Raw genomic sequence first — 54,403 nt, 5'->3', positions numbered from 1 at the left:
TCAAAATCCCCGAGACCGAACGCGGCAAGACGCCGCATATAGGCCGTATCCATAAACGGACGGTTTCCCATAAAAAAAGAGGTGAGGATATCCTCCCCTTCCACACAGGCAATTACCTTAAGCACAAGCCTGGGCGGTATGGGGATCCGGGCTATATGCTTCTTCTTCTGCAAATCATATACACATGCACCGCTCTCGCATATCAGATATTTCATGGAAGGGAAAGCTTCCAGGTAAGCTTCCATTTCACGGATACATCTTCCTGTGGAGAAAACCACCTGTTTTCCCCGCCGCATGATCTCTTCCATAGCCCTTCCGGCTCTTGGCGTTATTTCCTGCCCGGAATTCAGCAGCGTCCCGTCCATATCCAGGGCAATCAGCAAATATTCCCTCTCTTTCATCTGTGACCCTCCCATCCTGCCGTAATGCCTATTGATAGTTTACAATATTTCAGCCGGTTTGTCCCGTGTTTTTTTAGGGCAGAGCGGCTGCGGAAGGATTCAAAGTTACTGAGCACGGAGGGAACAGTAACGATTACAAAAAAGAAGGGCATGCTGTTGTCATCCCCTTCCTCCCAGGTGCTGCCTGTCTTATCTTTTTATATTTTCATAATAGACACCGCCGACCACACCTGCCACTATAATAATCACCGATAAAATTGACCAGATATCCCACATTGTCTGCTGCCTCCTGTCCGCATTATGTATCTTTCACAGATACCATAGCATGACTGGCAGACAAATACGATATTCCGGGGAGTTCCTTAACGCATTATGAACGTGTTATTAGCGGGATCTTAGCGAATGCCCTCTTCATAACGAGACAGCGCCTTGTTACGGACAGCTGTACCAGCTTGTTTTTGTCAAATAAAACATCATATCCATTAAAGGTGCCGCGTATTTCATTCAGCTCCACAGGGACTCCCGCACGCGCCAGACGGTCCGCATAGGCATTTCCCTCATCCCGCAGGCAGTCAATTTCCTGGGTTTCCACATAAGCGGGCGGAAGCTTCTCCAAAGAAGCGGCGCATAAGGGTGCGGCATACTGCGGTTTGCCGAAATCCCCCTTCTGCAGATATAAATCCCACATTTGACGGTTCAGATTGGCATTCCATCCGGGCGAATCCACAAACTGACGCATGGACCAGGAGGTCATGCTCCTGTCCGTTACCGGGTTAATCAGCATCTGAAAACAGATGGGCGGGCCTTTTCTGTCTCTGGCAAGCAGCGTCACAGCCGCCGCAAGGGCACCTCCTGCGCTGTCACCGATCACCGCTATCCTGTCCTTATCAATTCCCAGCTTTGCGGCATTTCGGGATATCCAGGCAAAAGCCCCGTAGCAATCCTTCACAGGCCCCGGATAAGGCTCTCCCAGCCGGTAATGTACCATAATTACCTTACATCTTATATTTTCCGAATACACCTGGGCCAGCCGGTGTGTGGAAGGCCTGTCCCTTAATACAAAAGCGCCTCCATGATAATAAATCATACAGGGGGCATTTTTACTGATATTGGCCGGTTCATATATGGTCAGCCCGATTTTTCCGCCGTCTGCAGTACGGATGCTTTTCTTACTCCGCTTCATCCCTTTGGCAGGGCGCTGCAGGAAAACACCGGCCTGAAACCACCGGTTTATCAGCCATACCTTTTTCGGCGTTATAATATAGTCCCTGAAATCGATACGACTCCAGAGACCTCCCACATCCTTTAACTCTTTATCCAATGCATATTTCGAAAACATGTATCCCTTGTGCATACCGGTTACCTCTTCAAGAAAAACACGCTATACTGCTTTACAGTACTAATATATCATAACTTCGGTTATAAAATCTACCCCTTTTCCAAAATTCGCTCTTACTGACAACTATAACAGATGTAACCGTTCAGATACACCCCTGCTGCCTGTAATATCACGGGCAAAAGGTTATTTCCAAATAAAAACGGGAATACTTTTCTATATATGTAAATGGATAATATAAACCGTAAGGCAGGGAGAAAATATGTTCAGGAAAAAATACAGTTACACAATTTGGGGCATCTTGTTTACAGCCGTACTTGGCACTCTTCTTCATTTCTTATATGAATGGTCGGGGGAACTCCCCTTGACAGCTCTGTTTTCTCCGGTCAACGAATCTGTCTGGGAGCATCTGAAGCTGCTTTATTTTCCCTTTGTCCTGTATACACTCTGGGAATTATTCCACGCCTCCCGCGATCCCGCGGTTTTTCTTCCTTCCAGGACCATAGGCCTGGCGGCAGGGCTGATCCTTATTCCCTTGTTTTTTTATTCCTATACCGCCGTTCTTGGCACCAATTATCTGGCGCTGGACATCACCGTGTTTTTGCTGAGTATCCTGCTGGCATTTTTTCTCAGCAGCCTGGCAGAAAGAAAAGCCGCTTATCCCAATAAGGATAAGGTCGTGTCCCGCCTTCTCCCCTATCTGAGCCTGGCTGTACTTATTCTGTTATCCGTACTCTTTATTTATTTCACCTTCCGTGCTCCCCGGCTGCCTCTGTTCCGTGATCCGGTAAAAGGAAGTTACGGGCTTTAAGAAATAACAGGTCTTTTCTATATTATAGAAACGACAGTAAAAAACAGCGATGCCTTCATTAATGAAGATGCCGCTGTTTCTCTGTAATGAGACACGGGGATTCCAACCATTATTAGTTATTCGGTAATATACCGGTAATCAATATTTTGAATGGAAATTGTAGAACTTGGATTGCCCAGTTTTTCCCTTACTTCCTTGGTAATATTTACATACGAATTCCAAAAAGCCTCCTGGCTTCTTACTTCAACAGGATTTCTTACCGTTGTTATTATGTGTGCAGTATCTCCTAATGTACATCCTCTTATTTTTCCGCATACAAGCCTGTCAATGCTTATTAACGCCGTTATGAATATTCCCGATTTTCGGAATTCTTTATTTGCACTTTCTTCCCAAAGATAGGCAATAAATTCTTTTGTGTAAAATTTAGAATCAACACCAAAAAAGACAATTGTATACCGTTCTGTTTCTGTTATCACACTATTATATAACCTGATATCTATTTATAATTATTTTATGTTTATTACATTATCCCGTTACTCTTTTGTCAATTTACGTGTTTATGGGCAGTCATCAAATACATCCGTCATGGCTGCGGAATATGGGCCGTTAAGGGCACAAAAAAAGCCCTGTAAAACCAAGGCTTTCGAAGTGAAGCACGGGGGATTCGAACCCATTATAATAGGAAGAGACACATACTGTATTTAAGCCATTCCGCGCATTTACTGCGATTTACGCTGTATTATTATACTGTTTAATGTGGTATTATTAACTTTATTGTATAATATTATAGGCTGATGCAACACGATATGCAACACGCGGCAATCAACTTTCCAACTTATTTGTTGCGTATTTAAGGGCATCATTTCTCACCTTTTTCAATTGTTCAACAGGTATACAATCTTCTGTTATAAGGGTATCCGAATTGTCGGAAACAATAAATATAGCCTCTGCGCTGAATCCCTTCCTTAATATATGAAACACAATCATCTATCTGCAGGCCGCCGATGCTGCTGGGTTTATCAATTCCAAATTTATGGCGATGTTCATAAGGGTTTTCTTTCATGGGATTATTCTCCATTATTTCCTTTATAGTCTATGTAGAAAATTGCTTTTTGCTCGTTATTTAGGCAAAAAATGAATGGGAATATATACTGTCATTAATCTTATATTGTCTTTTTAATTTGCTTTTTATCCATTTTAACTTTACATAAAATTTCTTACATGCTATAGTTAAAATAAGAGTAATTAAAGTTAATAAAATGAGGTGTAAAATGAGTTTTACATATGAAAAAAGAGAACAGATTAAAAGATATATTTTAGAGAAAATATCAGAATCTAATATTGACGTAGTAAAAAAAACCTCAATGACTTTTAATATTTCATTAAATACTGTATATCGATATCTACGTCAACTAGAAAACGACCTAATTATCGAAAAAAAAGGAAATACATATGATTTTGTAACTATTTCAAGTACTATTCATCTACAAAGGTCAAAGAACCAATTATTAGAAGAGGATATTATCTATGACGAGTATTTAAAAGAATACATAGGTACAGGTGATTATCTACCTGAAAATGTTGTGAAAATTTGGGAATACTCTTTTATGGAAATGATGAATAATGCAATTGACCATTCAATGGCGGAACATGTTTATTTATCCATATATCAAAACTATATTAATACTACAGTAATGATTCAAGATAATGGAATAGGTATTTTTAGAAAAATTAAGGAGTATTATAAATATAATTCTTTAGATGATGCGGTAAATGAACTTTTCAAAGGGAAATTGACTACAGATTCTAAAAATCATTCTGGGGAAGGTATTTTTTTCACTTCAAGAGCATTAGACCGTTTTGCTGCTATATCAGATGGTAAAATATTTACTCATGATAAATATGTTGATGTTCTAAATGATTTAGAAAATATTAAATCTCTTCGTAATTGGAAAAACTACAAAGGAACTATTATATATATGGAACTTTCTAATTTTAGCAATAAAACTCTAAAGGAGGTGTTTGGAATGTTCTCTAATGAGGATGGTGGATTTACTAGAACTCGCATTCCTATTAAAAATATTTATGAGACATATCCTGTATCTAGGTCACAAGCGAAAAGACTATGTAATCGATTTGATAAATTTAAAGAAGTTGAATTAGACTTTAGTGGAATAGATGATATTGGTCAAGGATTTGCTCATGAAATATTTGTTGTGTTCCAAAATAGTCACAAAGATGTAAAGATAATACCCATAAATACATCTTCAGATGTAGAAAAAATGATAAACCATGTGAAATCATCCGAACTATAGACTTTTAATATTTAAAGGAGGGGAATACACCCCTCCTTCATTTTATATCCATATTATGCCCGGATAAGCTGCCCCGTCTGTAGCAAATTTAGCATATGCGTATTTTGTACCGCGGTCCCGGTATACCCTGCAATACCATTTACAGCTGCAATCTGTACCCGATGCTGGTACGATCCGTCCTCCCCGATGCTCTCTAGCGCCTTTGAGATGCTTATCCCATGCCAGATGTCCTGTAAGTAATATTCAGGCTCCTGGGCCGTCCAGAAGGGTATATAGCAGACATTGAGGTCAACAACACCGCCGATACCGTCCACCCGCCCCTTACTGGTATACTGCCAGCCAAATAGCGGCTGTGTTACTGCAGGCTTGTACTGGTCTGCAGGTGGATTATCTGCCAGGTTAAAATATCCGCTGTTGGGATACCGGGCAATCCACATCGGACAATCAAAAGCCGTGGTATCAAATACCCCCTCTTCATAAAATGACTTGCCGGTGTAAATGCCAAACTGATAACCGGCGCCGATAATTGTGTTTGCTGCAGACTGGATTATGCCCGTAAGCACTCCCCTACTTAAAGTACGCAGGGACGGATCCTCCACATCCCACCATATATGGCCTGTTTTAACTCCATGCGCAATCAATAGCGCTATAACCTGCTTTGCCTCTTCCACGGCTTGTGTCGGCAGCAAAGCATAAGTATATTTGTAAAATTCATGAGGAAGTCCTTGGGCCAGGCAGCCGGCCAGATTAGCCGCAAACTGTTGATCGACCTTACCCGACCGGCGAACAGTCCGCAATATGGCAAACTGGCATCCGGCAGCCTTAACCTGCGCCCAATTTATAACTCCCTGGTTGTCTGATACGTCTATTCCTTTCCACATAGTTTTCCCTTTCTTTTTATAGGAAGAAAGGGGGATTACTCCCCCTCCGTCTGCTCCGCCTTATGTGTCAGAATCTCTATTGCTTTTTTAATCACAGAGGGAAGAGGGATTCCCATCAGGCCGGCATTTTCTACTATGGATATCAGTTCATTGGCTATGAATCCAATAATGACAGCATTACGGATATAATTTACTCCGATTGCCAGATCTAACCGATGTGCGACCAGAACAAACAGCAGCGTCATGCCTTTCCGGCAAAGCCCCTTCCATCCAGCGCGGCTCTCTAAAGCCCCGTTCGCACTTTTCGGACTTTCTTTAAACACTCCCGCCACAATAAGCCCTGCTATGTAATCAATAGACATAAAAATAACCAGTGTAATCAAAGCGCTGTCCCATCCTCCAAGTAAATACGCCATTCCGCTGCCAACAACTCCTATAACTGTACAGATTATTTCCTTGATTCCCTTCATAGTTTTCCTCTCTTTCCCCGCATATACGGATTAAACTTCTTTCCACAGGCTTTCGGATCCAGTTGCCCCCGGCTCCCATACATTGCTGTCAACCAGGGATTCCCACGTCTTGCCGCCATGCGTCACCCTGTCACCCACGCTGTACCCGTTAGTGCTGCCCGGCTGCTCCCACGCAGGTGTTACGGACGCATCAGGAATCAATACTTTAGCAAACAAGGATAGGGTCACATCCGGCGCCCATCCGGACTGTTTATTGTGCCCCTGCAGGACTTTATACAGCGTATCTTTATGCCGTACGCGGCTGCCAGCCGCCAGTGCTTCCCCCTCCGGAAGGCCTGTCCAATCCGGATACAGGGCAGCAACTTCCAACGCCTGCACATCCGTGTTCCCGGCACAGTTTATCTCTGCCTGCTTCCGCATGGCTTCCAATTTCTGCAATGCTTCTTTTTTCATTATTATTCTCCTCCTAAGATAGTTTTTTCCAATGCGCCCATATCTGTTTTGAGAACAGAGATTTCGTTTTCATGTGTTGCCAGCTGCGCGGTAATAGCGTCAATGCCCTCCTGTGTCTTCTGCATAGTAACCATCACGGTGTCCACCCGCGTTTCCTGGAAGCCGCTTGCCGTGGCTGGATCCACAATTGCATAGTTAATATCCCTGAGTACATCAGGCATATACTGGATACCTGTCATTTTTGCATAACCGGCATATCCGCGCAGCAGGTCAGTGCCAACATAATACCTCATCACAGAGGTGGCTGCAGAGTTATCGCGGAACTTAGCAATAACCGCATTTACATCGGCGGTATCTACTTCAATTTGCAGTGTATCCCCAGCCTGGGTAACGCCGGACACCTCCATTTCTGTGTCGTTTGCAAATCTTATTTTGTTCATAGATTTTTCCTTTCTCTACGGTTTTCCGTAGGTAAAATTAATTATTATTTATTCTTGTTAAATAGCGATTTAGGGGGCTTTACACCCGTCATTGATGATACCGGGAGGATCACTGGATACAAAACAAGGGCAGGTGCAGATACAGTGTTCCCTTTTAGCGGAGAACCCAGCATGTTGGTAACAACGTTTGGAGCTGGAGACAGATCCATTCTCAGTTCCTTTTACGATCCGAATGGAATATATTCACGTATCGCGTTCGATAAAAATGCTCAAATATCTATGGGGAATTTAAAAATCCTTTGTGTTTGTTGTCTTGGGGAAAATGGAAATATCCTATCTTATGATTACTTATATGGTAACCCCGGCGGTACAATTCCGGCAAAGCCCACCAAAGATATTTTAAATTCCTTACCTAATAATGGTATACATACAATTAGCAGAGTTAACGGAACTACTAGCATCGGACTTTTTATAAATGCTGGTTATGACCAAGGAGCAGTAAAAATTATTTTTTTGCAATAAAGCGGTCTTTATCAAGGAAAATAATACAAAGTGATTTTGTCGATCCCCCGATAAGATGCCGCATTGTCTTGAATAAAGGTGATGGATAGAACACCTGTATTTGAATTATAAGCATATGAAAAAGTACCTGTAATAGTATAGTCAACACCTGCCGCTGATCCTAAATGCATTGCCACGGGGAACATGTTATCAAATAATATTAATTTCCCATACTCGGGAATACTTTTTAGGTCAAAGTTATTTGTATACCCGTTTCGGCTTCCAGCTGACACCACTATTGAAGTGGGTTTCGATTTAAAAGGGAGCCATGTATCAGCACCTTTTTTTCGGTAAACGCCTTTCCCGTCCTGAAAAGAAAATTCAATCTGGCCGGATGCTAAATCGCTATTTATCCCTTCTATATCTTGCTGCACTGCCGAAAAAGCGTCTGCCGCCCGCTGCTCCAAATCATTCATGCTGGCAGCATTGAAGGGGGAGCCTTCTTCCGACACAACTCCTTCTGCCCTCTCCATGTCTACGATCTGTGCCGCCAGTGTAGACACATTCGTAATCTTCCGTCGACCAGCGTATTCCACAAGTCTGTCCTTCCATGTTTTTTTTACAAATGCCATTACAATAGCCCTCCTTCTCCGGCATATATTTCACCGGCGTATGCAACATTTTTCTTGTTTCCAACATATATGTCAAAACAATCCTTCTGGATTTGTTCGATATCGTTTATTTTTTGGTACTGGTTTAAGGGAGAGGACGGGACAGCCGGCGTAGTGCTACGGTGCGCGTAGTCTCTGAGTTTTTGCACCTGAAGCCGAATTCTCTTAAAATCGCTTGTTCGCGGCAGATTCCCAACCGTCCAGTCATGCTTTGCGTCTATGACAAGGGCGGCCAGGTTACCGATCATAAAGCTATTCTTTTCGATACGGTTTAAATCTTTAGCGTTCAGTATGCCTTTTTCTGTCCGGTTTTCCACATCCTCCGGCGTCCGGTCTGTTACGAACCAGGGAAGTTCATAATACATTTGGGCCGTGTACTCCGACCGGTTCCCGGCAGCATCATACATTTCCACCCAGACGTTATATGTGCAGTCCTCAACAGCATCCGCGTACCCACACCAAATACCATTAATCTCCTGCCAGACTGTGTCTATCCCGTTTATGGTACCTGCGACATACACAATGTCGGACGGCACCGCAACCTTTATGTATGCCACATTTACCACCTGCCTTTTTACGTGATGTCAAGGGTTATCTGGATGCTGGCGCTTGCATCTGCTGGGTTAGGACTTATAGTAGCGCTATTGAGCTGCGGCACAGAGGTATCCACCTTAAACGTCCGGGTTATCGTGGTTGTCTTCCCGGCAGAGTCCCGCGCCGTTACCACGATGGTATTGTCTCCCTCTGCCGCCGTGAATGCCTTGGAAAACGCCCCGTTGTCAGACACTGTAATGCTTCCCATACTCACACCATTAAGCGTTGCTGTTATGGACACAGGGCTGCTTGTCAAATCATTTGTGGTGCCGGACAGCGTAAGGCTCTTAGTATTGGTGATCAGGTTATTGGCAGGAGCAGATATACTAAGTGTCGGTGGTACCGTATCAATTTTAAACTTGGTAGATATCGCCGTTGCGGAATTGCCATCGTTATCCTTTATGGTAATGGTAATGGTATGCTCCCCATCGGTAAGGGCTGTCTGCGGGGTATATACAAACTGGTAACCATTAGCAATCGCTGTTTTTACCATACCGGCACTGGACTGGTTATACGTATTGCTGTCAATTTTGAGTGCCAATGTAGACAGTGCCAAGCCACTGCCCCCTGTCTCATCAGTTACCTTAAAGGTAATCTGCTGCTTATTATTAATTACCAGTGCTCCATTTGTAGGAGCCACCAGGGTAATCACGGGCTTCACAGTCTCCTTGACGGTAAGCCGCAGAGAAGATCCAATTGTTGCGGATGAGGGATTATATGTTGCCACTGTTCCCGCATCATTTGTGACTTCCACAATTACAGGATAATACCCTCCTTCCAGGTTATAGCTTGTGGTTGCAGGGGCTGACGGGCTACATACCCATTTTCCTGCACTATTTTGGGTACAGTTCGTCCACACGCTGTTTATCTGTATTCTGACTTTCGTTATTGCCATTTACATTATCCCTATCCTCTCCCCGGCCTTAAGCTCATTGCCGGCATAATATGTCACCTTTTCAAATACAATCGGTTTATCCTCTATTTCCAGGACAATCTGCAGCTGCTGTTTCTGGTTAGCCGGGTTGGGGCTTATTGTACAACCTTTTATATATCCTTTATTCATACGCCCACGTCCTCCCCTGTATAAAGTTCCGTGCCGGTATAATAATACTCCGACACATACCTGTAATACCCCCGGAGCTGTGCTGTTGAAATGTATCCACCGGTAAGATCCGTTTTTATGCTTTCCATCCCCGCCGCATAGCCTCCACGCCCCATAAGGGTATTTTCCACAGAAGACCACTGCCCTGGCCGCTCATTTCCAGCCAAGTATTTAATGTTAAGGATAAGGGACAGCTGATAGTAATCAAGGATCGCCTGAGATATTATTTTCGCTTGTCCGTAGTTGAACAACGTACCAGTGAAGCTTTTGGCCTTCGGGTTTTCACCCGCCTTAAGCAGCGGAACGGAAGAGGACACTGTAATGTCCTGCTTGCCATACTGCCGGCCATAAATGACAACAGCAGATTCAGTCGGCAGCCGGAAAACAATATAATTGGTTTTGGCTTCCACAATCTCCCCCGCGCTTATCCGCAGGTCCGACACAGGGCTGTTAAACTTCACTTCATTCACGCCCGCGGGGTAGGTAGTTTCCTTCACCAGTTCCTTCTCTTCCGCGCCCTCCGTGTATTCAGCAAATTTAATACTTACCTCACTTACATAAGTATCCTGCTTTGTTGCCGTGGAAAATTTTCGGCTCCTGGGAATATCAGACTGAATTAACCTCGTGGGTTTGTATATCCACACATTATCCCGCCGCGCTGTCTCTGCAACGGCTCCGCAGGCAAAAAGCACTTCCCGGAGGGCCTTACGCCGAGTTTGGATTTTAAGCCAGCCGTACAGCGGCGTTGCCACCACATCCTCCGCTACCTCATAAGGGATGTCAGTTCCGGCGAAGATATCAGCCAGGACATTCCCGGCCAGTTCCCCGTTGTACACCCTGCCGTCTTTAAAATCGGTATCGTCCAACAGGCCTATGTAATCCGTGGCCTCCATCTTTGCAAGGCTCCTGTCACTGCTGGGCGTGGTCAGGAAGTACCGCCCCAGGTACATCCGCTCCCCGTCCACAATTTCATACGGTTCAATGTGCTGCTTCTTTTGTAAGGCCTTGTGCAGCCCTTCTGAATTTGCCAGGTTAAACTCATTTTCTCGGTCGACAAACTGGAAGGTAAGCTTGTTTATCTTGAGGGCGTTGGAAATAGGATCCGTTTCCTCCATCAGGGAAGCCGTTTTGATATCGTCCTCATCCCAAGTGACAACTACACCATAATCTATACCCCATAGCTTCACATACCGGTATGGCTGCGCTTTCTGAAACTCTACTTCAAGCCGCCCGTAATTCTCCACCAGGTTCCGGGCGTAATAATCCCTGCTATCCGGCTGGAAGCTTTTCAGCGCTATCATGTTGCCGCCCAGGTCATACCAGCGGACTTGAAATTGTACCGGGATATCCCCAGCAAAGTGGAACGTAAGACCTGTACTGGTGTGGTTTTCAGAAAATAGTATTATCAGTAACGGGTTATTCTGAAAATTCCCCTCGCTATCTGATAATTCGGATGACCAGAAGGGGATTCCTTCTGGTGCATCCGGCAATTCCGGCATGGAGCCGTCCAGGACAAAATAATCCTGTTCCAGTGTCCCGTAATCAGGGAAGGCTGTATTATCCTTAAGCAAAGTTTCCACTGCAAAATCCTGGTTATCCATTGTGGATGGAATACTATCCTGTAATGCAGTTGTGTCCTTAAGGTCATAAAAAACTTCAAAACTGGTTCTCATTCCCCTGGCCTCCGTGCTGGTTTATCAGCAACCATATTACATGTAAAACCCTTAAAAATCGTATCATCAGATAGTATTTTTTCATATTCATCCGAAACAGAACCCAGATATCCTGTGAAAGTATAATATCCACCTTTTACCGGAATTGAAAAGGTATGCTGTTCATTTGGTTCCGACATCTTCTCAACAAATTCTTCGTAATCCGTTCCATCAAATGAAGAGCTTTTACCTACAGTAATTGTAAAATTGCAATACACCCCTATAAGTTCGCCGTGAAATACACCGTCCTCCGTGCGTCCCGCGCCATCTTTATAAAGGAAATCAAACTTTCTTTTTATAGAAACCAATGGAAGGTTAAAAGTAATGCCATCTACTATTATTCCTCGTGTAAAATCCGTCATTCTGTCATACCCCCAATACTTCTACGTCGTATCCCTGTCGGTTCATTTCTGACATGAAGTCTTGCAGAGTTAACCGCGCAAATTCCTGTCCATTTACATTCATTATTAATGTTGTCTGACCACCGTTCCCTTCATAGTTCCTGCGGTTCATAACATTTTCCACAGCCTGCTCTATGGTAGACAGTGGAGCCTCAATGTTGGTCTGTCCCATCCTCTGATCACCCAATACCGCCAGGAACGGGTTCCCGCCCCGTAGGACAGCCCCTGAAGCCAGACGCGGTATATCTGCCATAGCAGCGCTGATACTGGCAGGACTGGCCGTCATAACGCTCCTTGTTGTTGTCGATTTAGAGGTCTTACCGGCTGTGGTACCTACCTGATCGTATCCGCTGTTGAAGAAATCTTTCACGGCCTGAATAGCGTCTTTCACCCACTGGATGAAATCTTTGAGCTTATCGATAACCGGGCTTAAGGCATTTATGATACTGTTTTTTATGTTTGCAAATGCCGTACTGACATCGTTCTTAAGTTCCGTAAATTTGTCAGTAAGTTCTTTAACTTTGTCCTTAATATTTTTTACTTTTAAATCAATACATTCCTTAACGGCATTCCATACTTCTTCGAATTTTTCCTTTATGGCATCCAATTTTTCTGTAACAGATTCTTTGATGCTCTCCCAGGTTTCCGCCAGGCTGTCTTTCAATCCGTTCCAGATTTCCAGGGCACCTTCTTTAATAAGCGTCCATTTTTCAGCGAAAAGCAGAATTAAATTATCGAATGTGGTAGCGAACCACTCCTGCAGAGATACCCACATTTCCTGGATTCCCAGGAGCAGGCCTTCTATTAGGAAACCGCCTATTTCTGCAAATACTGTGGATGGAGAATGAATTCCCAAATAAGCTTTAACGGCCAATAATAGTTCTCGTAAAATACCAATAACGCCCGAAATAAGAACATTGTTTGAAGATGCTTGCATTCCAGCTAAAAGCCCATCAAGCATATTCGCACCGATAATTTTAGTATCTGCTTCCCAATCTTCGCCGAATATAGACTCAAAAACGGATTTCAGTGCTAACTTTAAGACTTCACCTACTTTTTCACAAATACTATTCCAATCAAGCCCTTCCAAAAATGAACCAATTTTTTCACCAACATCAGTCCAGTCCATTTCATCAAGGAATCCGATAATCATGTCTAATAGGCCTGATAGCATGTCATGAATTGCTTGTCCGGCCATGTTCCAATCTATCTCTTCAATGGCATTAGTAAACCATTTTGCAATTTGTATCCCAAGCGTATGCCATTCAATATTGCTTATCAGCGTATAGATATACTGGATGAAGCTTTGTATAAGCATACCTACTACTTTACCGTTCTTTTCCCAAACATTCCCCAGCTCATTCCCACTATTATCAAATTCCATGCCATGAATGATCCGGTTGAGCATATTAGCAAGATGCCCGGCAAGTTCTTCAAAATCTATTGCCATTACAAAAGCTATAAGCGCATCCGATATCTTGCCGATTCCCTTAATAATAGCTTCTGCCGCTTTTTCATAAGGCAGATTATTTAATATGGTGTACAGCGTTTCTCCCAATACCTGTCCTATTTTTTCCAAGTCAATATAGGATATAAATCCATACAGTAAATCCACAAGCCCGTTAATTCCCACAATAATGGTCTGCGCCAAAAGTTCCCAGTCTATATTTCCGACGGCAGTGTTTAGGCCATCTGCAATGTTGTTTCCTATCTGTTCAAAATCAAATTCTGACAGAAAATTCACCAGGAATATAAGCGCTGTGTTAATCCCTTGCGCCAAAGCATATCCCAGCTCAATCCACAGATTCGGATCGCTTAGAATACCATTCAAAAGGCTTCCAAACTGCTTACCAAGCCTTTTTGTCGCCGCCTGAATTTTATCCCACGGAATACTTGCCAACATTTCTGTGAGTTTAGCCGCAATTATTTTTCCCAACTCTGACCAGTCATCCAAGGCAAGGAATTTCTTTATTTTATCAGCCAGCCCCTTTGTCGCATCGGATACAGGCACTTCTTCCCAGAGATTTCCTGCACCCGCGCCTCCACCGCCTCCACTGGAATCCTGCTTTTGCAGCACATCCAAATCGTCAAATTTAGCCAGGGCGCCAGCGGCCTTTTTTGCAGATCCCCCCACTTTATCCAGGGACGCGGCATAGTCCTGGTTCTGCTGTATTGCCTTACTCCACGTGCTGGCACCGGTCAAGGCTGCTATCAGCTGCGCCACGGCATTAACTGCCATAGACACGTAGTTAATAAGCTGTACAAGGTACGGTATGGCAATGCTTAATATCGGAGCAAAGGCCCCGGCAATGGCATTTTTAAGGGTATTTAAGGAATTCACAAGGGACGATATATTTCTGTTAAAACTCGCAGAGTACTGAGTAAATTTCTTTGTGCTATCCTGGACTCCGGATACCATGCTCTGAAAAGCTTTACTGATAACATTGAACACAAATACGCTTTTTACAAGCCCCAGCAGCCTGTCGCCGAAATTACCGGCAGAACTTCCGCTGCTGCGGAACCCAGATGTAAGCTTGCTGAATAGTTTCCCTGCCTGTGTCGCGATGAATTTAAAGGTACTCGCCATCTTTTTAAGAAGGCTTCCTATAATCTGACCAACAGTAACAGCAATTACCTTGACGACAGAGGCTATCTTCTTTACCACCGCAAACACTGCCCCGACAACAGCAAGTACCTTCGTTGCTTTCCCCGCAAGAGCCGCAAACTGAGCCACAGTACCGCCCATATCAGCCGAACTGGAAACCTGTCTGTTTATACTCTTAAGTTCTGCCTGCCGCGCATCATATTCTCGGTATCCCGCCGTCACCCCGGCTTTTTCCAGTTCTGCGATTTCTGTTTGCAGTTGCTTCCGACGTTCCAGAAGAGAAACTATCCTCTGGTCGGCAACCGTTGCCTGAGCTTTGATGTCTGCAAGGCGCTGTTCTTCCGCTTCCTGCGCCTGGAGCTTCGCCTCTTTCTGTGCATCTTTCAAGAGAGCTTCATTTTCCTTTTGCAGGTTCTTTTCCGCCTGGGCTTCTATCCTGCGCTGGATAGCTTCCTGTTTTTCAAGTTCCCTGGCGGCTTTCTCTGCCTCTTCCGCCTGCCCTTTTTCGGTATGCTTATTAAGTTCTGCCTGATACTTTTTTACCTCTTCTGTGGCCTGTTTCCATGCCAGATAAATCCTGTCGTAGTCGGTATCTCCGAAGTATTTACCTTCTTTTTCAAGTTGCTTAAGGGTGTTTGCGTATTCCTCAATGTCAACCCGCATCAGATTGATATGCTCAGAAAAATCGGAAGCTGTTTCTTGCTGTTTACCCTTTACTGTTTCAAGCTCCGCCGTCCACCTGGCAAGGTCCTTAGCGGCGTATTGATACAGCTGGGAGTTTTTAGGGATTCCCAACGTTTCCAGGTCTTTTAATTTAGATTTGGCCGTATCCACACCCTTTTCGATTTCCTGCAGGGAGTGCTGTATTTTCTCCGCACCAGCAATAAAATTTTTATTCTCAATATCTGTGTGAACCCTTATCTCAGCGTCATAGCTCGCCATATCCTCACCACCTAACCAAAAGAGCCAACTGCATAATTGCAATCGGCTCTAGGCTCTGTGTTGGCTACTATTTATTCAATCCGGCAAACCGCAGGAATTCTTCCCGTGCCGGGCTTATTTTATCTTCTTCCGGGTCTTCCCGGTTTATCTTATAAATTTCCTTGGCGGCTTTAAGCGCCGCTTTCTGTTCTGCGGACATTGTGGAATCAATCTTTATAGTACGGATATTCATTACCTTCGTAAATCTGCATTCCTCAAGATTAGTAAGTAATCCCATAAACTCCCAGAAATGCAGTTTCACAATACTTAAATCAATATGGTATTGCATACGGAAGGCGGCATATATTCGCCATTGGTCTACATCATAATCCATGACAATAACATCGTCTTGTTTATCCCCGGATTTACCGTCTCTATTCCAGGCAGAAAGAAACCATGTTATCCCCTGGACGCATTTCTCAATGCTGTCTGGCATATCGTCAAACAAAAGTTCTGCAGCATAAGCAAGGCGTTCTATTTGACTGTACTCTGTGTCTTCCAGCATCTGGACAAGTTGGATACCCACTCTAAAATCCGAACAGATACGATATCCATTCCATTCTTCCGGCAGGTCATCCAGAATGACATTATAATTCTGTTCCTCCATCTGTCAGCTCCCTTGCTGCATTCCTGGCTTTATAATCCACAATTAGTTCGTCCTTGGAACGCTGCCTCTGTTTTCCCTTACGGTCCCGGCTGTATTTGGTTTTCAGTTTTTCTCCGCGCTCTGCCGCCATACGCTGCATAATGGAAGTCATCTGCTCAAAAAAGTCCATAATCGGCAGCTCGTCAGGAATGATATTTCCAAATACCTTCCTGCAGCACCCTTCGCCAAAGACTTCATCAATCTTCTTGCAGCATTCCGTAAATAATTCCGTACGCTTGTGTATCACTTCAACGACAGCCTTTGTGTTATCATCGTCATTGGCGTGGCGTACTTCAAAATCAGCGCCAAACTGGTTCAGTTCTGCCTGTTTAATTTCAAACCAGTCCAGAAGCCCTGTGAACCTCTCAAAAAGGGTTACGTCTGTCAGTGACAGTTCTATGTATTCCCCTGCATCGTTTACTTTTATTTTTTTGACACCACTGTCAGCCTTAATATCACCAAAAAATTCCTGTCCCATAAATTCACTTACCTATCCTTTCCGAACTGGGGCATGACGGAAAGGTACACACCCCAGTATATTAAGTTTCCTTAATACCACATTAACTTTCTGTGAAGGTCTTTGTTGCCACATCAAAGGTTCCCTTCACGGCAGAACCCTTGCCGCTGATTTTAATGCTGTTTACCACATTGCTGCCGGCATCACCACCGGTACTGTTTACAGATACTGCACATTTCCGCTTGTATGCTGTGTATTTTCCATCCTCTGTTTTATCTTTAAGCCTCAGTCTGAGATAATAGGATTCCGCAGCATTACCGGTCGGCAGCTCATCCACCAATTTGTCGATGCATGTCTGCATATCATCGTCGATGCAATCCTGCTTTTCCACTTCCATGCTGGGAGTGTAGGACTTCACAGTACTGTCACCGTTGGACTGGTTAATCCACTGGTTTGTTTCTTCTTCCGGATTCATCTCTTCCGACATGGAGGAAACGCCATCGCCGATGAGCGCCCATGTGGGAGTATCCGCACCCATAGAAGTATCAAAATAATGGATAAGTTCCTCTCTTTTCATACTCAATTCTCCTTCATATACTTTATTGCTACGGTCATCTGGTACAAACTGTCATTTTCTTCTGACTTGCCCAGGTAAAAAGGCGTTGTGACGCTTATTTCCTGGACTTTCGCATCCTCAACCGCCGGATAGTTCCCGGCAGCATTCTGGACGCCTATCCAGTCTGCCAGTGCTTCCCCGAACCCGGAATTGCCAATCCGTGTGCTGTCGGTCTTGCTGGACAGCCGCGCCATTAACGTAAAATGGTCTGTGATAATCTTCCTCCCGGAAAGAAAACTCTGCACATTCTGCACCGGCTCCTTTATCAGTGCGTAAGACTTCACATCTGCCGTCAGCATATCGGTATTCACTGTTTTCAACCGGCTTGCATCAAAGCCTTTCAGCCACCGGATGACACTTTCTGATACTGTCATTCTTTCACAACCTTTCTGGCCCCGTCCTCTATCTGCTTAAGGCCACCGTTCTGCAGCATCCTGTCTACCCAATACTTACCGCGCATTGGTGCTCCCTGGAAGTTAGCCTGCTGATAATACCAGCGCCGGGCATAAGGGGCATTCCATACAACTTCTGTCCCATTTTCGATGTGGCCACTATCCTGCAGCCTATGTGGGTTCTCATACTTTTCGGCTAAGTCATTCGGGACATACGGCCCTGCAAGATTCAAGACTGATTCCGTAACAAAATTCTGCACCCGGCCCCGTTCTTCTATCCCTAAAGTGTCGATACACTCCCGCAGATTGAAAGAACACTTGAAATCCATTCCCACTACTTTCCCACCACCTTGATATGCTTAAGCCGCGGCCGGTTCCGGTTGTCAGTCACCGCTGTGACCGTAACCACATATTGATATTGCTCCCGAAGCTGGTTTATATCCTCTTCACAGACAATCTCTGCATCGGATTCACCCAACACCAGAATGTCCAGCCCATGTTTGTCATCCAGCGTCCAGCTACCAGCCCTGCCATCAGGGGACAGTGCTGCGTATTTCACTGGTTCTACATAGGTTAGGCGACCATAAGACCGGGAAAAGTCCACTGTAATGCTTTCCACGCGCTCTTCTGTCTGCACTCCCTTTGACACAGTAAGTTCTTTCTTACTGTGCCGCCATTGTACCCCTTTAATAACTGTTCTTCTCCAGGATTCCGCTTCTGTCTCTGGGTCACGGAAGTAATTATAAATGGTCATTGTATCTGTGAAGAGAATACTCATAATGCACCTGCCAGTCCGGTCCCGCTCAAGCCCTGCTGGATGAGGGCTATCACCTCCGCATCCTTCTCAGCTTGAGTAGTTACCTTGTAGGTTTCGGAATATCCGTCATTGCTTACAGAGGCAATTCCGGAACCCATACCGGTCGCATCCTGCACACTTACTATATTTATAAGTTCGCAGACAGTATTCCGTATTTGGGTATAAGTTTGCTCCTGGAAGGGTGTTGCCGTACCATGAACATAGGCCGCCATGAAATTACGCGCACGCATATGGGTATACACATCCAGCTTTGCACAGGCCTTGGCATTAAGCTTGTCAAAATCCTCTTCAGAGACTGTGTCATAAAGGGAGTTGTAATACTCCCAGTCTATGTAAAGCATTTAACTCCCTCCTTTTTATCAGCCGCCAGAGGCTTCCGTTTTGGGCTTAATCTTAATGCCTTTAAGTACACCAGCCATTTTACTGTTTTTGAGCACAGCACCTGCCAGTAACTCAATTTCCCCCTTTTTCACTGCGCCGGGAGCCTGCAGGTCAGGCAAATAAGTATGGATCATCTTACTGCCATCTACGGAAATGCCGTGGAAGGCATTCAAACCCAGCTTTACCGCATAGATAGAAGTTTCGCCATAAGTGGATGCAGAAGGGGTACTTGTTTCAATTACATCCACTGTATTCGTACCATTGTAGTACTGTCCTACATCCATCATGGGAATACCGTTGTATTTTTCTACAGTACGGCCAAACCCGTCCACGTTGCGCTCATAGAATCCGGCTCGTCTGGCTGCCGATCTGGTCTTTGTCAGCATATCATTGTTCATAAGCAGGATATCAGGCTTTTCGGCCAGTTTGGAAATAAAACCGTCCAGTTCATCCAGGAACACGTTGTAATTACTGTCCAGAAGGGCACTGGTGGAAATATCACTTTCAGAAGTATATTCCGTATCAGATCCTGCAAGGATTTTTTTCAGTCCGTCAAATGTACTTGTCACATAACCGGAACCAGAAGCTGCAGAAGAGCCATTGATAACCAGATGATGGAAATAATTAGCCCCCGCCTTTGTTTTTTCTTTTACCTGGAACTCAATTTCATTTACAGCCCCGCTGGTATTGGCAATAACACGGTCAACCTCAAATGCACCACCCAGGATAATAACCTTTGCGGTTGCTTCTTCCCTTTTGGCTTCATTCGGTGTATATTCCGTGTTTATGGTACGGGTTGCCACTGTGGAAGGCGATTTTAATCTCATATATCCATAGGTAAGGGTAGAACCACCGGTACCAGGGGATACGGAATCGTCAAATGTTAACATATCAAGCAGCAGGGAGTCCCGTCTGAACTCGTCAATCACCTGCTGGTCTACTTTGTCGGCCATGCCGACTTTTGCTTCTGCTAATGTTACAGGCATAATTTACCTCCTTAATTTTTATAATGGGCCGCTAATGCATCGCCCAATGTTTCTTTTGCTGTTTCTGTAGTTTTTGTCACTGCCCCGATTATGCTCTGGGTTCCCGTAGGTTTCGTTTCCGGCTCTCCGAACAGCATTTTACTGTCTTCCGCTTCTGCCAGGGCTTTCAGTGCCTTTTCGACATCCTCTTTTTGGTTTTTGGAAGACCTCAGGGAATCCATATCCAGTAATGCCATGATTGCTTTCGAATTCTTACCCTTTATACTGGAAATACTCTTTTCAAGTAGACTATTAAAATCCCGCGCCGCCAGTTCAGCAGCATGGTCTTCTTCCTTCTTTTTAAGGGCGTCCTGCAGGTCTTTAATCTGCTTATTCTGTTTTTCCAGATCCACACCGTCAAACTTTTTTACTGCTTCTTCTGCCGTTGTCAGTTTTTCCTGTGCTACCTTCAAATCGTCCTGCGCTTTCTGTAAATCATCCTTTACTGGCTTCATATCCTTATTATTCAGGTCACACACACTGTCAATCTGTTCCTTTGTAAGTCCCAACTTCTCTAAATCTTCTCTTTTCATTCCCCATTCTCCTTTAACGATTTTTTTAACGAGGTCAATCAGCCTCCGGAACAGACAATAAAAAGAGAGCCGTACAATCAATTCCTAAGAATTAACTATTCGGCTCTCGGCTCTATTGTCTATATTAATTATGGATTCCTGTTTACATCTTTTGCAGTACCCGGGAAAGTTTTTCACTTTTGTGTCTGCCCGGATTTTCAGCATTTTGGGAAATCCACATTTGGGACATCTGTACCAAAATTCCTGCATCGGCGCCCCGCCTTTCATAACTATAATTCATATTATCAATCATTATTATAACATACAGGCATAATATTTACAAGCTTATTTCCTCTGTGAAATCATAATGGTATTATATGTCATTCCCAGGAGTTCATAGTCCCTGCCTATTTTATTCCGTTCAGCAGGATCCATAGCCTGGACATCCTTATATAGCTGAATCCACTCTTCTTCTGTTTTCTTCTGGTAAATCCGCTCTATGGCTTCCTCATGTGTCATATACTCCATCCTCCCATTAATCCGCTAATAAGCTGATATACGTTTTCCTTCTGCTCTGCCGTTGCTGCGCTGGAATTTACCTTTTGGATAAGCCACTGTATCCGCTTATCCATATCGGTATTAAACAATTCCCGAGCATAATCATAATCATTCTCATACAGGTGCAGCCTCCGGTTTATCCTACGCAGATTAATAACCGATTCCCTGTAGGATTCTACATATTCAATGCCTTTTCCCTTACAGATTTCTTCTGTCAATAGCTCAACACTGGATTCTTCGATAATCTGGTGTTCTTCATAGACTTCTGGCTTAAAATGGCTACAGGAACGGGAATGTAGGAGTTCATGGCAAATTGTATCATAACCTGATTTCTTCCCAAGGAATATATCACAATTCCATTCCTTCTGGCCGGCCCCATCCGGTAGGAAGTCTTTCACCAGAATGCGACCACTCCATTTACTTTCATTGTAGCATATCTCTTCCAGTTCCGCATTGATTTCCTCAGCGGTTTTCCGGTATTGACTTGATTGTATGGAGTTTTTAATATCTGAGATTATATTCCGTTCGGGAACAACTGCGGCATACCGTTTCCAAGAATCCGTTTTCATAAGGTCGGCTGTCCCGCATTCATAGCGCATCTTGGTTGTTGCCTCCGTGACATTGCACGCCCGGCAGAATTCCCTGTATTCACGCGTCCTGGACTTGATTTTAGCCCTTATTTCCGTGCTATCGATACCTAAAGTGTCCAGGGCTTCTTTCTCTCTCTTTAAGGCTCTGACAGTGCGTTCCATAGCCCTCATGCGCTGTGTCATAGCGTAATAGTCATAAGTTTTTCCGTTGATGGTAACAGGCCTCGGCTCCGGCTGCTCGGCGGGAAGGGATGACATACCTTCAAACCAGGTATGCCGGTTATGCCGACAGTTATACCCGTCAAGCCCCAACGGGTCATTCGAGTGCGCGCCGTCCACGCTGTACCCCGTGGCATACCATAAGTCCATGATACGGTCCTGGCCTATCCTGCGGGCTTCCTCACTGTAATCAGTACCAGGCTTGATAAAATATACCTTGCCCTGCCACTCTTCATGATTTGCGTGACCAATACCGGTATTGCGAGCACCCCAGTGCTTGGACACATACACAAGATTTTCACCAGTCTGTGCCATGTTGGCATCTGTTATCTTCCCCGCCAGCTGGTGGCAGCCAGTCCGCAGGGCAAGCCGTGCACCCACATCCAACTGCATGGTACGGCCGGAAGAATAATCTATTGACCGCAGGCCGCTGTGTGCCAGGTCATTCACTACATCATTTAAAACCTTTTCCTGTGAAAATGTACCTGCGCATATCTTCATCACAGCCTTGTCCAGTTCATTCTGATAGGCGTTCTCAATGCTTTCCAAGCCGCTCATAGCCCGGAACCCTGTAGTCTTTGTCAGATTTTTAAGTTCTCCGGCAGTCTGCGCAGAAAAAGCTTCTGTGAGCTGCGGAAGAAAGGAATTGTCCGTCAGCTCTTTCCCTGCCTGCTTCCACACCCGCAGGTCATCCACCCATGACATATTCCCAGCACCGGCCACAATCTCATTGCCCGCCCGGTATGCCGCCCTGGTAATGTCATTTATCTGCTTCCGGACAGCTCGTTTATATTCCAGCGTATTTTTGGCAACCTGCTTCCGATACTCGGCATCATCGCGTAGCAGCTTCATGGCTTCCTTCCGAATCCGCGCGGGGCTGAATCCCAGACGATGCATTTCCACCGCCTGTAGTTCTGCCGTCCTAGTATACGTAAGGGTCTTTTTAATTCTCCGGGCAATATCCACAATAACTTCACGCTCCAGGAACTGGAAAAGCGGCTGGATTGCTTCAGATATAATTTCGAGTTGCTCATCTGTCAGCATGGTCCCTCCTTAGTCCTCTTCTTCTCCTGTCGGATCCCTCTCTTCCGCCTCCTGCTGTGCTGTCACAAGTGCCGTGGCTTCCTCTTCTGACAGACTGTAGGCTTCCATCAGGTACCATATTGTCAGCTGCGGGATGTCAAAGGACAGCGCGTCATTCCGGCGCCGCTCCAATTCTGACTCCTTGTCCGTAATATAGCTATCGTCAAAGTCCACCAGGATTTCCGCATCCAGATTATACGCCGTCCCGTGGAATGTATTAGAAAACCACATCACAGCCCGGCAGATATCCTGTATGTACCGTCTGGCCTCCTGTCGTTGCCGGTTCAGCTCCTGCATCTGGTCCTGGCGTTCTCCGATATATTCTGTCGCCGTGGTTATCTGACCATCCTCAAAGCTATATTTCTTCGTCCCGTAGCCAAACATGAGGGAAAGTAGAGATAATGCCAATTCGAAACTTTTGGTTATCTCATCGATCCTGATTGCTGGATTGTATTCTTGGATAAGCTCTTTCTGATCTGGCAGTTTTTGCCCCAAAAGGACAAATAGCTTTTTTACCTGTTCATTCGGCGTTATCGGGTCCCCGGAACCATCGAACTGGCAGAGCATCTCATTGATGAGCAGCAGCTTGTCCGCCTTGTCCAAATCACCGAACAGTACATTGTAGCAAAGGTCAATCGCCTTAAGCATCGGAATGGCATTCCAAAGTTTCGGCAACCCGTATCCTTCCATACCATCAAGGTTATTCACCTCTGCATTCCGCATCACCGCAAATGGCTTCACATTCCCCAGGCTGACCGTTGTTTCCTGGTCGTGCAATTCATTTCCCCGATCATCAAAAACGTGCGTCTCTGCCTCATAAAGCCCCTGGTCATTACGGATAAACAATACCAGCGTGGTCTGCATCTTTCCGCCGCGCAGATATGTTCCAGAAAATCCAGCTTCTGTCACGATGTCATTTTTCACTGTCAAAGGAATAAAACAGTCAGCCTCTACATAATTGAGCTGGATATCGCCGCCAGTTGCCTTTCCATTGTTCAGCAATGTAGCGTTGTCCAGACGGATATAGCAGGCCACCGTCCCATCCGCAGATGTCTTTTCCAGCTGCTTCCGATATTGTGTCTGAAATTCTCCTACGTTTAGAATGGTATTAACTGTATCATTCTGCTCCCCCGCGCCGGCGTTAATTTCCAGCACCTCACACAGGTTCGCGTCATCTGAACAGCAACGTTTTGCAAAGTTGAGCCTGTGAAGGCTGTATGCTGTTCCCTGAACCGTCTTCCGGCAGTGGAATTCCGGAATCTCTCGGTTTGCGTACCAGTTATCACATGCTCTTATGTACGTCTGTGCCGTCTCATTTACATCGTACCCCCTCTTTTGCAGAAATGCTTTTACAAAATCCTCCATGAATCCTCCTATCTATCCAAATCTATGAGCTGTACAAAATCCAGCCAGGCATAACAGAACCCGTCCCACCAGTCATTGCAGTTTCCGATGTTCTTATCTTCCGGCTGATCCGGATGATCATCGTCCCACCGCAGACGCCTTATTGCCGCGATCAGCATCAGGCAACGCCGGTTTATCAGGAGCCTTCCCGTATTAAACAGCAAGTCAACTGTCTTTGGTCGCTCTGATATCTCATTTTTCTTGCAGCCTGCAATATTGCGCCACGGTAGTCCCGCCTCCTTGGCCGCGCTCCGCAGACTGTTGATCATTGTGGTGCTGGCGGAATCCGGAAACACCCAATCAACATCCCCGTACTGGTCGATTATCCGGCGGTAAAACTCAATAAACTTATCACAGATATTTTTACTGTCTACCTCTTGCGTGACCGGAAGGTAGTCTTCCTCCAGAACAAACAGATTGTGGTACCCATTGATGTATCCCGTAGCTACGTAAGTAGTCATGGAGCCATTGCCGCCGAAGTCAATACCGATAGTGACTTTATCCAGCCACTTCCTGCGGCCTTCCCGCTGTGCCTGTTTGATACGGACAGCGAACCACTCCTGCAGCTGCGCATCGGTGTATAGGTATGGTTCCGGGTTATCCGCAAAGTACCGGAAGATAATCCCTTCGGCCACGGCTCTGTGCCCCAGGATATCCCGGGAATACCATACGGTCCCTTTACGGTATGTCTTAAGCACGGAGCGAAGTTTGTCATCCGATATGCTGTAATTGTCAGCAATCGTGAAGTGGCCGTAATTGTATCCATAGTCCGGATCCGTCTCCTGCTGTTCCTCGTGGTATTTTAAGATTTCCTCGTAATACCAGTGTTCTTCCTCCTTAGGATTCAAATCGTGGAATACCTTTCGGTCATTGGAAGAAAGGGTACGGTCGAATACCTCTTTCAGGAACTTCGGATGGCACTCGTTGGCCTCAGTTACGTATGCCATGCCATAAGTGTTGCCCTTGATCAGCTTCTCGTCCCCGTCCTTGCCGCCGCCGGATACCAGCACAATCTTTTCTCCTGTTGGAGTCTGGACTCTTACGCAGTCACGGTCTTTATATTTTCCTTCCCGGCAGCGCCCCTCAAAGTAATTCAGGAGGCCATATCCGTCACAGTCCAGAATATTAAGTTTTGCGGTCGCGGTGGATACGCCGGCCACCAGATGTAGTTTGTTCGGATGCCGTTCCAGGAGCATACAAAAGATAAGCGTCTGCAGGACGTTTTTGCCACCGCGCTTACCGCCTTCCGCCACATTAAACCAGCTGTCAAAGCACCGGTATAGGTAATCCTCCTGACGCTGACTAAAAGGCGCAGGCATATTCATTTCACATCACACCTCTTCAAATGTTCCATTAATGCCTGGCAGCGTCCGGTGTGCTTGCAAATAATCGTAGTGTCAAATACAGGAGGCTGATTGACAAAGCCTGACTCATCCACAATTACGCATGGCTTAAACTCATTACAGTTATCACAGTACTTTTCAACTTCTAAACGAATCATAGTTATCCCCCTCTCAGCAATTATTCCGGCAGTGGTATACTCTGTGTTGCGGGAAGAAAACAGTATAACTAATACCACTCCTTACCAACGGTTTTACAATCTTCCATCGTTTCCTGGGTTCTATAAACCTGATTTTCATAAAAATAGGTTTCAGCCGTTCAACTACTCTTTTCACAGCATCTATTACCGCATTTACTACTTTCTTCGCAGTTCTACGAATATTTTCATATGCGCCGGTGAGTTTATATATCATGCACTTATACTCAATTACATTCATACCCAGCACTTCAATAGCCTTCCTGTCTTTTTCCTCAAAACACAAAACCATAACTATTCCCCCTCATAATCTTCTATATTCCGATTAGGCCTGCTATGCTGCAGAACTTCCGCCAGAGTCTGCATGTTCGTGGCAATCTCTTCTTCCGTAGCTTCCCCTGCCTCTGCTTTCTTCCGGTCAAACTCTGCCCGGTACTTGTCATCCGGATGTATCAGGAAGTACTTTGTCAGCCAGTCAATGGCTTTCTGGCGATCCTCTAATTCTATAGACACGCCATCTTTACCCTCTTTTACCTTTTTCACCAGTTGAGTGTCAACGGTGCTGGAATCCTCCAGTAGCACCGATCCCCTATCAAACTTCACAAGGCTTCCGATGTCAGAAAACGCTATCCTCATCTGCAGTTCAACGAAATCCTCTGCTCCAGCGACTATTTGCAATCGCTTAATTTCCTTCAAACGCTGAATTTCAAGCTGAACCTTAATATTCCCTAACAACCTTGAACCTGCGCACATAGCTGATTCATAAGTGCAACCATAAGCCCTTTTATAGCTTTGCGTTGCATTAAAAGTCCGACTGTAATAAATACAGAACATCTGCTGTTCCGGCGTCAGTTCATCGTTCTGCAAAGTCTCCCGTGTCCCATCATCAGCCGGTATACGTGCATCCTTTTTGGTCTGTGTGCACACTTTATCTTTTGTGTGCACACCTTTTTCCCGGGACCAGGAATACCTCTGCTTCCAGGACTTGACAGTATTTATGGTGACACCATACTTGGCAGCAATATCTTTATACTTCATACCCTGTAGATAGTCCTGTTCTGCGTCTATGTAGTTTTCTGCCACCAAATCACCATCCTTTCCCGCCAAAATAAAAGAGCCGACAGGTAGAGGTTATCTCTACTCATCGGCTCTTGGCTCTGAATAAAGTATAACACATAGTTATGATATTTGCAATTAGTATGCACACACATTATGCCACATCCATGTACTGCAATACCGCTCTGTGTACCCTCTGCTGGCTCTTTGCAATGTATCTCTTGGTTGTGGTCGGGCTTGCATGTCCCATAAGCTCCTGAAGGGTTTCCAGCGGACATCCCTTATCCGTCATCCTGGTTGCGAACGTCCTGCGGAATACATGGACAGTGAGGGATTTATCCAAGCCTGCCCTGACACCAATACCCTTTGTTATATTTTCCAGGGCATCCCTGCATAACCGTTTTGGAAATCCGTGATACAGCCGGGTCGTTACGAATAAAGCCGGGTTATTATCCTTGCGGGTATTCAGATAGGCCATTAAATGCAGTTTCGCCCTGGCATCCAGCACCACAGTACGAATTTTATCGGACTTCTCTCCCCGGAAGGTTACTGTTCCCGTGTTGAAATCAATATCGTTTATATTCATGGCGGACACTTCACCCACACGGACACCCGTAGAAAATAAGAAGTCTATCAAAGCTTCTTCTCGCACGTCTTTTTTCACATCGCGAACAGCTACCTCTTCATTCAACGTCAGGTGGATATTCTCCGTCTCGATATTTTTTATCCCTTTTAAGCTCCGTGTTGGGTTTATAGAGATATACCCTTCATCATGAAGAAATGTGAAGAAAGAAGATAAATTATGTTTGGTATTTACCAGCGTATTCCTCTTTACTTTCTGGGAACGTACGGCCATGTAATACTTCAAATCCTCTTTTGTTATGTCCCGGTAATTTTTATTAGTAAACTCAAACAATTGCCGTGCAGAAAGCATATACTGCTCAAGCGTATTATCCTTACATCCCTCAAGTTTCTTATTGGCATAGAAAACCTTAACCATATATTCATTATCATCATTCCAGGTGGAAAGCTGGGTACACTCTTCTTCAATCCGCAGACCGTGTAACTTTTCCCGTAAAACATTGTCCAGTGCCTGTAGCTGAACTGTATTCAGAATGACAGACATTGCAGTAACAATACTCTGTATAACGATTTCTTTGTTGGTCAGATTTGTAGTATTTTCCATATTCTTACCTATTCCCTTCCTGCTGGGAATATGGTATAATAATCCCAGCAACACAGCGGTGCATTGTTCTCTTGGCGGGGGATATGCACCGTATTTTCATGTCCGAATGCAAGTTCGGAACATATGTTCTTTCAATGTTATTTTTTTGGCAGCCCCGGAGAGCTGCCTTTTTCATTTATTCAGTTTTGAATCCAATAGATACTATCCCGGAACACATCCGGCTCTGGCGGCCGGCCACACCCGGTAAAGAGCATAGCCGCCACCAGAAAGATTATAATGTATCGCATTCTTCGTCCTCTTCATCATCGTGCGAATTACCGTAGATTTCAAAATAATCTACTCCCGTTTCGCCGGTATCGTCAAATTTCTGGCCTACCGGCAACTCATACTTTACACGGCGGGCATACTCCAGGATGATATCTCCGCTTTCTTCTGTGTCGCTGGTGAATTCTACTACTAAATCTTCCGGAACTCCTTTCAACGATGCCTTTAATTCTCCAACCGTTAATTTCTTTTGCATGTCCTCTTCTCCTTTTGTCATAAATTATTTACAGGAATTCGACATTTTTTTATTATCTGTACAAACTGTTGCACCGTCCATAAATCCCATCCGGCAATCCATTTTATTAGTTTGTTTTCATCTTCCGTAAGAGCTATTCCTTTTAACGCTTTTTTTAATATTATTAAATACTCTTCTGACATAATTTTCCTCCTTCAATCCTTATTTTGTGGATTAAATGGTTCCGGGCAATAATATGGTTGCCATGCGACAACCACTTCCTTCCACGCATCTTCATGGGGCCATTCAGGACGCCAAAACATTTTTTCTGTGGTTATGTTGCCATCCAAATGTCTCATTGCAACCCAGTAATCTCCTGTCTTTTCCGGAAGCCGCTTCTCTACAGGAATCCAGCCGGAACATCCGCATTTTTCTGCGAACAGTCGATCAATCTCTCTAATCTCTTCCGGCGTCAGGCCGGTATCCTCATATTTTTTGAGCGCCCAGTATATGGTCATGGCCTCTTCTCTGACCGCCATTACATCGACGACCGGTCTTCTCATCCCGCCCTCTATGGGCACATCAGGTATTGTTAATCTATCCATCTCGTTCCTCCATCAAACCCTCAATTTTCAGTTTTGCAAACTTTCAGCTACTTCAATGGCAATGGTTTCGCTGATAGTTTTTATAAGGCTGTCTTTATCCACATTACCGATAACCGTCTGTATAGCCTCATCAGTAACCTTTTCTCTTACCACCTTATCCACGGCACCTCTCATGTACCGTTCCCAATCCCATTCCCGCATTAAAGTGTTAATCCTATCTCCCATGCGTTTCTTAATCTGGTTGACTGCCCATTCTTGCAGTTCTTCTTCGTTAATTTCTATAACCACGTTCGCTTACTCCTTTCCACAGAAGATTTTCATTTAATCACTTTCTGGAAGAAACTTAACTCCCGTTACTCGCTCCAAAAATATCCGCCCATCATCAGACACATGATACCAATTCTCGCGGCTCTTTGTGGCAAATCCGATAGATACAAGCTGCTCCCAATCCTCAACATCACATTCACCGGTATAAAAATAGTTTCGATACGGCTCATATCTCCTGTGTTTTGTGCCACGTACCTTTCTCCGGTCAAATCCCAGGGCGTGTTTCATATCATCTATCTGCTTATATGTAATTTTTTCATAAATTGCAATGTTTACCATTTGTTCCTCCTTCAATTTTTCATTTATCCCTTTAAAAATTTTTTCAAAAAATCATCCAGTCCGTTATTCCTATAGCTTTCACAGGTATCAAACATTCCTACCCGTTTCTTGTTTTTTAGGCACGCACCTTTTTTTTCTGGCAGTCCCAATGTACTATAATGCTTGCAAAATCTGCATTCTCTTGCGTTCACCATCTACTCCTTAATCCTCATTTAGCGGAAACATAATTCTGCAAGATAGATTCTGTTACGATTTTCATCGCTGTTCTCTTATCAATCTTTTTTTCTATTGCCACCTTTTCAGCAGTTGCATGACATACAACTGTAGCTAACACCATAGCATCTAAGGCATTGCATTTTCCAATAACCCTTGCTTTTTTCTTCTGTTGAAAACAAATCATAAAACTCATTTTTTATTTCTGCCTCCTTCGTTGAATTTTCCCCATTTTTTCGATACAATAAAATAAAATACTTATGAAAGGTCGTGATTTATATGTCAAATGGTCTTGAGCAACTTATTTCTGGTATTGGTAAAGCAATAAAAACCGTTCCTGAATTCTACGAAGATGCTTTACAACCCACTGTCAAGGAAACTGGTAAATTTGTATCCCGAATACCCCGTGCAATAAATGCCGCATTTTCAGGTCTTGATAAGTGGATTCTAATTAAAGAATACAGTGTAGATGAAACAAAAAAATTGCTTGCCAAAAAACTTAAAAACGTTGATCCAGATAAAATTGTAGTTCCAGAGGCTTATGTAGCCGTTCCTGCTATCCAAGCAATTTCTTATGCTATGAACAGTAAGGAACTTAGGAATTTATACGCAAACCTCCTTGCAAAGTCCATGAATGTTGATACAAAAAATACTGTGCATCCTGCTTTCGTAGAAACCATTAAGCAACTTTCTCCTGAAGATGCCATATTTTTCAAGCATATTTGTCCCTTACCGGCTAGGCCTATAGTAGATGTAATGTTAGATCTTCCATCAGCCCTTACTATCACTATTGCCGAAAACGCCAACCTTTTCGGGAAAAAATATGTTAATAATTTTCCGCTTGCATTAGATAATTTATGTCGCTTAGGACTTGTAAATATACCTGAAGGCATGTGGTATGGAGATGGCTCTCTTTATACTAATTTGATGGACGTCTTAAAAAAAGAATATACTTTAGAAAAGTACAAGCACATCAATCCAAGCTCTACCGGTATTTGCTTTACTAAAAAAAGAATTGATATAACACCGTATGGACAAAATTTTTACAACATTTGTGTCAAGTAAGCTTTCCCATCCTCGATAGAGGATGGGGTGTTCCTTTAAAGTTCAATTTAATCAGGCAAACCGCAATTGCGATCCGCTGTAATCTATCCTCATATTATCCACGCGATCCCCTATACGGAGATAAGGACAATTTGCACTTACTAATTCCCGTGCCATGACCGGTACTACACTGTTACCAATACGGGCCACCTGCTCCGCAATAGGGTACGGTTTTCCTTCAATATCCCGGTTAATGATATAATCTGGCGGGAATCCCTGCATTAATTTCAGTTCTTCCGGTTTCAGCATCCGAAGAAAAATGTCACACAGGATATATTTTTCTCCATTTATTTCTGTAATCACATTGACCAGTCCGAACCGGTCTTTCGTAGTTATCGTTCCCAGCGGCTTATTCATATCCTGCCCGCATCCTGTTCCATAATATTTTATCAAGAATGCAGATATCAGGCCGAAATGCCCCGGTGATGTGGTTATGGTATGCAGTGGTTCGCTACATTCCTGCCCGACTCCGGTTTTATAAAATTTGGTGATAAATGCCGTCACCAGACCGTACCGGTTGCTGGTATCTATCGTCTTAATCGGCTCCGTAAGCAACTGTCCCCTGGAGTCTCCTGCCTTTGTCTCTCCGTGATACTGGATAAGGAACGCCACTGCCTCCTGTTTCTGAACAATGTACGGATGCGGATTGTTTACCACATATTTTATATATCCGTTTGCGATTCGCGCCATTGTAGCATCTGCCAGCGGCTTCTTACGGTCAAAAATTGATTTCCCTAAGTCCGACCAGTCTATGTAATCGCCGCACTCCAACCACTTATTTCCAGCAACGCCGTCCCTGCTATGTGTTGGCACCGGCCATATAATCGGCCTGTGATCCCGGCGGAATATCGCATACCATCTTCTGCGCGTTGTCGGTGCTCCATAGTCTGCCGCTACAAGTTCCCGGCTGCTGAATGCATATCCCAGCGAACGCATTGCACCTATGAATCTCTGATAATCCTCTCCAGCTCTCTCTCTAATCGGATATCCCGCCTCATCCAACGGCCCCCATTGCTGTATTTCTTCTACATTTTCCATTATGATAACGTCTGGAAGGATACTCTTTGCGTGCTTATATACAGCCCACGGGAGGATTCTCAGCCCTTTTTTCCGTGGCTGTCCCCCTTTCGCCTTGCTGTGGCTGGTACAGTCTGGGCTTGCCCACATCAGCGCCACATGACAGCCGGCTACGTATTTCTGCAGGTCAACCTTAAAGATATCCTCTGTCAGATGCAATGTGTCCGGATGATTTACCGTGTGCATCCGGATTGCCTGCGGATCATGGTTTATCGCAATATCAACCTGCCGTCCCAGTGCCATTTCAATTCCAACACTTGCCCCGCCTCCTCCTGCAAAGCAATCAATAATCAAATCTCTCATTTTTCCGAAAGGAGCCGGGATATCCCGTTACGGTGCGCACCGCTCCGGCCTCCTTTCTTGTTCAATTTACCGCACTATCCGGTATAATCTTCAAAGCGTTCACATGCCGCAAAAGCAAACCTTGAATTTACCCAGCGCTGTAGCCGTTTTAGCTTATGCCGCCGCGGAAGCTTGTCTTTGTTGTAAATCATTACATACGGACTGTACCCAATATCTCGCAGGATATAAATCCTTTCCAAGTCTTGATCCAGTGTTGTATTAAATCCAGTCAGTACATAAACGCCCATCTTTCTGTAATCCCATCCTGAAACCTCTTTGAACTGTTTGAGTTTAGGAAGGATAATATTTTTATCCTCGTAACGGTCCCAGGCAAAATGAATCTGTTTTATTTTCATCCGCTTAATGTATTCAGCTTTTTCTGCTGTCATAATTCTGATATCGCATCCTTGTGAAAAGTCAATCCATGATCCACTATCAATAAGCTGCTGGCTTAAATTTTTCCAATCAGTACAGGCAAACATATTCGGATCGAGAAGAACTATATTCTTTTGCCTGTCCCAAAACTCATATAAATCTGCCACTTTTTTGCTACAGCGGCCTTCTTTGTCTGCGACAATACAGAACTCGCAACCGCGTGGACATCCTCGCGTCAGAAACCCATAGGCCGTATCTTTGCATATGTCAGGGTAAAGGCTGTAATCTGGATAGATATGCTCTATCTCCTTCGGCAGCTCTGGACCGCCGTCTGGGTAAAAATACCCGGTTCCCCCCTTTATTATTTCACCAGCATTTACCGGATGGAGATAATCTGGTGTAAAAGTAAATACCTTGCTCATATACACCCTGTCTGGCGGATGCTGCCACGCTGTCAACGGATCGTACCATTCCACCATATCTCCTTTTTTCCTATGCCAGGCAGAAAGCTTCATGAGGGGAAGGGAAGGAAAGTTATGCCCGTCAACATCAATAAGTCCTATTTTCATTTTCCCTGAAAGGAGCCAGGATATCCTTTACGCTGGCCAGTGGCTCCGGCCTCCTTTCTTTCTCTTATTTAATTCGTTAAAGGGTTATTTAATTGGATATCAATGTTCTCGCATTTACACCATTTACTTCTATCCGCTCATTTACAGCAACTACAATACAGGCTTTACCGTCAATAATTTTTGTCTTTATCAAATCTGTACGTTCTGGGTCTACATTAATCTCCACATCCGGCGCCTCAATATTGAATTTTTTGCCGCCTGCAATGTTTGTGGCAAGAAGGGACGCTTTTTCCCCGGCAGCCGCTTCAAAGGTCTGATCAAAGGTTTCCAGCTTTTCTTCAGGAACTCCACTCAGTTCAAACAGACGTTTCACATCCGGCTTGGTCAATACCAGAGGATCCGGGGAATCCTTTGTCTCTTCCACCATTTCCGTCAGATGGTCATGGATATTCTTCACCATCTCATAGTCGCAATTCTCTCCCAGCGTGTCCTCAATCAGGCTGTTAAAAGCTTCCTTCTGGCTGTCTGCAGAGAGGGGAAGGATGCAGCCGAACATGGTCTCTATGAATTCTAGCTGTAATTCCTCCGCCTTTTTGGAGAAATAAAGCATGGAATGGATATCGGTATTCCTGTCATTGAAAGCCGGGAAGAGGAAGCCTTTTACCGGAGGATCCACTACCCAGTCACGGATCCGGTTTTCAATTGTGTTGGTTTCCGCATTGTAAAAAAGGCCGGGCTTTGACAGCTTGACGGGGCAAAGGCTGCAAAGCAGGTATTCGTAAACGTCCTCGGAGGCGTCGAACATTTCCGAACCGTCCAGAGACTTGCCGGGAATATCGTAAGCCACATGTATGAGGATTATGTAATAATTTTCCGGGAAATAATAGTTCTCGATGATTTTCCCGTAAAATTCCTCAAGAAGCGTGTCATCCTGTAGCTTGCTATCACGCAGCTTCAGCAGGAATTCCTGGGGACCACCCGGATTTTCCGAGTCCAGTGGAAACTCCAGATTGAGCAGGTTCTTCCCCAGGGTCCCGGAAAGGGTCTGCTTGAAAAGATTAAAATATTTGAAGGTTTCTTCTTCCGGAAGGGAAAGAAAAGCTTCCTTCAGCTGCGTTTTGATGTTTTTTTCCCCATCTACGTAACAGCCGCAGATGCGGGTTATGGAACACCTATCGTGTGTATACTGCTTCCTGATTTCAAGGACTTCTTTTTTATTCATTTGCTTTCTCCTTTGCCTTTTCTTCAAAAACTTCTATCATAGCTCTGCAGGCATCATCGTATCCTCTGTCATAGTCACACGAAGCATCACAACCGCCCACACCTATGATAATTTCCTCTATCTCTTCAAGGTTAAATAAAATAGATGAATTACGCATGTGCTTTCCTCCTGTGGAAGGGGCGGACAGCTTTATCCCACTCCTCCTTAAGTAATTTCTTCACTCCTACCGAATCACGGATTGCCTCTACTGTGGAATCCCATTCCTCAGCCCATCCTCTCGGAGTATTCGTCCGCTGTTTCTGATTTTCCCCATTTGGGTTAATTCTCATATCTTTCATCATGGCCTCCTTATTTATTTGCTAGCAGATCCTTTTCCAAAGACTCATAATCATAATCGCTGTGCATGAACTGGTTATATTTATCAATGGCCCTATTACCGGTTTTAGGACTTGGCTTTTGGTCATTACGTGCCCAATTCCTTACTGCAGCCTTCCAGTCCTTCATTCTGTTCTTACCGACCATCCATCCCTTAGATTCGTAAAAGTTCACAAAGCATTCCGCATCTACCTTGTAACCACCCTCCTGGCAATATTCCCTTACATTCTCCACTGAAGGCGGCTGAAATGATTTTTCTTTAGACACTTTAGTGTCTTTCTTTTTAATATCATTTACATTATCATTATCATTTTCATTATCAGGTAGATTTGTTACGGCTTGATAGCATGTGCTATCATTTGCTAGACTTGCTACTTCTTGCTTGGCATTGCTTGCCTTTTGCTTCCCTCCTGCACTACCGGCAGCCCGCCTTTTCTCAACCACTTCCTGGTACTTTTTCATATCCCTGTCAATCTGGGCTGAGATAAAGGCAAAGGCCATCTGTGGCCCCGCTGGAAGGTCAGGAGGCTGTCCAGTCTCCACATAGTCCATAACGGCCCGGATAAGCTGTCCCAGCTCTGCATCGGTAAGAAGGTCAAACTGCCTGCGGTAGTCGGTGTACAATACAAAGCTGTTCTTCTTCTCCATATCAGCCACCACTATCTATCAGGTCGAAAAAATTCGTCTGTCCTGACTCTGTGTCCTGAAATTCAATCTCACACTGTCGAAGGAACCGTAATACAGGTTTCCGGGATTTCTTAAGGCTCCGTTCCCGGCTCTCCTCCTGCCTGCAGTATCGTTTCGCATTCAGGTATTCTTTCTTCGTAGGCCTGTAATACCCTTTGCTGTCAGAGTTATTCAGGATAACATATTTCTCCCGTGCCTTATGTATCAGCTTACGCATCTCACGATCCGGATCCCTGGAATCAGCATCAACAAGACCATTTTCTATACACCGCCGAACAAGCCACTTGCGCTTTACAGCGTTTTCCTCCCCATAGGGGATTAATTCTATTATTTCCATATATGCCCTCCTTTGCGGGGGTGTGGGCGGCCACTGCGACCGCCCTGAGCCATCAGATAGGAGGCTGGCTCTCGTGATATATATTTCCCCCATGAGCAAATAGATTCTTTCGGCTTGCGCCCGGTGTCTCAACCGTATTTCTTATATGTAACGCTTTCCCGGCTCCATCCCGGGTAAAGCTGCTGCATATACTCTTCAAGCATGGATACCATTTCTTTTCCAAGTCCCTTATTACCGTTATCCATTAAATTGTGATGATACCTACATCCCAGGACTCCGTTTTCTTCCACTCCCAGGCCCATATGGCTTCTGGGCACAATATGCATGATGTCCTTCGGTCCAAGGTCTCCCGGAAGTGACCATTCCATGTGATACCACTGGCGGCAGAAGAAGCAATCACCATCCCTATTTCGGATTTTCTGCCGTACCTGCGGACTAAACTCAAGGCGTCGTGTTATGCTTTTTGGCATAGGCTTCCATCATCCTTTCAATTTGTTCTGGCGGCAGCGTTTCTATATCCATATTTTTACATTCGTACACCAGACCATCAATCAGGCGGGACATCTCCCGCGTATTATACTGGCTGGAGCCTTTAATCCTGAAAAACTTGCAGTACCGTATCCCCTCATACTCAATAACTACTCCCGCTGGTTTATAATGCTCATGCTTATACCGCTGATAATCTTCCGTCTCCGGCAGGAAATGTACAATTGAATTTCCTGCCTCATCTTCTGCCAGTGTCCCATAGCTTTCCAGAAGCATGTTGTGTAATTCTTCATTACTGGAATTTAATACACGTGCCAGTTCCCCTAACAGCTTCCAATAATAGGCATTTGCATCAAGGCTACGTTTTCCTGAATACTTTTTCATGGTAATATCCAGCTTCCCGTTCTCACGCAGGCGCACCAACTGAGGTATAGAAATTCCGTTGACTTCCAGGATGATCCGGGGGTAGTTATTTACTGCTCTCCCGATTTCAGCTATTACTCCCGTACATTCCATCAGCCAACCGCCTTCCCGGCATCTGGCAGTGTTTTCATTTTTTTGATACAGTCCTTAATTTGTAAAATACTCAGCTTGTCAACTTCGTCTGCTTTGTATTTCTTTAAAACTGCCCTGGGACCATACCCTGTACGCTGCAGCTCTGCCTTTAACTGTTCCAATAGTTCCCGCCGCTGTCGTACTTCCGGCGTATCTTCTGCCGGCGGCTGCGTGACTTCCTGCGCTTGTGGTTTCTCATATTTCGATGTATCCGAGTTCCAATAAACGTCGGCGCCGATACCCAACTGCTTACAAGCCACAGAAATCGCGTCCGTGGTTGCCATCTTATAACATTCATCAGATACATATATGCCTGCCTTCTCCTTTGACGCCAGCATACTGCCACCAGTGCCATGAATCGGCATCGACCATCCACTATCCACCTTAATATACAGTTCAATATCCACAAAAACTGCGGCTTCGTCCCCAACTACTTCCTTTTTTTCATCGGTTTTCTTATAATACCAACCGACACCAATGGGACCAAACAACTCCGTAAGCATCTTTATCCGCCACATGGGGTTAATATCAGTCTTGCCGTTAAGACGTCCGCCTCTTATTTCACTCTTGGCAGTATCCGGAACGCAACGGCACTGTTCATAAATCCAGAGGTTTTCCATCAGATCATCTCCCATTCAATACCCACACTGTCCATATACATTTCAAATTTCCTTTTTCCATCTTCCGAAAGAGAAACCCGGTACTCATACAGGTTTGCTTCTTCATCCTGATCAGGAATGAGGCCATCAATGACTTCCTGCGCAGCTACTGTTTTCGCCTGCTCCACGGCAGCAATGCGTTCTTCCTCTGCCCGGCGACGTTCCGCTTCAAGTGCTTCTTCCGCCCTCCGGCGTTCTTCCTCGACCGCCGCACGCGCCTTCTGTTCAGCTTCAAGTTTTTCCCGTTCTTCCCGCCGGACACGTGCTTCTTCCTCCTTGCGGTGCATCTCTTCTTCCCTGGCAATAATGTCACGCTTTTGCTGCTCAAATTGATTGATATAAGTAATCGCTTCGGCAAGGTCTAAATTGTTTTTGTATACTTCAATTGCCTTATCCTCAGATTCAGAATTCATCATTCGGATAGTTGTAACTGCCTGATTTACAGCAGCAGCGGCTGAAACAATATCTTTGCGGATGTCTCTTTCTTTGTATGTGGCATTTTCCCACTTAGGGTTATAGATACGTTCAAACGAGATGTAGTTATCAACATCTGTTCCGCCCGTTACTTCCAGATAAATCTGGCTGATCTGCTTTCTCTTTTCATTTATCCGTTTTTCTTCCATCTCCTTAACCTGCCCATTAATCGAATTGACAGGTTCATCATATTTGGCAATAAGCACTTTGGCCCTGGCCTCAAAAGAATCCCACGGAGCCATGTATTTTTTCTTTTCTTCTTTCAGGTTCTCCGCAAATTTCTTTTGCTCTGAACGGAGACCTGCGACTATCTTTTTCGCAAGGGCTTTGCTTTCCTCCGTAAAAACCGCACCATCAAATTCATGCATACGTTCATTAAGTGCCGCTTCCACCTGCTCAAAGTTACATGTTATCTTCCCCGCCTGCTGGCTGATCACTGCCTGTATATTTTCCATCGTCTCTAACTCCTTCCGTTTCTTCCCATGCGGCACGCTTCCGGCGGCGCATGGATATTTCTCTCTTTAATTTAGATTCATAATCCGGCCAATCTTCATCAACCGGAAGAATATCAATAATTTGCTCCGGCATCTCTGTTCCCTTTCGCCGTAATGTGTGCTATAATTTATGTGAATTGTTTTTTATGTGCTCCGTGTCCTGTCCCCACAGGCCGGAGCGTTTTTATGCCGCTCATATTTCCTTCACGGGATAACAGCGGCCATCATTGATCAGCCAAGTTATTCCCTGCTGTTCGTACAGCTCTAGGGCTTCTTACAGCGTTATTTCCTGCATCTGCTTGTCCTCCTATTTCTTCCGCGGCCATGCTATCGCAATGATTAATACAACTACCTCTGTTGTAATCGTCGCTATCACTCCACACCAAAACTCAGGTATGTACATCTTTTTACCCTCCTTCCTTTGGGTTCCTTCCAAATATTTGCAAAATTTCCGCATCCGTGAAATGCAGGATATCATCTATACGCCAGAGTTCACCCAGATTAAACATTTCCGGCATCCTCTTTTTTTGGCCTAAGGTATTTACATTGATCGCACTTTTAAGGTCTGCATTTTTGAGTGCTTTTCTCTTTATTCCCACGTTTATAATGCATCGTACTGTCTTTTTACGTTCTCCGTATTTTCCCAACTCAGATGTCTTTGGCATGTTATTCACCACCTCTCTTTTATTTCTTGATATTTTTTTCCTTCCTCCTTATAAATGAAAATTGAGTTTAGCGGACACAGGCTCTTATAGAAACTAAGGCTGCAAGAGCCTGTACCATTCCTGACCGTTCTCCTGGCATAAAATTGTCTTCCTCAATCATTTTGCAAAGTTTCAGGATTGACTTATCAATAGAGCAAAGGATATTGGGACTATCCACCTGTCCCTTTTCTGTTTGTGTCAAATCCTTCTCTGGCTCAAACTTAAAAGCCCTCATATTCATGTCGATATGAAGAAGCGGATCATCTCCACCCTCTGCTTTGAATTCAACCTTTGAGATTCCGTCTCCCATGTGTCTCCCGCCCAACCATAATTCTGAGCTGTGTCCTGTTGATTCGATACGCAGTTTCGGGATACTGTCGCATTCCTTATCTATATACTTAGGTTTATTCATTTTCTCTCTTTCTTTCCAATTACAATAATTTACTATTGATCCGTTCGAACATGTGTTCTATAATCTTATTTAGGGATTTTGTAATTTCTCAAATCAGTAGGTGACATTTCAATAGCTTCGCATATTTCAAATAATTCGTTTGCTTCCAGCTTTCTTCCCTTACTTAATATTTGAGATAATTTAACTGGTGAGATGTTTGCTTTACGCGCAATAACCGCTTGAATAAAACCTTTTTCATCTATTACTGCTTTGAGATTGTCTCTTATATCAGTTTTCAAATTCTTCACCTCCTTTTAAACTCATTTTTTGAGTGCACTCTTATATTAGCACTCAATATTTTAGTTGTCAATATAAGAATACTAAATTTTTGAGTTTTTATATTGATTTTCACAATTACCTATGATAATATTTAATTAATTCAGATGGAGGTAGAATATGACAAAAGCAGAGATAGGCACAATCCTAAAAGAATTAAGAATAAAATCAGGTAAGACGCAAAAAGAAGTTGCTGAAATTCTTGGTAGAAAGCAACAAATAATTGGACATTGGGAAACTGGTTATTCACAGCCCGACGCAAATACATTATTTACTCTCTGTGACATTTATGGTACCACTGTCGATGATGCTTTCGGATTCAATAAAAAGACTGATACATTGTCATCCGATGATTTTATTTTACTAAAAAAATATCATTCTCTTGATGATCATGGTAAAAAGATGGTTGATTTTACTTTAACCGAAGAGTTTAATCGCTGTGAAATTGCAAAGGATACGATAGATGATGACAATATAGTACCTTATCCCGAATATCCCACTGTAACTAAGAAGGATATCAAATCTTTTGTCGCCAGGAATAAAAAGAAAGATTTAACTGAAAAAGATATTGCAGACTTAATTTACACGCTATTTCCTAATGGAGATTAATAATGTTAAATGAAGAAATTATGTACCAACGCATATATGAGATTTATAAAAAATGTAATATCGATTCTATGCCGGTAGATTGCTTCAAAATATTAGATACTTATAATGTAAAACATAGGCCCTATTCCTCAGCTTTTGAGAAGCAGAAATGCCACTATGCTACAGACGATGCTTTCACTCTTAAAAAGACTATTTTTTATAACGATACTGTTTTTGAACGGCGTACAACGTTTAATTTAATGCATGAATTTGGACATTTTATAATGGATATTCCAGATGGTACCCAAGAGGACGAAGATAATGCAGATTATTTTGCAAGTTGCATCTTAGCGCCACGTATCTTAATACATTATCTTACAGGAAAAAAAACATCTGAAGAAATACATGACATTTTTGGCTTGTCTTATGTAGCTTCCAATCGAGCAATTATGGATTATCGACGTTGGCTATACAATATTCATACAAAACGTTCCAGAAAGCCAAATAAATATGAACTGAAGCTGAAGGAACTATTTGAAGAAAATACCTTGTCTATGCCACTGGGGTTTTGCTCCCAAAAAGGGAAAAAGAATATCGTACACAGAAACTATCTTTTAGAACATGCTGATTTTCTGGCAGACGAATACAAAAGAATTTATTCTTAGGGGGAGGGGAATATATGCCACTTATTAACTGTCCCAGATGTGGAAGACAGATATCAAATAGAGCAGTTCAATGTCCGGAATGTGGATTGCAATTTCCTCCAAATACAGGTGCCTTTTCCAAAGACGCCCTAATGCATAATGTAATACCCACCTGTCCGGATTGTGGTTCTCCTGATATTGTCTATTCCACAAAAAAAGAACCGGTACCGCTAGATATTGGTACCGTTATTGTATATATATTGTTGGCTTTGACGTGTTGTGGTTTACTCGTTGTCATTCCAATTTTGTTATCCCCAAAAGAACGAACTGTCACTTATGCAACTTGTCGCAATTGTGGATACCGCTGGAATATACTGGAGCATAATATTGTTTCTCATGACAGAAATGTACAGAGCAAGCAAAAACAAAAAGATGGGGTGTTGATCGGCGTACTCAGTATTACTATCTCTTTAATTGTAATTCTTGTATGTATACTAATATACGTTAATAAATAAAAAAAACCGCCCCAGTGCTACCAACACCAGAGCGGAATTAATTGAATACTGTACAGACCGGAGCCGGTAAAGCATTCCTCGCAAGATTATTTTACCACGACCTCCGGCACCTGTACAGGTGTTATTTTTTTTACGCAAAAATAAGGAGGTACAGCAATTATGGCAAAAGCAAAAAGATTGCCGTCAGGTTCCTGGCGCTGCCAGGCCTACGATTACACAGATTCTAACGGTAAAAGGCACTATGAATCTTTTACAGCAGATTCGAAAAAGGACGCTGAATTCATGGCGGCTCAATTTGCTATGGAGAAAGAACAGCGCCGGCACATGTCCTCAAACTCTCTGCGGAATGCAATCGACGTGTACATCGAAACATCTGATGCGATTCTGTCGCCAACAACAATCCAAGGATATCGGAAAATTCAGAACAATGCCTTCGCAGATATCATGGAACTTCCACTCAAAAAACTGACCCGGCAGAGACTTCAGGACGCAGTCAACCTGGAAGCCAAACGTCCGAACGCCAAACGTAAGGATAAGGTCCCTATCTCCGCCAAAACGGTACACAATGAGTATGGACTGATAACTGCAGTCATCAATAAATATTTACCCTCCCTGGACTGCACAGTGCGCCTTCCTCAGACCGAAACGCATATTAAGGACTTACCCTTGCCTGATGAAATATATAACGCTGTAAAAGGCTCAGAGGTGGAGCTGGCCGTTATGCTTGCCATGTGGTTATCCTTTTCCATGTCTGAGGTCCGTGGGCTTACAAAATCAAAGTCAATCCGGGGAAACTATCTTGTGGTGGAAGAAGTTATTGTGGATGTTGATAACAAGCCCGTGGTCAAGCAGAAGGGAAAAACAAAGACCCGGACCCGGATGCACCGCATGCCGGCTTACATCCAGAAGCTGATATCCCGAACGGATCCACAAGAGGATCGCCTTGTCCCTATGACACGGTCGCAGGTATATTTCCGCTTCACACGCTTAATAGAAAAAGCCGGATTAAAGCCGATGACCTATCATGACCTCAGGCACGTTAATGCCTCTGTCATGGCTCTCCTGCAAGTCCCCGATAAGTATGCCCAGGAGCGCGGAGGGTGGAAAACGGATACCGTCATGAAAAAAGTGTATACCCATACTTTCGGGCAGGAACGGCAGCGGGTGGATAACATGATAGACGATTATTTCCAGGAACAGATAGGGATAGTTGAACCGGATTTACCAGAAGGATATATGTCCTGGCTTCGGGACACTGGCCTCAAGGATACTCAGGAATTAAGAGAAAAATATGCAACATTTATGGAGTCACTTCCTCAATCATGCAACACAAAATGCAACACGCAATAAAAAAAGCCCTGTAAATACAAGGCTTTTGTACTGAAGCACGGGGGATTCGAACCCCCGACAACCTGATTAAAAGTCAGGTGCTCTACCGACTGAGCTAGTGCTCCTCATCTTATTCAGTTACCTTTCCCCAATTTGTAAAAAGTATACATCCGGAAAAAAGAATAAAAAAAAGAATCATATACAAAAGATTCCTTTTGTGCAACTGGGCTAGCTGGATTCGAACCAGCGAATGCAGGAGTCAAAGTCCTGTGCCTTACCGCTTGGCGATAGCCCAAGAAGGTGGATAAAGGGATTCGAACCCTTGGCCTCCAGAGCCACAATCTGGCGCGCTAACCAACTGCGCTATACCCACCATATGGATTATGAAAATTCTCATAACCTCAACGTGCTCGAAGGGATTCGAACCCCCGACCCACGGCTTAGAAGGCCGTTGCTCTATCCAACTGAGCTACGAACACATATTACGGGAACGCCTGGCGATTAAACAACAGGACTACTCTGACTGATGCCGGCAGCTGAAATCTGCCAATCGGGCAGCCGCTTACAAATGCCTGTCCCAAAAAGGACCGCCAGTAAACAGATAATCTACCCGCAAACGGGAAATTACCAACAAACAGTTAATCACCCGCAAGCGGGTGATGGGAATCGAACCCACGTATCCAGCTTGGAAGGCTGGTGTTCTACCATTGAACTACACCCGCATATATCAAACAAAAACCGTGTACAACTAAAAGTATGGGTAATCGGGGTGACAGGATTCGAACCTGCGACCTCCTGGTCCCAAACCAGGCGCTCTAGCCAAGCTGAGCCACACCCCGGTTTCTGCTCACCTTTAGCCGTGACGCAGAAGTTATTATATAACACCCATCAGCATATGTCAACGGATATTTTGAATTTTCTTACCAATTTTTTTACAAAAAATTCAAATGGTAATGAACCTGGCCATCCCTGTCAAGATCCATAAGGATATAAGAGGGCCTGCGCCCTTCCTGGCGCGGAAACGAAAGGCTGCCCGGATTGATCGCGGTAACCTCCTTGTCCACATCGATGACCGGCTTATGGGTGTGGCCATACATAACTATATCAACGCCTCTGGCCCTGGCTTCCTCCTTCAGTATGGAATTTCCCATGGATACATAGTAATTATGGCCATGGGTAAGCCATACCCTGTATTTCCCCACATCAAATTCCCTTTCCCTGGGAAGATCCGTAAAAAAATCGTTATTACCGGCCACAATTTCCACCGGGCAGTCCGCACCGGCCTTATAAAGCTCCTCGCTTCCTTCGGAATCGCCGCAGTGTATAAGCATATCTATAGGTTTTATGCGTTCTATTAAAGCAAGGAATCTGTCATCTCTGCGATGGGTATCGCTGATTATCAATACCTTCATCCTCTGTTCCCTCTTTCCTCATGTGTACCGGAATCCGGACTACAGGATTCCGTCAAGACGCTCCTTCATCATGCGCAGCGCATTCCCTCTGTGGCTGATTTGGTTCTTTGTCACGCTGTCCAGCTCCGCGGTGGAACAGCCGTATTCCTCCACATAAAAAATAGGATCATAACCAAAGCCATTGGTACCCTTTTCTTCCCAGCCGATATATCCCTCAATGATACCTCTGACCACAAACTCCTCCGGTTCATCGCCCGGTATGACCGCGGCAATGGCACAAACAAACCTGGCTGTACGCTCTTCTTTGGGGACGCCGTCTAAGCGGCCTATCAGATTTGCATTTTTAATCCGGTACGAGGTGTCTTCGCCCATATATCTGGCGGAATAAATGCCCGGCTCCCCGCCCAGGTAATCAATCTCCAGGCCGGAATCGTCCGCCAGGACAATATCGCCCTTACCGGCACAGGCGGCCACCGCCCTTGCCTTAATCAGTGCATTTTCCTCAAAGGTACTTCCATCCTCCACAATATCAGCCGCTATCCCGGCTTCCTTCATAGACAGCACCTGCAGTTCCGGATTATCAAGAATCATGCGGATTTCCCGCATCTTCCCTTCGTTTCCCGTAGCAAAAATAACTCTCCTGCTCATTTATCCTGTACTCCATCCGTTTTATTCCCGCGGACAAGGGGCCAAGTTCGCCTTGGCGGCTGCCGCCGGGTATCTGGCCTAGTCTTCCTGCTTCTGCCGTTTCGGCGGCCTGGGGCCTAAATACTGGTAAAAATAGGTCTTCATCATCCCATTATATATTTTCCTGTTTTTATCCGCTTTTCTTCCGATATCACGTTCTGCGTTTTCATAAGCGGTAATCAGATACATGGACCAGGAATCCAGACCGGCGAACCGTTCCCCGATTTCCTTATATAAGGCTGGCAGGGCGGCTTTTTCTTCAAGCCTTTCCCCATAGGGAGGATTGGTAATCAGGAAACCATACTTCCTGGGATGACTGAGCTGCGACAAAGGGCGGCGCTGGAAATGGATCAGCTTTTCCACACCCGCAAGACGCGCATTCTCCCTGGCAATGGAAACCATCTTGTCATCAATATCATAGCCCTGGATATCCGTTACCACATCCAGGTCCACCATGTCTCCCGCTTCGTCCACCGCATCGTACCAGTTCCTTCTGGCAACCACCTCCGGCCAGTTCTCTGCCGTAAAGCTGCGGTTCATGCCGGGCGCCATGTTGGCCGCCATCAAAGCCGCTTCAATGGGAAATGTCCCGCTGCCGCAGAAAGGATCCACCAATATCCGATCTCCCCTCCATGGTGTCAGCATGATAAGGGAAGCGGCCAGATTCTCCGCAATGGGTGCCTTTGCCGTCAATTTACGGTACCCTCTCTTATGAAGGGATTCCCCCGTAGTATCCAGCCCTACCGTCACCTCATCCTTCATCAGGAACACGCGTACTGGAAAAGAAGCCCCGTTTTCCTCAAACCAGCCCGCATGATAGCTTTCCTTCAGGCGTTCCACCATCGCTTTTTTCATAATGGACTGGATATCTGAAGGGCTGAACAGCTTGCTCTTCACACTGGCGGCCTTAGCCACCCAGAATTTTCCGTCCCGGGGGATATATTCCTCCCAGGCCAGGCCTTTCGTCCCCTGAAACAATTCTTCGAAGGTTTCCGCATGAAAGCTTCCCACCTTAATCAGAATACGCTCCGCACTGCGCAGAAACACATTTGCCCGGCTGACCGCTTCTTCATCCCCGAAAAACGTAATCCGCCCGTCCTCCACCTGAAGCACATCATACCCCAGATCAATAATTTCTTTTTTTAATACCGCCTCCAGCCCAAAATGGCAGGGCGCAATCAACTCAAATTTTCTCATAGCTATATATTACGTTTATTTCTTTTTCCCGTCAATGATATTTTGATCTATCTCCGGCCGGCCCCACAGTCGTTGGACACAGAGGCATCCGCCTCCTGCAAAGTCCGGGTTCCTGTATGTAAAAAGCCGGGAAGGGCGGATATCTCCGCGCCTTCCCGGCTTTTTTCAGCTATTGTAGATTAATAATTGTTCTCTTTGCTGCTGTCTTTTCCGCTGTGGCAGTCAGAAGAGCTGTTCTTGCTCTGGTTGTTCTGATTCTTCTGGCTGTTGCTGCTGGAATTCTCAGACTTATTCTGCTGGTTCTGCTTTTCGCTGTTCTGGCTGTTCTGGTTGTAATCATTCTTAGACATAATATAAAACCTCCTGATTCATTTTTGTTACAGGAGTAGTATTTGAAAAAACAGCTTTTTTATGCACAATAATTTTATTTTTTTCGAAAGAGCCGGATAATATATACCACCAGTACGATAGGAATCAGATAAGGCAGAACGGCCCACATCAGGGAACCGACCACGCTGATGACCACCACCACCGCCATCAGGACCAGGATAGCTATCAGCCACCCGGGCATATGCACCCGGTTCACAGTACCTCCGGTTCTTTGGGTAAATTTTTCTTCCTGGTAATCATTCTGGCTGCCCGGACCTCCGGCCGCCCGGAATTGTGTCTCGTTGGCTTCATGGGCATATTCATCTCCGGCACGTTCTGCCGCATCTATCAGGGTTCTTGCCAGAATCCGGGGATCCCCAAGTCCGGACAGGATATCGGATTCCGTCCTTCCTTTCGCCGTCTCTGTTTTAAAATAGGTGTCATAAAATGTAAGATTATCTTCCACGGATGCAGCCGCCATATTCCCGTTCAGTGCACGCCGCAGAGCTTCCAGGAATTCTGTTTTTGTCATCTGCTTATCTCCTTTTTTACTTCCTATTCGTATCATACCCCACTAAAGGCTATATTACAAGAAAACGGTTTATGAAAAAAAGATTAAAAAATACTAAAGTCATGGGACTGTGAACAGGAATAAAGTTATACCAATACGGAGGGGCGCGTGTTCCAAAAAGGCCCGCCCGGTTATCATACACCGGACGGACCTTTTTATTTCTGCTTTCCTGTTTCTGTTAGGAAAGCGAATCCCGTGAACTTATTAACTAATAGTAACCGTCACCTTCCGGGTGCTACCGGAAACAGCTATGGAAACGGTATTTTCCCCGGCATCTGCAAGGATTTCCCCGCCTTCCGCCTTACTTTCCCCGCCGATGCCGTGAAGCACCAGGGTGAGGCCGTCCATGTCCGCATCCGCCGCAAAGGTAATGGTATCCCCGTTTCTGTCTGCGGTTACCACGGTCACCGTGTTTCCTTTCTGATCCACCAGACGGCAGCTGCAGGAAGCGCCTTCCGCCAGTTCATACAGATGCAGGGCAGCGCCTTCCCTGTAGTCATAATCCGGTCTGTCATTTACGCTGCCGAGGGCAAGAAGGGTATTTTCCCTGACATAGAGCGGCAGGGAAAAATAATCATATTCGCCTTCATAGTAACGGCCTCCGGTTTTTACCTCACCGGTGAAATAATCCGTCCATCTGCCTTCCGGAAGATAATACTGCGCTTTTTTATCCGCACGGAGCACGGGGGCTGCCAGAATGGCATCGCCCAGCATATACTGGGTTTCCAGATAGGCGGCTGCCGGATCGGCGGGGAATTCAAATACCATGGGACGCATCATGGGGGTTCCTTCTTCATGGGCCTCCACAGCCTTGGCGTACAGATAAGGCATCATGGTGCATTTCAGCCGGGAGAAGAAACGGACAACATCACTCGCTTCGTCGTCAAATAACCACGGCACTCTGTAGCTTCCGGATCCATGCAGCCTGCTGTGGGAGGAAAGCAGTCCGAAGGCCGCCCATCTCTTATACAAATCCGGGCTGGCGGTGCTTTCAAAACCGGATATGTCATGGCTCCAGAAGGAGAAGCCGGACATGGAGAAGGAAAGTCCTCCCCGGATGGTTTCCGCCATGGAAGGGTAATTGGCGGAACAGTCACCGCCCCAGTGTACCGGGAACTGCTGTCCGCCTGCCGCCGCGCTTCTTGCAAAAAGGACGGCTTCCCCTTCTCCCTTCACTTCCTTCAGCAGATGGAACACACACTGGTTGTACAGATACGTGTAATAGTTGTGCATGCTTCCCTGATCGCTTCCGTCAAACCATTCCACATCCACGGGGATTCGTTCACCGAAGTCGGTCTTAAAGCAGTCAACCCCCATATCCAGAAGGGTTTTCAGCTTGTCGGCGTACCATTTGCAGGCGGCTGGGTTCGTGAAATCCACCAGGCCCATTCCGGCCTGCCAGTTGTCGGTCTGCCATACGCCTCTGCCGTCGGCCCTTTTTACCAGATAGCCGTTTTCAGCCCCTTCTTTAAAGAAAGGGGTTCCCTGGGCAATATATGGATTGATCCAGACACAGATTTTCAGCCCTTTGTCATGGTATCTTTTCAGCATTCCTTCTGTATCCGGGAATACTCTCTTGTCCCAGGTAAAATCGCACCACTGGAATTCCTTCATCCAGAAGCAGTCAAAGTGGAATACGCTCAAAGGGATATCCCTGTCAGCCATTCCCTGGATAAAGGAGCTTGTTGTTTCCTCATCATAATTGGTGGTAAAGGAGGTGGACAGCCACAGCCCGAAGCTCCATGCGGGAGGCAGGGCGGGACGTCCGGTATAGGCGGTATAGGATTTAAGGACTTCCTTGGGTGAGGGTCCGTAGATAAAGCAGTAGCGCAGCTCTTCCCCGGGAACGGAGAATCCCACATATTCCACTTTTTCACTCGCCACTTCAAAGGAAACATTATCGGTATGATCCACATAAATACCGTAGCCTTTGTTGGTCATATAGAAAGGGACGCTCTTATAGGCCACCTGGGATGCGGTGCCGCCGTCTTCGTTCCAGGTTTCCACCACTTGTCCGTTTTTCACAAAGGAGGTGAACCGTTCCCCGAAACCGTATACATTTTCCCCTACCTGCAGGGAGAGTTCATTTACCATATAAGGCTTTCCGTTTTCCGTCAGATAATTGTCCGCCGGAAACATGGTGGAAGGCGTTCTGTCCCAACGGGCATACCCAAGGTTATGGAAACCGCATCTGGTAAGCTCTTTTCCTTCCGCTTCAAAAGAATAGCCCCATTCCTTCCGGTTCACACGTACGGCAACCTTTCCTGCCCTCATAACGGCTTCTTCTTCCCCGATTTCCACATGGACCTCCACAGGCTGGGGATGCTTGGGGCAGACAGGCTCCTTTTTATCATAGCCTTCATGATGCCATGCCCTTACCGCTATCATGTTTTCCATAGGAGCGGTGAATTCCAGGGTAATGGTGGGCATATTCAGGGTTGCACCCCTGGAGCTGATATATCCCACCGGGGCAAGCACCCTCATTCCTCCCGGGATTTCCTGCACATCATATGCCTGTGATGCATATAAAATATTGGCTTTTTCACTGCGCAGCCAATATCCTTCCGTAAATTTCATATTCGTTTTCCTCTCTTTCTTAAGTCAGACACCCCGTCGTAAGCAACAGGGTATCCGTCTGCCCGCTGTCCGCGGGAATCCGTGCATCATAATTCCAGACTGCCTACAGACCCGCCTTCAAAAACCTCCCCCTTAACCACAAGGATTTCCGGGACGCTGGTTTTCGGGCTTTCGATCTGTCCAATCAGCTTTTCTGCGGCAAAGCTCCCCAGTTTGCCGGTATCCTGCTTTAAGGTGGTAAGCTTCGGATCCACATGCCTTCCTATCCGCAGGCCGTCATATCCTGCGATGGAAATATCCTCCGGGATCCGGAACCCCTTTTCCCGCAGGATGTTCATTCCTCCCAGACAGGCGAAATCATCCGGGTATAAAATGCAGGTGGGCGGGCAGGGAAGCTTGAGCAGCTCCTCTGTGGCAGCGGCGGCGCCGTCCGTATCCCGATAGCCGGCTTCCAGCACATACTCGTCCGGAATATCCAGCCCCAGCTCCCCGGCCGTCTTATAAAAAGAAGAAAGCCTGCTGCCGGTTACGGAGGACGCATGGCCGTGGATATAGGCGATCCGCCTGTGCCCTTTGTGGTAAATAAACTGCAGCAGGGAGCGCATACCCTTGACATTATCGGACATTACAGCGATCCGGTTATTGAAAATATGATCGATTGTCACCACCGGAATGTCGCTTGCCACAAGCTGGGACACCTCCGGATCCTCAAAATCCACACAGGCGATAACCACGCCGTCAAAGCCCCGGTATCTGGCATGCTCCAGATAGGTCATCTGCCTGCGCCGTTCCTTATTCCGGTTGACAAAGGTGATATCGTAATCCTTTTTTTCAGCCGTTTCCTTAAAGCTTTCCAGCACACTTGCAAAATAATCGTGCGTCAGTCCGCTGTTCGCTTCATCGGCAAACAGGACTCCCAGATTGTAGCTCCGGTTGGTTTTGAGGGTCCTGGCTACGGAATTGGGGAAATACCCCATCTCCTTCGCCGTCCGGCGGATTAACTGCCTGGTTTCTTCCCCGATATCGGTATGGTTATTCAGCGCCTTACTCACGCTTGCCACGGAAACCCCGCAGGCCCGGGCGATATCCTTCATGGAAACCATCTGCATCACACTCCTTCCGCCGTTTTTTCTTAATCGTTTTCGCCCTTCTATCATAGCTCACTTTCCCCCGGTATTTCAATAGAAATATTTGTTTTTCACAGCAGCTTGACCATTTTTGTCATTTTTATATAAATAACCTCTTTTTTTCTATGCATAATAACCACAACACCGCTCGCCGCAAAGGCCGCAGGTTTTGCGCGCGTAAATTTTGGGTATTCTTTTTACCTGTGAAAGCACACGGGACAGTTACCTTATTTTTTTGGGATTACCTCTTGAAAAACCGGGAATTTTTCTATATAATCCATGTCATAAGCAGTTTTATACGCTTTTACTTAATCGTTTTCGTAATGATGTTGTCACTTTGTATCCTGTCTGAAACCGGCAGGGAGGCAGGACATGGAAAAAGCCTTCCCTTACCGAAAGCAACGTCCGCCGTGCGGACAGAAAGGTGTTTGTATGAAATATGGATTTTTTGATGACCGCAGCTGTGAATATGTGATCACCACTCCCGAAACTCCTCTTCCCTGGATTAACTATCTGGGCTGCAAGGATTTTTTCACCCTGATTTCCAATACCTGCGGAGGTTATTCCTTCTATAAGGACGCCAAGCTTCTCCGCCTGACCCGTTATCGTTACAACAATGTACCCTATGACAATAACGGACAGTATTTTTATATCAAAGACGGCGCAAGCATCTGGAATCCGGGCTGGCAGCCCACCCAGACAAAGCTGGACTCCTACGAATGCCGGCACGGCCTTGGCTACAGCAGCTTCACCGGAGCCCTGAACCAGGTGAAGGCTCAGGTTCTCACCTTCGTACCTCTGCATGATACCTGTCAGGTGACCAGTCTGACGCTGACCAATGAAAGCGGTGAAGCCAGAAGTCTTTCCCTGTTCTCCTACGTGGAATGGTGTCTCTGGAATGCCGATGATGACATGAAGAATTTCCAGCGTAATTTAAGCACCGGAGAGCTGGAGGTGGAAGGCTCCACAATCTATCATAAAACAGAGTACAGGGAGCGCAGGAACCATTATGCTCTCTATTCGGTTAACACGCCTGTGGATGGCTTTGATACCAGCAGGGATGCTTTCTTAGGCACCTACGGAACCCCCGCCGCACCGGCCGTCGTAAAAGAAGGAAAGGCTTCCAATTCTGAAGCGCATGGCTGGTCCCCTATCGCCTCCCACCAGATCAATGTCACCCTGGCTCCCGGGGAAAGCCGTACCTATGTCTTTGTGCTGGCCTATGTGGAAAATGAGGAAGAGGAAAAGTGGGAAGCCCCCGGTATTATCAACAAGTCCCGCGCCCATTCTCTTCTTTCCCGCTATGCGTCCGTGGAAAACGTGGAAAAAGCATTTACGGAATTAAAGGACTACTGGCAGGAACTTCTTTCCGGCTACCAGGTTGTTTCCGGCTGTGAGGAAGTTAACCGTATGGTGAACATCTGGAATCAGTACCAGTGTATGGTAACCTTCAATATGTCCCGCAGCGCTTCGTATTACGAATCCGGTATCGGAAGGGGAATGGGCTTCCGGGATTCCTGCCAGGATTTGCTGGGTTTTGTCCATCTGATTCCGGAAAGGGCCAGGGAACGTATCCTGGATATCGCTTCCGCCCAGTTCGGCGACGGCAGTACCTATCACCAGTACCAGCCTCTTACCAAAAAAGGGAATGCGGATATCGGCGGCGGCTTCAACGACGATCCGCTGTGGCTGATTGCCGGAACCAGCGCCTATATCAAAGAAACCGGCGATACCTCCATCCTGTCCGAAATGGTTGCCTTTGACGACGGCGGGGAAGGCACGCTGTTTGAGCATCTGACCCGATCTTTTACATTTACAGTAACCCACAAAGGCCCTCACGGCCTTCCGCTCATCGGCCGCGCCGACTGGAACGATTGCCTGAACTTAAACTGCTTCTCCGCGCAGCCCGGAGAATCCTTCCAGACCTTCGGCCCCAGTGAAGGACCTGTGGCGGAATCCGTTTTCATCGGCGGAATGTTCGTAAAATACGGGGAGGAATACGCACAGCTGGCCGAGCTTCAGGGACTTGCGGATATTGCAGCCAGTGCCCGCAGGGAAGTATCCGCCATGTATGATACGCTTCTGGACGCCGGCTGGGACGGTGACTGGTTCCTCCGTGCCTACGATGCCAGCAGCCATAAGGTAGGTTCCTCCGAATGTGAGGAGGGGCAGATCTTTATCGAGCCCCAGGGCTTCTGCGTACTGGCCGGTGTAGGCGTCAAAGAAGGCAAAGCAAAGCGCGCCCTGGACAGTGTAAAAGAACGTCTTGACACCCCATACGGCATCATGCTTCTGCAGCCAGCTTATACCCGTTATCACCTGGAGCTTGGGGAAATCACCTCTTATCCCCCGGGATATAAAGAAAACGCAGGAATTTTCTGCCATAACAATCCCTGGATTTCCATCGCAGAAGCCGTAATCGGCAGAGGGGACAGGGCCTTTGAGGTATACCGGAAAACCTGTCCGGCTTTCCTGCAGGATATCAGTGAAATCCACCGCACCGAACCTTACTGCTATTCCCAGATGATCGCAGGCAGGGATGCCGCCACCCATGGAGAGGCGAAGAACAGCTGGCTGACAGGTACTGCAGCCTGGACCTTTGTAAACATTTCCCAGTACATCCTGGGCATCCGGCCAGGCCTGACAGGACTGTGCATCGATCCCTGCGTCCCCGGGGACTTCGGTGATTTCACCATCACAAGACGGTTCCGGGGAGCGGTTTACCATATCGAGGTGAAAAACCCCAACCGGCTGGAAAAGGGCGTATCTTCACTCCTGGTAGACGGTGAAACGGTGGAAGGGAACGTGGTTCCTTTTGTGGAAGGGAAAAAAGAATACCATGTAACGGCGGTTATCGGATAAGCGCGATCCCTGCGGCCCGTAAATGGTCTGCGCTTCAGCAGGCAGACATAAGCCTGTCTTTTCCATAAAAAGCCGGAACCGGCTGTCCTTTTAATAAGGGCCGCCGGTTCCGGCTTTCTTCCTTTCAAGCGCTTTTCCTGTGTCATTGCTGTTAAACGTAATATCTCCGTCACCCTTATGGCAAGCCCACGACATAAAAATACGTAAAGTACTCAAACTTCGCAGTTGCCGAATGGCCCTCCGCCGGCTGTCTGTGCGGCGT

At 45.5% G+C, this 54,403-nt stretch carries 69 protein-coding genes and 6 tRNA genes (1 of these 75 running past the window's edge); 9 read left to right on the top strand and 66 right to left on the bottom strand.

The window, feature by feature from the left end; all coding sequences use genetic code 11:
- On the bottom strand, positions 1–401 hold the start of the coding sequence (locus DXA36_RS18805; protein WP_182479155.1) for a Cof-type HAD-IIB family hydrolase. Its footprint begins 424 nt before the window's first position; the window shows 401 of its 825 coding nt (coding positions 1–401); the start codon lies at positions 399–401; its stop codon lies off the left edge, out of view.
- Positions 402–771: 370 nt separating this feature from the next.
- Positions 772–1,755 (bottom strand): alpha/beta hydrolase, encoded by a 984-nt coding sequence (locus tag DXA36_RS18800; RefSeq protein ID WP_118681022.1) that lies wholly within the window; start codon positions 1,753–1,755, stop codon positions 772–774.
- Positions 1,756–1,999: 244 nt separating this feature from the next.
- On the opposite strand from DXA36_RS18800, the gene DXA36_RS18795 reads away from it, so the two are divergent.
- Positions 2,000–2,548, top strand: a complete 549-nt coding sequence (locus tag DXA36_RS18795) for a DUF6512 family protein (RefSeq protein ID WP_118681021.1) — start codon at positions 2,000–2,002, stop codon at positions 2,546–2,548.
- A gap of 116 nt (positions 2,549–2,664) precedes the next feature.
- Here DXA36_RS18795 and DXA36_RS18790 read toward each other — a convergent pair whose 3' ends face one another.
- Both DXA36_RS18790 and DXA36_RS18785 read right to left on the bottom strand, forming a co-directional pair.
- Positions 2,665–3,024, bottom strand: a complete 360-nt coding sequence (locus tag DXA36_RS18790; RefSeq protein WP_243114683.1) for a hypothetical protein — start codon at positions 3,022–3,024, stop codon at positions 2,665–2,667.
- Between the two features lie 407 nt (positions 3,025–3,431).
- The gene (locus tag DXA36_RS18785; protein ID WP_147366623.1) at positions 3,432–3,611 is read right to left on the bottom strand and encodes a hypothetical protein; all 180 of its coding nucleotides are present in this window, start codon (positions 3,609–3,611) and stop codon (positions 3,432–3,434) included.
- A gap of 208 nt (positions 3,612–3,819) precedes the next feature.
- Between DXA36_RS18785 and DXA36_RS18780 the strand changes: the two genes are divergently transcribed.
- On the top strand, positions 3,820–4,863 hold the full coding sequence (locus tag DXA36_RS18780; protein ID WP_182479154.1) for an STAS-like domain-containing protein: 1,044 nt from the start codon (positions 3,820–3,822) through the stop codon (positions 4,861–4,863).
- 53 nt (positions 4,864–4,916) lie between these two features.
- On the opposite strand, the gene DXA36_RS18775 is transcribed toward DXA36_RS18780, so the two are convergent.
- From DXA36_RS18775 to DXA36_RS18760, 4 genes are read right to left on the bottom strand one after another with little or no spacing between them, the layout of a single operon-like run.
- Complete coding sequence (locus tag DXA36_RS18775; protein ID WP_118681018.1) at positions 4,917–5,744, bottom strand: GH25 family lysozyme; 828 nt, start codon at positions 5,742–5,744, stop codon at positions 4,917–4,919.
- Between the two features lie 35 nt (positions 5,745–5,779).
- Positions 5,780–6,214: a phage holin family protein gene (locus DXA36_RS18770; RefSeq protein WP_330425061.1), complete on the bottom strand. Its 435-nt coding sequence runs from the start codon at positions 6,212–6,214 to the stop codon at positions 5,780–5,782.
- 30 nt (positions 6,215–6,244) lie between these two features.
- Entirely contained in the window at positions 6,245–6,667 is a 423-nt protein-coding gene (locus tag DXA36_RS18765; RefSeq protein WP_118681017.1) for a carbohydrate-binding protein, read from the bottom strand.
- A gap of 2 nt (positions 6,668–6,669) precedes the next feature.
- A complete protein-coding gene (locus DXA36_RS18760) occupies positions 6,670–7,107 on the bottom strand; it encodes a hypothetical protein (RefSeq protein WP_118681016.1) in 438 nt (145 codons plus the stop codon).
- Between the two features lie 171 nt (positions 7,108–7,278).
- On the opposite strand from DXA36_RS18760, the gene DXA36_RS18755 reads away from it, so the two are divergent.
- Positions 7,279–7,629 carry a hypothetical protein gene (locus DXA36_RS18755; RefSeq protein WP_118681015.1) on the top strand — a complete coding sequence of 117 codons (351 nt, stop codon included), beginning with the start codon at positions 7,279–7,281 and terminating at the stop codon, positions 7,627–7,629.
- 11 nt (positions 7,630–7,640) lie between these two features.
- On the opposite strand, the gene DXA36_RS18750 is transcribed toward DXA36_RS18755, so the two are convergent.
- The 30 genes from DXA36_RS18750 to DXA36_RS18615 form a co-directional block, all read right to left on the bottom strand.
- The gene (locus DXA36_RS18750; protein ID WP_118681014.1) at positions 7,641–8,240 is read right to left on the bottom strand and encodes a hypothetical protein; all 600 of its coding nucleotides are present in this window, start codon (positions 8,238–8,240) and stop codon (positions 7,641–7,643) included.
- Entirely contained in the window at positions 8,240–8,836 is a 597-nt protein-coding gene (locus tag DXA36_RS18745) for a hypothetical protein (protein ID WP_118681013.1), read from the bottom strand. Before DXA36_RS18745 ends, DXA36_RS18750 begins: the two co-directional genes overlap by 1 nt.
- A gap of 17 nt (positions 8,837–8,853) precedes the next feature.
- On the bottom strand, positions 8,854–9,768 hold the full coding sequence (locus DXA36_RS18740; RefSeq protein WP_118681012.1) for an Ig-like domain-containing protein: 915 nt from the start codon (positions 9,766–9,768) through the stop codon (positions 8,854–8,856).
- Complete coding sequence (locus tag DXA36_RS33040; protein WP_182479153.1) at positions 9,769–9,936, bottom strand: hypothetical protein; 168 nt, start codon at positions 9,934–9,936, stop codon at positions 9,769–9,771.
- Positions 9,933–11,648: a hypothetical protein gene (locus DXA36_RS18735; RefSeq protein WP_118681011.1), complete on the bottom strand. Its 1,716-nt coding sequence runs from the start codon at positions 11,646–11,648 to the stop codon at positions 9,933–9,935. The genes DXA36_RS33040 and DXA36_RS18735 overlap by 4 nt, the downstream gene beginning before the upstream one ends.
- Positions 11,645–12,049 (bottom strand): hypothetical protein, encoded by a 405-nt coding sequence (locus tag DXA36_RS18730; RefSeq protein ID WP_118681010.1) that lies wholly within the window; start codon positions 12,047–12,049, stop codon positions 11,645–11,647. Before DXA36_RS18730 ends, DXA36_RS18735 begins: the two co-directional genes overlap by 4 nt.
- A 4-nt stretch (positions 12,050–12,053) precedes the next feature.
- Positions 12,054–15,635: a hypothetical protein gene (locus DXA36_RS18725; protein WP_118681009.1), complete on the bottom strand. Its 3,582-nt coding sequence runs from the start codon at positions 15,633–15,635 to the stop codon at positions 12,054–12,056.
- Between the two features lie 67 nt (positions 15,636–15,702).
- Positions 15,703–16,281: a Gp15 family bacteriophage protein gene (locus DXA36_RS18720; protein ID WP_118681008.1), complete on the bottom strand. Its 579-nt coding sequence runs from the start codon at positions 16,279–16,281 to the stop codon at positions 15,703–15,705.
- On the bottom strand, positions 16,262–16,798 hold the full coding sequence (locus tag DXA36_RS18715) for a DUF6673 family protein (RefSeq protein WP_118681007.1): 537 nt from the start codon (positions 16,796–16,798) through the stop codon (positions 16,262–16,264). Before DXA36_RS18715 ends, DXA36_RS18720 begins: the two co-directional genes overlap by 20 nt.
- Positions 16,799–16,880: 82 nt before the next feature.
- Complete coding sequence (locus tag DXA36_RS18710; RefSeq protein WP_118681006.1) at positions 16,881–17,354, bottom strand: phage tail tube protein; 474 nt, start codon at positions 17,352–17,354, stop codon at positions 16,881–16,883.
- A gap of 2 nt (positions 17,355–17,356) precedes the next feature.
- The gene (locus tag DXA36_RS18705; RefSeq protein ID WP_118681005.1) at positions 17,357–17,767 is read right to left on the bottom strand and encodes a hypothetical protein; all 411 of its coding nucleotides are present in this window, start codon (positions 17,765–17,767) and stop codon (positions 17,357–17,359) included.
- Positions 17,764–18,114, bottom strand: a complete 351-nt coding sequence (locus tag DXA36_RS18700; protein ID WP_118681004.1) for a minor capsid protein — start codon at positions 18,112–18,114, stop codon at positions 17,764–17,766. The genes DXA36_RS18705 and DXA36_RS18700 overlap by 4 nt, the downstream gene beginning before the upstream one ends.
- Before the next feature lie 5 nt (positions 18,115–18,119).
- Entirely contained in the window at positions 18,120–18,434 is a 315-nt protein-coding gene (locus DXA36_RS18695; RefSeq protein WP_147366622.1) for a hypothetical protein, read from the bottom strand.
- A gap of 125 nt (positions 18,435–18,559) precedes the next feature.
- Positions 18,560–18,943 (bottom strand): hypothetical protein, encoded by a 384-nt coding sequence (locus tag DXA36_RS18690; protein WP_118681002.1) that lies wholly within the window; start codon positions 18,941–18,943, stop codon positions 18,560–18,562.
- An 18-nt stretch (positions 18,944–18,961) separates the two neighbouring features.
- Complete coding sequence (locus DXA36_RS18685) at positions 18,962–19,969, bottom strand: major capsid protein (protein ID WP_118681001.1); 1,008 nt, start codon at positions 19,967–19,969, stop codon at positions 18,962–18,964.
- 11 nt (positions 19,970–19,980) lie between these two features.
- Positions 19,981–20,541, bottom strand: a complete 561-nt coding sequence (locus DXA36_RS18680; RefSeq protein ID WP_118681000.1) for a phage scaffolding protein — start codon at positions 20,539–20,541, stop codon at positions 19,981–19,983.
- Between the two features lie 84 nt (positions 20,542–20,625).
- Positions 20,626–20,790, bottom strand: a complete 165-nt coding sequence (locus tag DXA36_RS18675; RefSeq protein ID WP_118680999.1) for a cysteine-rich KTR domain-containing protein — start codon at positions 20,788–20,790, stop codon at positions 20,626–20,628.
- A 75-nt stretch (positions 20,791–20,865) separates the two neighbouring features.
- Entirely contained in the window at positions 20,866–21,039 is a 174-nt protein-coding gene (locus DXA36_RS33035; RefSeq protein ID WP_182479152.1) for a hypothetical protein, read from the bottom strand.
- Entirely contained in the window at positions 21,036–22,931 is a 1,896-nt protein-coding gene (locus DXA36_RS18670) for a phage minor capsid protein (protein ID WP_118680998.1), read from the bottom strand. Before DXA36_RS18670 ends, DXA36_RS33035 begins: the two co-directional genes overlap by 4 nt.
- 9 nt (positions 22,932–22,940) lie before the next feature.
- Positions 22,941–24,335, bottom strand: coding sequence for a hypothetical protein (locus DXA36_RS18665; protein WP_118680997.1), 1,395 nt, complete (start codon positions 24,333–24,335; stop codon positions 22,941–22,943).
- 8 nt (positions 24,336–24,343) lie between these two features.
- Complete coding sequence (locus DXA36_RS18660) at positions 24,344–25,699, bottom strand: phage terminase large subunit (RefSeq protein WP_118680996.1); 1,356 nt, start codon at positions 25,697–25,699, stop codon at positions 24,344–24,346.
- A gap of 189 nt (positions 25,700–25,888) precedes the next feature.
- A complete protein-coding gene (locus DXA36_RS18650) occupies positions 25,889–26,203 on the bottom strand; it encodes a hypothetical protein (RefSeq protein ID WP_118680994.1) in 315 nt (104 codons plus the stop codon).
- 2 nt (positions 26,204–26,205) lie between these two features.
- Complete coding sequence (locus DXA36_RS18645) at positions 26,206–26,994, bottom strand: terminase small subunit (RefSeq protein WP_147366621.1); 789 nt, start codon at positions 26,992–26,994, stop codon at positions 26,206–26,208.
- Between the two features lie 127 nt (positions 26,995–27,121).
- Complete coding sequence (locus DXA36_RS18640; protein ID WP_118680992.1) at positions 27,122–28,153, bottom strand: tyrosine-type recombinase/integrase; 1,032 nt, start codon at positions 28,151–28,153, stop codon at positions 27,122–27,124.
- A gap of 271 nt (positions 28,154–28,424) precedes the next feature.
- Positions 28,425–28,673 carry a hypothetical protein gene (locus DXA36_RS18635; RefSeq protein ID WP_118680991.1) on the bottom strand — a complete coding sequence of 83 codons (249 nt, stop codon included), beginning with the start codon at positions 28,671–28,673 and terminating at the stop codon, positions 28,425–28,427.
- A gap of 17 nt (positions 28,674–28,690) precedes the next feature.
- Positions 28,691–28,855: a hypothetical protein gene (locus DXA36_RS33030; protein ID WP_182479151.1), complete on the bottom strand. Its 165-nt coding sequence runs from the start codon at positions 28,853–28,855 to the stop codon at positions 28,691–28,693.
- Between the two features lie 12 nt (positions 28,856–28,867).
- Positions 28,868–29,257 (bottom strand): hypothetical protein, encoded by a 390-nt coding sequence (locus DXA36_RS18630; RefSeq protein ID WP_118680990.1) that lies wholly within the window; start codon positions 29,255–29,257, stop codon positions 28,868–28,870.
- Between the two features lie 27 nt (positions 29,258–29,284).
- Positions 29,285–29,545, bottom strand: coding sequence for a hypothetical protein (locus DXA36_RS18625; RefSeq protein ID WP_118680989.1), 261 nt, complete (start codon positions 29,543–29,545; stop codon positions 29,285–29,287).
- A gap of 33 nt (positions 29,546–29,578) precedes the next feature.
- On the bottom strand, positions 29,579–29,863 hold the full coding sequence (locus DXA36_RS18620) for a hypothetical protein (RefSeq protein WP_118680988.1): 285 nt from the start codon (positions 29,861–29,863) through the stop codon (positions 29,579–29,581).
- A gap of 208 nt (positions 29,864–30,071) precedes the next feature.
- Positions 30,072–30,272, bottom strand: coding sequence for a hypothetical protein (locus DXA36_RS18615; protein WP_118680987.1), 201 nt, complete (start codon positions 30,270–30,272; stop codon positions 30,072–30,074).
- An 83-nt stretch (positions 30,273–30,355) separates the two neighbouring features.
- On the opposite strand from DXA36_RS18615, the gene DXA36_RS18610 reads away from it, so the two are divergent.
- Complete coding sequence (locus DXA36_RS18610; protein WP_118680986.1) at positions 30,356–31,141, top strand: DUF4393 domain-containing protein; 786 nt, start codon at positions 30,356–30,358, stop codon at positions 31,139–31,141.
- A gap of 51 nt (positions 31,142–31,192) precedes the next feature.
- Here the strand turns inward: DXA36_RS18610 and DXA36_RS18605 are convergent, their stop codons facing one another.
- From DXA36_RS18605 to DXA36_RS18540, 15 genes are all read right to left on the bottom strand, one after another.
- Positions 31,193–32,560 carry a DNA cytosine methyltransferase gene (locus DXA36_RS18605; RefSeq protein ID WP_118680985.1) on the bottom strand — a complete coding sequence of 456 codons (1,368 nt, stop codon included), beginning with the start codon at positions 32,558–32,560 and terminating at the stop codon, positions 31,193–31,195.
- 74 nt (positions 32,561–32,634) lie between these two features.
- Entirely contained in the window at positions 32,635–33,543 is a 909-nt protein-coding gene (locus DXA36_RS18600) for a radical SAM protein (RefSeq protein WP_118680984.1), read from the bottom strand.
- 88 nt (positions 33,544–33,631) lie between these two features.
- Entirely contained in the window at positions 33,632–34,765 is a 1,134-nt protein-coding gene (locus tag DXA36_RS18595; RefSeq protein WP_118680983.1) for a DUF4317 domain-containing protein, read from the bottom strand.
- A complete protein-coding gene (locus DXA36_RS33025) occupies positions 34,758–34,922 on the bottom strand; it encodes a hypothetical protein (RefSeq protein ID WP_182479150.1) in 165 nt (54 codons plus the stop codon). The genes DXA36_RS18595 and DXA36_RS33025 overlap by 8 nt, the downstream gene beginning before the upstream one ends.
- A complete protein-coding gene (locus DXA36_RS18590; protein ID WP_147366620.1) occupies positions 34,915–35,103 on the bottom strand; it encodes a hypothetical protein in 189 nt (62 codons plus the stop codon). The genes DXA36_RS33025 and DXA36_RS18590 overlap by 8 nt, the downstream gene beginning before the upstream one ends.
- A 10-nt stretch (positions 35,104–35,113) precedes the next feature.
- Positions 35,114–35,788, bottom strand: a complete 675-nt coding sequence (locus DXA36_RS18585) for a DUF6291 domain-containing protein (RefSeq protein ID WP_147366619.1) — start codon at positions 35,786–35,788, stop codon at positions 35,114–35,116.
- A gap of 1 nt (position 35,789) precedes the next feature.
- Positions 35,790–36,164, bottom strand: coding sequence for a hypothetical protein (locus tag DXA36_RS18580; protein ID WP_118680980.1), 375 nt, complete (start codon positions 36,162–36,164; stop codon positions 35,790–35,792).
- Between the two features lie 128 nt (positions 36,165–36,292).
- A complete protein-coding gene (locus DXA36_RS18575; protein WP_147366618.1) occupies positions 36,293–36,532 on the bottom strand; it encodes a hypothetical protein in 240 nt (79 codons plus the stop codon).
- Positions 36,533–36,605: 73 nt separating this feature from the next.
- Positions 36,606–37,166 (bottom strand): hypothetical protein, encoded by a 561-nt coding sequence (locus tag DXA36_RS18570; protein WP_118680978.1) that lies wholly within the window; start codon positions 37,164–37,166, stop codon positions 36,606–36,608.
- The gene (locus DXA36_RS18565; protein WP_118680977.1) at positions 37,166–37,825 is read right to left on the bottom strand and encodes a hypothetical protein; all 660 of its coding nucleotides are present in this window, start codon (positions 37,823–37,825) and stop codon (positions 37,166–37,168) included. The genes DXA36_RS18570 and DXA36_RS18565 overlap by 1 nt, the downstream gene beginning before the upstream one ends.
- Entirely contained in the window at positions 37,825–38,793 is a 969-nt protein-coding gene (locus tag DXA36_RS18560; protein WP_118680976.1) for a DUF1351 domain-containing protein, read from the bottom strand. Before DXA36_RS18560 ends, DXA36_RS18565 begins: the two co-directional genes overlap by 1 nt.
- Positions 38,741–38,926, bottom strand: coding sequence for a hypothetical protein (locus DXA36_RS18555; protein WP_118680975.1), 186 nt, complete (start codon positions 38,924–38,926; stop codon positions 38,741–38,743). The genes DXA36_RS18560 and DXA36_RS18555 overlap by 53 nt, the downstream gene beginning before the upstream one ends.
- A 313-nt stretch (positions 38,927–39,239) precedes the next feature.
- Positions 39,240–39,506 carry a hypothetical protein gene (locus tag DXA36_RS18550; RefSeq protein WP_147366617.1) on the bottom strand — a complete coding sequence of 89 codons (267 nt, stop codon included), beginning with the start codon at positions 39,504–39,506 and terminating at the stop codon, positions 39,240–39,242.
- 58 nt (positions 39,507–39,564) lie between these two features.
- A complete protein-coding gene (locus DXA36_RS18545) occupies positions 39,565–39,948 on the bottom strand; it encodes a hypothetical protein (RefSeq protein WP_118680973.1) in 384 nt (127 codons plus the stop codon).
- A 65-nt stretch (positions 39,949–40,013) separates the two neighbouring features.
- The gene (locus DXA36_RS18540; RefSeq protein ID WP_182479149.1) at positions 40,014–40,226 is read right to left on the bottom strand and encodes a helix-turn-helix domain-containing protein; all 213 of its coding nucleotides are present in this window, start codon (positions 40,224–40,226) and stop codon (positions 40,014–40,016) included.
- A gap of 157 nt (positions 40,227–40,383) precedes the next feature.
- Between DXA36_RS18540 and DXA36_RS18535 the strand changes: the two genes are divergently transcribed.
- From DXA36_RS18535 to DXA36_RS18520, 4 genes are all read left to right on the top strand, one after another.
- Positions 40,384–40,872 (top strand): helix-turn-helix transcriptional regulator, encoded by a 489-nt coding sequence (locus DXA36_RS18535; protein ID WP_118680971.1) that lies wholly within the window; start codon positions 40,384–40,386, stop codon positions 40,870–40,872.
- 2 nt (positions 40,873–40,874) lie between these two features.
- On the top strand, positions 40,875–41,516 hold the full coding sequence (locus DXA36_RS18530; protein WP_118680970.1) for an ImmA/IrrE family metallo-endopeptidase: 642 nt from the start codon (positions 40,875–40,877) through the stop codon (positions 41,514–41,516).
- A 14-nt stretch (positions 41,517–41,530) separates the two neighbouring features.
- Entirely contained in the window at positions 41,531–42,010 is a 480-nt protein-coding gene (locus DXA36_RS18525; RefSeq protein ID WP_118680969.1) for a zinc ribbon domain-containing protein, read from the top strand.
- Between the two features lie 159 nt (positions 42,011–42,169).
- Positions 42,170–43,360 (top strand): tyrosine-type recombinase/integrase, encoded by a 1,191-nt coding sequence (locus DXA36_RS18520; protein WP_118680968.1) that lies wholly within the window; start codon positions 42,170–42,172, stop codon positions 43,358–43,360.
- Between the two features lie 31 nt (positions 43,361–43,391).
- Here DXA36_RS18520 and DXA36_RS18515 read toward each other — a convergent pair.
- The 13 genes from DXA36_RS18515 to DXA36_RS18460 form a co-directional block, all read right to left on the bottom strand.
- Positions 43,392–43,464, bottom strand: a tRNA-Lys gene (locus DXA36_RS18515).
- Between the two features lie 98 nt (positions 43,465–43,562).
- Positions 43,563–43,634: transfer RNA gene (locus DXA36_RS18510), tRNA-Gln, on the bottom strand.
- 4 nt (positions 43,635–43,638) lie between these two features.
- A tRNA-His gene (locus DXA36_RS18505) sits at positions 43,639–43,712 on the bottom strand.
- Between the two features lie 32 nt (positions 43,713–43,744).
- Positions 43,745–43,818: transfer RNA gene (locus tag DXA36_RS18500), tRNA-Arg, on the bottom strand.
- Positions 43,819–43,990: 172 nt separating this feature from the next.
- A tRNA-Gly gene (locus tag DXA36_RS18495) sits at positions 43,991–44,061 on the bottom strand.
- A gap of 42 nt (positions 44,062–44,103) precedes the next feature.
- Positions 44,104–44,178, bottom strand: a tRNA-Pro gene (locus tag DXA36_RS18490).
- 93 nt (positions 44,179–44,271) lie between these two features.
- Positions 44,272–44,751, bottom strand: coding sequence for a metallophosphoesterase family protein (locus tag DXA36_RS18485; RefSeq protein WP_118680967.1), 480 nt, complete (start codon positions 44,749–44,751; stop codon positions 44,272–44,274).
- Between the two features lie 39 nt (positions 44,752–44,790).
- Positions 44,791–45,399, bottom strand: a complete 609-nt coding sequence (rdgB, locus tag DXA36_RS18480; RefSeq protein WP_118680966.1) for an RdgB/HAM1 family non-canonical purine NTP pyrophosphatase — start codon at positions 45,397–45,399, stop codon at positions 44,791–44,793.
- A 78-nt stretch (positions 45,400–45,477) separates the two neighbouring features.
- Positions 45,478–46,635, bottom strand: coding sequence for a THUMP domain-containing class I SAM-dependent RNA methyltransferase (locus DXA36_RS18475; RefSeq protein ID WP_118680965.1), 1,158 nt, complete (start codon positions 46,633–46,635; stop codon positions 45,478–45,480).
- A 179-nt stretch (positions 46,636–46,814) separates the two neighbouring features.
- Positions 46,815–46,985 (bottom strand): hypothetical protein, encoded by a 171-nt coding sequence (locus DXA36_RS33020; RefSeq protein WP_182479148.1) that lies wholly within the window; start codon positions 46,983–46,985, stop codon positions 46,815–46,817.
- Positions 46,986–47,059: 74 nt separating this feature from the next.
- Entirely contained in the window at positions 47,060–47,536 is a 477-nt protein-coding gene (locus DXA36_RS18470) for a DUF1700 domain-containing protein (RefSeq protein WP_182479147.1), read from the bottom strand.
- A 243-nt stretch (positions 47,537–47,779) separates the two neighbouring features.
- Positions 47,780–50,152, bottom strand: a complete 2,373-nt coding sequence (gene yicI, locus DXA36_RS18465) for an alpha-xylosidase (protein WP_118680963.1) — start codon at positions 50,150–50,152, stop codon at positions 47,780–47,782.
- An 86-nt stretch (positions 50,153–50,238) separates the two neighbouring features.
- Positions 50,239–51,255, bottom strand: a complete 1,017-nt coding sequence (locus DXA36_RS18460; protein ID WP_118681096.1) for a LacI family DNA-binding transcriptional regulator — start codon at positions 51,253–51,255, stop codon at positions 50,239–50,241.
- Between the two features lie 456 nt (positions 51,256–51,711).
- On the opposite strand from DXA36_RS18460, the gene DXA36_RS18455 reads away from it, so the two are divergent.
- Positions 51,712–54,141: a GH36-type glycosyl hydrolase domain-containing protein gene (locus DXA36_RS18455; protein ID WP_118681095.1), complete on the top strand. Its 2,430-nt coding sequence runs from the start codon at positions 51,712–51,714 to the stop codon at positions 54,139–54,141.
- Positions 54,142–54,403 lie beyond the last annotated feature (262 nt).

It is taken from the genome of Eisenbergiella sp. OF01-20 (genome assembly GCF_003478085.1).
Classification (GTDB): Bacteria; Bacillota; Clostridia; order Lachnospirales; family Lachnospiraceae; genus Eisenbergiella.
The sequence above is the reverse complement of the archived record's forward strand: the minus strand, read 5'-3'. Positions and strand labels throughout refer to the sequence as shown.

What these genes read in the sequence shown, in the direction of transcription:
- DXA36_RS18800 (WP_118681022.1), bottom strand. Translation starts at nt 1,755, where the DNA reads ATGCACAAGGGATACATGTTTTCGAAATATGCATTGGATAAAGAGTTA.
- DXA36_RS18795 (WP_118681021.1), top strand. Translation starts at nt 2,000, where the DNA reads ATGTTCAGGAAAAAATACAGTTACACAATTTGGGGCATCTTGTTTACA.
- DXA36_RS18785 (WP_147366623.1), bottom strand. Translation starts at nt 3,611, where the DNA reads ATGAAAGAAAACCCTTATGAACATCGCCATAAATTTGGAATTGATAAA.
- DXA36_RS18780 (WP_182479154.1), top strand. Translation starts at nt 3,820, where the DNA reads ATGAGTTTTACATATGAAAAAAGAGAACAGATTAAAAGATATATTTTA.
- DXA36_RS18775 (WP_118681018.1), bottom strand. Translation starts at nt 5,744, where the DNA reads ATGTGGAAAGGAATAGACGTATCAGACAACCAGGGAGTTATAAATTGG.
- DXA36_RS18770 (WP_330425061.1), bottom strand. Translation starts at nt 6,214, where the DNA reads ATGAAGGGAATCAAGGAAATAATCTGTACAGTTATAGGAGTTGTTGGC.
- DXA36_RS18765 (WP_118681017.1), bottom strand. Translation starts at nt 6,667, where the DNA reads ATGAAAAAAGAAGCATTGCAGAAATTGGAAGCCATGCGGAAGCAGGCA.
- DXA36_RS18760 (WP_118681016.1), bottom strand. Translation starts at nt 7,107, where the DNA reads ATGAACAAAATAAGATTTGCAAACGACACAGAAATGGAGGTGTCCGGC.
- DXA36_RS18755 (WP_118681015.1), top strand. Translation starts at nt 7,279, where the DNA reads ATGTTGGTAACAACGTTTGGAGCTGGAGACAGATCCATTCTCAGTTCC.
- DXA36_RS18750 (WP_118681014.1), bottom strand. Translation starts at nt 8,240, where the DNA reads ATGGCATTTGTAAAAAAAACATGGAAGGACAGACTTGTGGAATACGCT.
- DXA36_RS18740 (WP_118681012.1), bottom strand. Translation starts at nt 9,768, where the DNA reads ATGGCAATAACGAAAGTCAGAATACAGATAAACAGCGTGTGGACGAAC.
- DXA36_RS33040 (WP_182479153.1), bottom strand. Translation starts at nt 9,936, where the DNA reads ATGAATAAAGGATATATAAAAGGTTGTACAATAAGCCCCAACCCGGCT.
- DXA36_RS18735 (WP_118681011.1), bottom strand. Translation starts at nt 11,648, where the DNA reads ATGAGAACCAGTTTTGAAGTTTTTTATGACCTTAAGGACACAACTGCA.
- DXA36_RS18730 (WP_118681010.1), bottom strand. Translation starts at nt 12,049, where the DNA reads ATGACGGATTTTACACGAGGAATAATAGTAGATGGCATTACTTTTAAC.
- DXA36_RS18725 (WP_118681009.1), bottom strand. Translation starts at nt 15,635, where the DNA reads ATGGCGAGCTATGACGCTGAGATAAGGGTTCACACAGATATTGAGAAT.
- DXA36_RS18720 (WP_118681008.1), bottom strand. Translation starts at nt 16,281, where the DNA reads ATGGAGGAACAGAATTATAATGTCATTCTGGATGACCTGCCGGAAGAA.
- DXA36_RS18715 (WP_118681007.1), bottom strand. Translation starts at nt 16,798, where the DNA reads ATGGGACAGGAATTTTTTGGTGATATTAAGGCTGACAGTGGTGTCAAA.
- DXA36_RS18710 (WP_118681006.1), bottom strand. Translation starts at nt 17,354, where the DNA reads ATGAAAAGAGAGGAACTTATCCATTATTTTGATACTTCTATGGGTGCG.
- DXA36_RS18705 (WP_118681005.1), bottom strand. Translation starts at nt 17,767, where the DNA reads ATGACAGTATCAGAAAGTGTCATCCGGTGGCTGAAAGGCTTTGATGCA.
- DXA36_RS18700 (WP_118681004.1), bottom strand. Translation starts at nt 18,114, where the DNA reads ATGGATTTCAAGTGTTCTTTCAATCTGCGGGAGTGTATCGACACTTTA.
- DXA36_RS18690 (WP_118681002.1), bottom strand. Translation starts at nt 18,943, where the DNA reads ATGCTTTACATAGACTGGGAGTATTACAACTCCCTTTATGACACAGTC.
- DXA36_RS18685 (WP_118681001.1), bottom strand. Translation starts at nt 19,969, where the DNA reads ATGCCTGTAACATTAGCAGAAGCAAAAGTCGGCATGGCCGACAAAGTA.
- DXA36_RS18680 (WP_118681000.1), bottom strand. Translation starts at nt 20,541, where the DNA reads ATGAAAAGAGAAGATTTAGAGAAGTTGGGACTTACAAAGGAACAGATT.
- DXA36_RS18675 (WP_118680999.1), bottom strand. Translation starts at nt 20,790, where the DNA reads ATGCAGGAATTTTGGTACAGATGTCCCAAATGTGGATTTCCCAAAATG.
- DXA36_RS33035 (WP_182479152.1), bottom strand. Translation starts at nt 21,039, where the DNA reads ATGACACATGAGGAAGCCATAGAGCGGATTTACCAGAAGAAAACAGAA.
- DXA36_RS18670 (WP_118680998.1), bottom strand. Translation starts at nt 22,931, where the DNA reads ATGCTGACAGATGAGCAACTCGAAATTATATCTGAAGCAATCCAGCCG.
- DXA36_RS18665 (WP_118680997.1), bottom strand. Translation starts at nt 24,335, where the DNA reads ATGGAGGATTTTGTAAAAGCATTTCTGCAAAAGAGGGGGTACGATGTA.
- DXA36_RS18660 (WP_118680996.1), bottom strand. Translation starts at nt 25,699, where the DNA reads ATGAATATGCCTGCGCCTTTTAGTCAGCGTCAGGAGGATTACCTATAC.
- DXA36_RS18650 (WP_118680994.1), bottom strand. Translation starts at nt 26,203, where the DNA reads ATGGTTTTGTGTTTTGAGGAAAAAGACAGGAAGGCTATTGAAGTGCTG.
- DXA36_RS18640 (WP_118680992.1), bottom strand. Translation starts at nt 28,153, where the DNA reads ATGGAAAATACTACAAATCTGACCAACAAAGAAATCGTTATACAGAGT.
- DXA36_RS18635 (WP_118680991.1), bottom strand. Translation starts at nt 28,673, where the DNA reads ATGCAAAAGAAATTAACGGTTGGAGAATTAAAGGCATCGTTGAAAGGA.
- DXA36_RS33030 (WP_182479151.1), bottom strand. Translation starts at nt 28,855, where the DNA reads ATGTCAGAAGAGTATTTAATAATATTAAAAAAAGCGTTAAAAGGAATA.
- DXA36_RS18630 (WP_118680990.1), bottom strand. Translation starts at nt 29,257, where the DNA reads ATGGATAGATTAACAATACCTGATGTGCCCATAGAGGGCGGGATGAGA.
- DXA36_RS18620 (WP_118680988.1), bottom strand. Translation starts at nt 29,863, where the DNA reads ATGGTAAACATTGCAATTTATGAAAAAATTACATATAAGCAGATAGAT.
- DXA36_RS18615 (WP_118680987.1), bottom strand. Translation starts at nt 30,272, where the DNA reads ATGAGTTTTATGATTTGTTTTCAACAGAAGAAAAAAGCAAGGGTTATT.
- DXA36_RS18610 (WP_118680986.1), top strand. Translation starts at nt 30,356, where the DNA reads ATGTCAAATGGTCTTGAGCAACTTATTTCTGGTATTGGTAAAGCAATA.
- DXA36_RS18605 (WP_118680985.1), bottom strand. Translation starts at nt 32,560, where the DNA reads ATGAGAGATTTGATTATTGATTGCTTTGCAGGAGGAGGCGGGGCAAGT.
- DXA36_RS18600 (WP_118680984.1), bottom strand. Translation starts at nt 33,543, where the DNA reads ATGAAAATAGGACTTATTGATGTTGACGGGCATAACTTTCCTTCCCTT.
- DXA36_RS18595 (WP_118680983.1), bottom strand. Translation starts at nt 34,765, where the DNA reads ATGAATAAAAAAGAAGTCCTTGAAATCAGGAAGCAGTATACACACGAT.
- DXA36_RS33025 (WP_182479150.1), bottom strand. Translation starts at nt 34,922, where the DNA reads ATGCGTAATTCATCTATTTTATTTAACCTTGAAGAGATAGAGGAAATT.
- DXA36_RS18590 (WP_147366620.1), bottom strand. Translation starts at nt 35,103, where the DNA reads ATGAAAGATATGAGAATTAACCCAAATGGGGAAAATCAGAAACAGCGG.
- DXA36_RS18585 (WP_147366619.1), bottom strand. Translation starts at nt 35,788, where the DNA reads ATGGAGAAGAAGAACAGCTTTGTATTGTACACCGACTACCGCAGGCAG.
- DXA36_RS18580 (WP_118680980.1), bottom strand. Translation starts at nt 36,164, where the DNA reads ATGGAAATAATAGAATTAATCCCCTATGGGGAGGAAAACGCTGTAAAG.
- DXA36_RS18575 (WP_147366618.1), bottom strand. Translation starts at nt 36,532, where the DNA reads ATGGAATGGTCACTTCCGGGAGACCTTGGACCGAAGGACATCATGCAT.
- DXA36_RS18570 (WP_118680978.1), bottom strand. Translation starts at nt 37,166, where the DNA reads ATGGAATGTACGGGAGTAATAGCTGAAATCGGGAGAGCAGTAAATAAC.
- DXA36_RS18565 (WP_118680977.1), bottom strand. Translation starts at nt 37,825, where the DNA reads ATGGAAAACCTCTGGATTTATGAACAGTGCCGTTGCGTTCCGGATACT.
- DXA36_RS18560 (WP_118680976.1), bottom strand. Translation starts at nt 38,793, where the DNA reads ATGGAAAATATACAGGCAGTGATCAGCCAGCAGGCGGGGAAGATAACA.
- DXA36_RS18555 (WP_118680975.1), bottom strand. Translation starts at nt 38,926, where the DNA reads ATGCCGGAGCAAATTATTGATATTCTTCCGGTTGATGAAGATTGGCCG.
- DXA36_RS18545 (WP_118680973.1), bottom strand. Translation starts at nt 39,948, where the DNA reads ATGAATAAACCTAAGTATATAGATAAGGAATGCGACAGTATCCCGAAA.
- DXA36_RS18535 (WP_118680971.1), top strand. Translation starts at nt 40,384, where the DNA reads ATGACAAAAGCAGAGATAGGCACAATCCTAAAAGAATTAAGAATAAAA.
- DXA36_RS18530 (WP_118680970.1), top strand. Translation starts at nt 40,875, where the DNA reads ATGTTAAATGAAGAAATTATGTACCAACGCATATATGAGATTTATAAA.
- DXA36_RS18525 (WP_118680969.1), top strand. Translation starts at nt 41,531, where the DNA reads ATGCCACTTATTAACTGTCCCAGATGTGGAAGACAGATATCAAATAGA.
- DXA36_RS18520 (WP_118680968.1), top strand. Translation starts at nt 42,170, where the DNA reads ATGGCAAAAGCAAAAAGATTGCCGTCAGGTTCCTGGCGCTGCCAGGCC.
- DXA36_RS18485 (WP_118680967.1), bottom strand. Translation starts at nt 44,751, where the DNA reads ATGAAGGTATTGATAATCAGCGATACCCATCGCAGAGATGACAGATTC.
- rdgB (WP_118680966.1), bottom strand. Translation starts at nt 45,399, where the DNA reads ATGAGCAGGAGAGTTATTTTTGCTACGGGAAACGAAGGGAAGATGCGG.
- DXA36_RS18475 (WP_118680965.1), bottom strand. Translation starts at nt 46,635, where the DNA reads ATGAGAAAATTTGAGTTGATTGCGCCCTGCCATTTTGGGCTGGAGGCG.
- DXA36_RS33020 (WP_182479148.1), bottom strand. Translation starts at nt 46,985, where the DNA reads ATGTCTAAGAATGATTACAACCAGAACAGCCAGAACAGCGAAAAGCAG.
- DXA36_RS18470 (WP_182479147.1), bottom strand. Translation starts at nt 47,536, where the DNA reads ATGACAAAAACAGAATTCCTGGAAGCTCTGCGGCGTGCACTGAACGGG.
- yicI (WP_118680963.1), bottom strand. Translation starts at nt 50,152, where the DNA reads ATGAAATTTACGGAAGGATATTGGCTGCGCAGTGAAAAAGCCAATATT.
- DXA36_RS18460 (WP_118681096.1), bottom strand. Translation starts at nt 51,255, where the DNA reads ATGGTTTCCATGAAGGATATCGCCCGGGCCTGCGGGGTTTCCGTGGCA.
- DXA36_RS18455 (WP_118681095.1), top strand. Translation starts at nt 51,712, where the DNA reads ATGAAATATGGATTTTTTGATGACCGCAGCTGTGAATATGTGATCACC.